The organism is Romboutsia lituseburensis DSM 797 (assembly GCF_900103615.1).
GTDB lineage: Bacteria > Bacillota > Clostridia > Peptostreptococcales > Peptostreptococcaceae > Romboutsia_F > Romboutsia_F lituseburensis.
Map to the genome: position 1 here is coordinate 1 of NZ_FNGW01000011.1, position 57,671 is coordinate 57,671.

The 57,671-nt window shown below is 28.8% G+C and carries 54 protein-coding genes; 6 read left to right on the forward strand and 48 right to left on the reverse strand.

From position 1 onward, the window contains the following. Positions 1-162: 162 nt before the first annotated feature. The 24 genes from BLP75_RS15315 to yabG form a co-directional block, all read right to left on the reverse strand. Positions 163-348 carry a hypothetical protein gene (locus BLP75_RS15315; RefSeq protein ID WP_092727413.1) on the reverse strand — a complete coding sequence of 62 codons (186 nt, stop codon included), beginning with the start codon at positions 346-348 and terminating at the stop codon, positions 163-165. Between the two features lie 303 nt (positions 349-651). Beyond that, positions 652-2,172, reverse strand: a complete 1,521-nt coding sequence (gene lysS / locus BLP75_RS15320) for a lysine--tRNA ligase (RefSeq protein WP_092727414.1) — start codon at positions 2,170-2,172, stop codon at positions 652-654. Positions 2,173-2,196: 24 nt separating this feature from the next. Continuing rightward, complete coding sequence (gene greA / locus BLP75_RS15325) at positions 2,197-2,676, reverse strand: transcription elongation factor GreA (RefSeq protein WP_092727415.1); 480 nt, start codon at positions 2,674-2,676, stop codon at positions 2,197-2,199. Between the two features lie 102 nt (positions 2,677-2,778). After that, positions 2,779-3,753, reverse strand: coding sequence for a tRNA dihydrouridine synthase DusB (gene dusB / locus BLP75_RS15330; RefSeq protein ID WP_092727490.1), 975 nt, complete (start codon positions 3,751-3,753; stop codon positions 2,779-2,781). A 102-nt stretch (positions 3,754-3,855) separates the two neighbouring features. After that, positions 3,856-4,626 (reverse strand): type III pantothenate kinase, encoded by a 771-nt coding sequence (locus BLP75_RS15335; protein WP_092727416.1) that lies wholly within the window; start codon positions 4,624-4,626, stop codon positions 3,856-3,858. A 17-nt stretch (positions 4,627-4,643) separates the two neighbouring features. Continuing rightward, positions 4,644-5,282 (reverse strand): ECF transporter S component, encoded by a 639-nt coding sequence (locus BLP75_RS15340; RefSeq protein ID WP_330385829.1) that lies wholly within the window; start codon positions 5,280-5,282, stop codon positions 4,644-4,646. A 163-nt stretch (positions 5,283-5,445) separates the two neighbouring features. Next, a complete protein-coding gene (locus tag BLP75_RS15345) occupies positions 5,446-6,405 on the reverse strand; it encodes a P1 family peptidase (RefSeq protein ID WP_092727417.1) in 960 nt (319 codons plus the stop codon). Continuing rightward, the gene (locus BLP75_RS15350) at positions 6,398-7,375 is read right to left on the reverse strand and encodes a biotin--[acetyl-CoA-carboxylase] ligase (protein ID WP_092727418.1); all 978 of its coding nucleotides are present in this window, start codon (positions 7,373-7,375) and stop codon (positions 6,398-6,400) included. Before BLP75_RS15350 ends, BLP75_RS15345 begins: the two co-directional genes overlap by 8 nt. A 154-nt stretch (positions 7,376-7,529) precedes the next feature. Continuing rightward, positions 7,530-7,937, reverse strand: a complete 408-nt coding sequence (gene mce, locus BLP75_RS15355) for a methylmalonyl-CoA epimerase (protein WP_092727419.1) — start codon at positions 7,935-7,937, stop codon at positions 7,530-7,532. 19 nt (positions 7,938-7,956) lie between these two features. Continuing rightward, a complete protein-coding gene (gene meaB / locus BLP75_RS15360) occupies positions 7,957-8,892 on the reverse strand; it encodes a methylmalonyl Co-A mutase-associated GTPase MeaB (protein ID WP_092727420.1) in 936 nt (311 codons plus the stop codon). Between the two features lie 9 nt (positions 8,893-8,901). After that, entirely contained in the window at positions 8,902-9,303 is a 402-nt protein-coding gene (locus tag BLP75_RS15365) for a cobalamin B12-binding domain-containing protein (protein ID WP_092727421.1), read from the reverse strand. 14 nt (positions 9,304-9,317) lie between these two features. Further along, positions 9,318-10,988 (reverse strand): acyl-CoA mutase large subunit family protein, encoded by a 1,671-nt coding sequence (locus tag BLP75_RS15370; RefSeq protein WP_092727422.1) that lies wholly within the window; start codon positions 10,986-10,988, stop codon positions 9,318-9,320. Between the two features lie 158 nt (positions 10,989-11,146). Then, positions 11,147-13,123: an ATP-dependent zinc metalloprotease FtsH gene (gene ftsH, locus BLP75_RS15375; protein WP_092727423.1), complete on the reverse strand. Its 1,977-nt coding sequence runs from the start codon at positions 13,121-13,123 to the stop codon at positions 11,147-11,149. Between the two features lie 31 nt (positions 13,124-13,154). Further along, the gene (tilS, locus tag BLP75_RS15380) at positions 13,155-14,540 is read right to left on the reverse strand and encodes a tRNA lysidine(34) synthetase TilS (protein WP_092727424.1); all 1,386 of its coding nucleotides are present in this window, start codon (positions 14,538-14,540) and stop codon (positions 13,155-13,157) included. Positions 14,541-14,746: 206 nt separating this feature from the next. Further along, positions 14,747-15,163, reverse strand: a complete 417-nt coding sequence (locus tag BLP75_RS15385) for a YwiB family protein (RefSeq protein WP_092727425.1) — start codon at positions 15,161-15,163, stop codon at positions 14,747-14,749. A gap of 129 nt (positions 15,164-15,292) precedes the next feature. Next, complete coding sequence (murI, locus tag BLP75_RS15390) at positions 15,293-16,102, reverse strand: glutamate racemase (protein ID WP_092727426.1); 810 nt, start codon at positions 16,100-16,102, stop codon at positions 15,293-15,295. Positions 16,103-16,116: 14 nt separating this feature from the next. Then, positions 16,117-17,184, reverse strand: coding sequence for a D-alanine--D-alanine ligase (locus BLP75_RS15395; protein WP_092727427.1), 1,068 nt, complete (start codon positions 17,182-17,184; stop codon positions 16,117-16,119). Positions 17,185-17,330: 146 nt separating this feature from the next. Beyond that, on the reverse strand, positions 17,331-17,852 hold the full coding sequence (locus tag BLP75_RS15400; RefSeq protein WP_092727428.1) for a cell wall hydrolase: 522 nt from the start codon (positions 17,850-17,852) through the stop codon (positions 17,331-17,333). Positions 17,853-17,874: 22 nt separating this feature from the next. Beyond that, positions 17,875-18,525 (reverse strand): stage II sporulation protein R, encoded by a 651-nt coding sequence (spoIIR, locus tag BLP75_RS15405; protein WP_092727429.1) that lies wholly within the window; start codon positions 18,523-18,525, stop codon positions 17,875-17,877. A gap of 204 nt (positions 18,526-18,729) precedes the next feature. Then, positions 18,730-19,410, reverse strand: coding sequence for a GntR family transcriptional regulator (locus tag BLP75_RS15410; RefSeq protein ID WP_092727430.1), 681 nt, complete (start codon positions 19,408-19,410; stop codon positions 18,730-18,732). Further along, a complete protein-coding gene (gene ispE, locus BLP75_RS15415) occupies positions 19,403-20,284 on the reverse strand; it encodes a 4-(cytidine 5'-diphospho)-2-C-methyl-D-erythritol kinase (RefSeq protein WP_092727431.1) in 882 nt (293 codons plus the stop codon). The genes BLP75_RS15410 and ispE overlap by 8 nt, the downstream gene beginning before the upstream one ends. Before the next feature lie 113 nt (positions 20,285-20,397). Then, positions 20,398-21,948 carry a DUF3794 and LysM peptidoglycan-binding domain-containing protein gene (locus tag BLP75_RS15420; RefSeq protein WP_092727432.1) on the reverse strand — a complete coding sequence of 517 codons (1,551 nt, stop codon included), beginning with the start codon at positions 21,946-21,948 and terminating at the stop codon, positions 20,398-20,400. 95 nt (positions 21,949-22,043) lie between these two features. Then, entirely contained in the window at positions 22,044-22,310 is a 267-nt protein-coding gene (locus tag BLP75_RS15425; protein ID WP_092727433.1) for a Veg family protein, read from the reverse strand. 148 nt (positions 22,311-22,458) lie between these two features. Further along, the gene (yabG, locus tag BLP75_RS15430; protein ID WP_092727434.1) at positions 22,459-23,319 is read right to left on the reverse strand and encodes a sporulation peptidase YabG; all 861 of its coding nucleotides are present in this window, start codon (positions 23,317-23,319) and stop codon (positions 22,459-22,461) included. 169 nt (positions 23,320-23,488) lie between these two features. Here yabG and BLP75_RS15435 point away from each other — a divergent pair, with 169 nt between their 5' ends. Both BLP75_RS15435 and BLP75_RS15440 read left to right on the forward strand, forming a co-directional pair. Then, positions 23,489-24,583 carry a PfkB family carbohydrate kinase gene (locus BLP75_RS15435; RefSeq protein ID WP_092727435.1) on the forward strand — a complete coding sequence of 365 codons (1,095 nt, stop codon included), beginning with the start codon at positions 23,489-23,491 and terminating at the stop codon, positions 24,581-24,583. Further along, positions 24,577-25,497, forward strand: coding sequence for a pseudouridine-5'-phosphate glycosidase (locus BLP75_RS15440; protein WP_092727436.1), 921 nt, complete (start codon positions 24,577-24,579; stop codon positions 25,495-25,497). The genes BLP75_RS15435 and BLP75_RS15440 overlap by 7 nt, the downstream gene beginning before the upstream one ends. A 668-nt stretch (positions 25,498-26,165) precedes the next feature. Here BLP75_RS15440 and BLP75_RS18205 read toward each other — a convergent pair. The 3 genes from BLP75_RS18205 to BLP75_RS15455 all read right to left on the reverse strand — a co-directional run bounded on the left by BLP75_RS18205 (position 26,166) and on the right by BLP75_RS15455 (position 27,653). Beyond that, positions 26,166-26,327, reverse strand: coding sequence for a hypothetical protein (locus BLP75_RS18205; RefSeq protein WP_092727437.1), 162 nt, complete (start codon positions 26,325-26,327; stop codon positions 26,166-26,168). Between the two features lie 9 nt (positions 26,328-26,336). Beyond that, positions 26,337-26,834 (reverse strand): SEC-C metal-binding domain-containing protein, encoded by a 498-nt coding sequence (locus BLP75_RS15450; RefSeq protein WP_092727438.1) that lies wholly within the window; start codon positions 26,832-26,834, stop codon positions 26,337-26,339. Positions 26,835-26,945: 111 nt separating this feature from the next. After that, positions 26,946-27,653 (reverse strand): peptide arginase family protein, encoded by a 708-nt coding sequence (locus BLP75_RS15455; protein WP_092727439.1) that lies wholly within the window; start codon positions 27,651-27,653, stop codon positions 26,946-26,948. Positions 27,654-27,928: 275 nt separating this feature from the next. Here BLP75_RS15455 and BLP75_RS18210 point away from each other — a divergent pair, with 275 nt between their 5' ends. After that, a complete protein-coding gene (locus tag BLP75_RS18210; protein ID WP_170139203.1) occupies positions 27,929-28,105 on the forward strand; it encodes a hypothetical protein in 177 nt (58 codons plus the stop codon). Positions 28,106-28,153: 48 nt separating this feature from the next. Here BLP75_RS18210 and BLP75_RS15460 read toward each other — a convergent pair whose 3' ends face one another. Both BLP75_RS15460 and BLP75_RS15465 read right to left on the reverse strand, forming a co-directional pair. Then, positions 28,154-28,819, reverse strand: coding sequence for an RluA family pseudouridine synthase (locus BLP75_RS15460; RefSeq protein WP_092727440.1), 666 nt, complete (start codon positions 28,817-28,819; stop codon positions 28,154-28,156). After that, positions 28,819-29,691 carry a class I SAM-dependent methyltransferase gene (locus BLP75_RS15465; RefSeq protein WP_092727441.1) on the reverse strand — a complete coding sequence of 291 codons (873 nt, stop codon included), beginning with the start codon at positions 29,689-29,691 and terminating at the stop codon, positions 28,819-28,821. The genes BLP75_RS15460 and BLP75_RS15465 overlap by 1 nt, the downstream gene beginning before the upstream one ends. Before the next feature lie 205 nt (positions 29,692-29,896). On the opposite strand from BLP75_RS15465, the gene BLP75_RS15470 reads away from it, so the two are divergent. Next, positions 29,897-30,637, forward strand: a complete 741-nt coding sequence (locus BLP75_RS15470; protein ID WP_092727442.1) for an RsiV family protein — start codon at positions 29,897-29,899, stop codon at positions 30,635-30,637. Positions 30,638-30,708: 71 nt separating this feature from the next. On the opposite strand, the gene carB is transcribed toward BLP75_RS15470, so the two are convergent. The 4 genes from carB to BLP75_RS15490 form a co-directional block, all read right to left on the reverse strand. Beyond that, a complete protein-coding gene (carB, locus tag BLP75_RS15475) occupies positions 30,709-33,915 on the reverse strand; it encodes a carbamoyl-phosphate synthase large subunit (protein ID WP_092727443.1) in 3,207 nt (1,068 codons plus the stop codon). A gap of 34 nt (positions 33,916-33,949) precedes the next feature. After that, complete coding sequence (gene carA, locus BLP75_RS15480) at positions 33,950-34,996, reverse strand: glutamine-hydrolyzing carbamoyl-phosphate synthase small subunit (protein WP_092727444.1); 1,047 nt, start codon at positions 34,994-34,996, stop codon at positions 33,950-33,952. A 12-nt stretch (positions 34,997-35,008) separates the two neighbouring features. Beyond that, positions 35,009-35,725, reverse strand: coding sequence for an orotidine-5'-phosphate decarboxylase (gene pyrF / locus BLP75_RS15485; RefSeq protein ID WP_092727445.1), 717 nt, complete (start codon positions 35,723-35,725; stop codon positions 35,009-35,011). Between the two features lie 461 nt (positions 35,726-36,186). Further along, complete coding sequence (locus BLP75_RS15490) at positions 36,187-37,035, reverse strand: nitroreductase family protein (protein ID WP_092727446.1); 849 nt, start codon at positions 37,033-37,035, stop codon at positions 36,187-36,189. Positions 37,036-37,456: 421 nt separating this feature from the next. On the opposite strand from BLP75_RS15490, the gene BLP75_RS15495 reads away from it, so the two are divergent. Then, the gene (locus BLP75_RS15495) at positions 37,457-38,686 is read left to right on the forward strand and encodes an aminopeptidase (RefSeq protein WP_092727447.1); all 1,230 of its coding nucleotides are present in this window, start codon (positions 37,457-37,459) and stop codon (positions 38,684-38,686) included. Positions 38,687-39,031: 345 nt separating this feature from the next. Here BLP75_RS15495 and BLP75_RS15500 read toward each other — a convergent pair whose 3' ends face one another. From BLP75_RS15500 to BLP75_RS15515, 4 genes are all read right to left on the reverse strand, one after another. After that, complete coding sequence (locus BLP75_RS15500) at positions 39,032-39,991, reverse strand: carbohydrate kinase family protein (protein WP_092727448.1); 960 nt, start codon at positions 39,989-39,991, stop codon at positions 39,032-39,034. A 202-nt stretch (positions 39,992-40,193) separates the two neighbouring features. Continuing rightward, the gene (locus BLP75_RS15505) at positions 40,194-42,584 is read right to left on the reverse strand and encodes a homocysteine S-methyltransferase family protein (RefSeq protein ID WP_092727449.1); all 2,391 of its coding nucleotides are present in this window, start codon (positions 42,582-42,584) and stop codon (positions 40,194-40,196) included. Next, a complete protein-coding gene (locus BLP75_RS15510) occupies positions 42,556-43,293 on the reverse strand; it encodes a vitamin B12 dependent-methionine synthase activation domain-containing protein (RefSeq protein ID WP_092727450.1) in 738 nt (245 codons plus the stop codon). Before BLP75_RS15510 ends, BLP75_RS15505 begins: the two co-directional genes overlap by 29 nt. Then, positions 43,283-43,738: an S-ribosylhomocysteine lyase gene (locus BLP75_RS15515; RefSeq protein ID WP_092727451.1), complete on the reverse strand. Its 456-nt coding sequence runs from the start codon at positions 43,736-43,738 to the stop codon at positions 43,283-43,285. The genes BLP75_RS15510 and BLP75_RS15515 overlap by 11 nt, the downstream gene beginning before the upstream one ends. A 280-nt stretch (positions 43,739-44,018) precedes the next feature. Between BLP75_RS15515 and BLP75_RS15520 the strand changes: the two genes are divergently transcribed. After that, complete coding sequence (locus BLP75_RS15520) at positions 44,019-44,744, forward strand: tRNA 2-thiocytidine biosynthesis TtcA family protein (RefSeq protein WP_092727452.1); 726 nt, start codon at positions 44,019-44,021, stop codon at positions 44,742-44,744. A gap of 80 nt (positions 44,745-44,824) precedes the next feature. Here BLP75_RS15520 and rsiV read toward each other — a convergent pair whose 3' ends face one another. The 11 genes from rsiV to BLP75_RS15575 all read right to left on the reverse strand — a co-directional run bounded on the left by rsiV (position 44,825) and on the right by BLP75_RS15575 (position 57,564). Further along, positions 44,825-45,673 (reverse strand): anti-sigma-V factor RsiV, encoded by an 849-nt coding sequence (gene rsiV, locus BLP75_RS15525; RefSeq protein ID WP_242872450.1) that lies wholly within the window; start codon positions 45,671-45,673, stop codon positions 44,825-44,827. Next, entirely contained in the window at positions 45,663-46,187 is a 525-nt protein-coding gene (locus tag BLP75_RS15530; protein WP_092727454.1) for a sigma-70 family RNA polymerase sigma factor, read from the reverse strand. The genes rsiV and BLP75_RS15530 overlap by 11 nt, the downstream gene beginning before the upstream one ends. Before the next feature lie 245 nt (positions 46,188-46,432). Next, positions 46,433-47,371, reverse strand: a complete 939-nt coding sequence (locus tag BLP75_RS15535; RefSeq protein ID WP_092727455.1) for an NAD-dependent epimerase/dehydratase family protein — start codon at positions 47,369-47,371, stop codon at positions 46,433-46,435. Positions 47,372-47,482: 111 nt separating this feature from the next. Continuing rightward, positions 47,483-48,967: a phytoene desaturase family protein gene (locus tag BLP75_RS15540; RefSeq protein ID WP_092727456.1), complete on the reverse strand. Its 1,485-nt coding sequence runs from the start codon at positions 48,965-48,967 to the stop codon at positions 47,483-47,485. A gap of 150 nt (positions 48,968-49,117) precedes the next feature. After that, positions 49,118-49,525 (reverse strand): hypothetical protein, encoded by a 408-nt coding sequence (locus BLP75_RS15545; RefSeq protein WP_092727457.1) that lies wholly within the window; start codon positions 49,523-49,525, stop codon positions 49,118-49,120. Between the two features lie 129 nt (positions 49,526-49,654). Continuing rightward, positions 49,655-51,190, reverse strand: coding sequence for a YfcC family protein (locus BLP75_RS15550; RefSeq protein WP_092727458.1), 1,536 nt, complete (start codon positions 51,188-51,190; stop codon positions 49,655-49,657). A gap of 190 nt (positions 51,191-51,380) precedes the next feature. After that, positions 51,381-52,337: a carbamate kinase gene (gene arcC, locus BLP75_RS15555; protein ID WP_330385830.1), complete on the reverse strand. Its 957-nt coding sequence runs from the start codon at positions 52,335-52,337 to the stop codon at positions 51,381-51,383. A gap of 201 nt (positions 52,338-52,538) precedes the next feature. Next, entirely contained in the window at positions 52,539-53,534 is a 996-nt protein-coding gene (gene argF / locus BLP75_RS15560; RefSeq protein WP_092727460.1) for an ornithine carbamoyltransferase, read from the reverse strand. 183 nt (positions 53,535-53,717) lie between these two features. Then, positions 53,718-54,977: an arginine deiminase gene (arcA, locus tag BLP75_RS15565; protein ID WP_330385831.1), complete on the reverse strand. Its 1,260-nt coding sequence runs from the start codon at positions 54,975-54,977 to the stop codon at positions 53,718-53,720. Positions 54,978-55,319: 342 nt separating this feature from the next. Then, a complete protein-coding gene (locus tag BLP75_RS15570) occupies positions 55,320-56,507 on the reverse strand; it encodes a MerR family transcriptional regulator (RefSeq protein ID WP_092727461.1) in 1,188 nt (395 codons plus the stop codon). A 406-nt stretch (positions 56,508-56,913) separates the two neighbouring features. Then, a complete protein-coding gene (locus tag BLP75_RS15575) occupies positions 56,914-57,564 on the reverse strand; it encodes a YitT family protein (RefSeq protein WP_092727462.1) in 651 nt (216 codons plus the stop codon). Positions 57,565-57,671 lie beyond the last annotated feature (107 nt).

A 57,671-nucleotide genomic window follows, 5' to 3' on the forward strand; every position in this document is an offset into this window, starting at 1 on the left:
TTTCTATAAATTAACCTACTGTTTAATTTTCAAAGTTCTTATCATTAACTCTTGCGAGTTTTTCTTTGTTTTTGCCCTTTTCTTAAGGACAAGTATAACTATACCATCTCATTTTTAAATCGTCAATAGTTTTTTTAAACTTTTTTTGTTTTTTTATAAATTTTATTTTGCTATTTTAGTTTCATAAACATACTCATTAACCTTAACATTAGTTTTAGCAATATTTGTACGTTTTTTCTTGGTAGAAGATTTCATTATACACATAACATCTTTACAAAAAAATACCATTATATCCATTATAAGAAAAGTAATACAAATCAAACAAATCCAATTAATAACTTGTGACATATTACATACCCCCAATTTATATTTTTATATACCTTTCTTTATTTTAATGATACTTTCCTTTATAAAAATTATTCTATATATCTGCAATTTACTTTTTTTTATTATGTTTTTTATCAGTAATCCTATTACACTTCTAGTTTTCTTTAGTAATTTTTAAAGTTTACTGTTAAAATCTTTGTTTTATTTGGTAACTGTTTTTATCGTATAATTACTATAATAAAATTTTCCCTACTTATTTTCTTCGTTTTTTATTATTTTATACATAAAAAAAGATATCTCTGTTCCAGAGATATCTTTTATCTATTATTCTTCGTCTGAATTTTTTCCTAATGGTTTCATTGTTGGGAATAATATAACGTCTCTTATAGATGGAGCATTAGTTAATAACATCATAACTCTATCTATACCTATTCCTAGACCACCTGTAGGAGGTAGACCTACTTCTAAAGCATTTATGAAGTCTTCATCCATGTCACAAGCTTCATCGTCTCCTAACTCTTTCTTTCTTAATTGATCCATAAATCTTCCTTTTTGATCTATTGGGTCATTAAGTTCAGAGAAAGCATTAGCTAACTCCCATTTATTTGCAAAAGCTTCGAATCTATCAGTTCTTCTTGGATCCTCTACATTTCTCTTAGCAAGTGGTGATACTTCAACTGGATGATGTGTTATGAAAGTAGGTTGAATTAATTTATCTTCTCCGAATTCTTCGAAGAATGCATTTATAACCTCTCCTCTTCTCATTCCAGGAGTTAACTCTATTCCTTTTTCCTTAGCAACAGCTAAAGCTTCTTCATCTGTATTTATAGTAGAGAAATCTACACCTGTATATTCTTTTACACAGTCTTCCATAGTCATTCTTCTCCATGGAGGAGTAAAGTCTATTTCAGTTCCTTGGTAGTTTATTTTCATGCTTCCTGTTGCAGCTTCAGCCATATGAGCAACAACATTTTCTGTTATTTCCATCATATCTGTATAATCTGCATAAGCTTGATATAATTCTATAGCAGTATATTCAGGATTATGCTTTATAGACATACCTTCATTTCTGAACATTCTTCCCATTTCATATACTTTATCAAATCCACCTACTATAAGTCTCTTTAAGTATAATTCATTAGCTATTCTCATATACATAGGTATATCTAATGTATTGTGGTGAGTCATGAATGGTCTAGCATTAGCTCCACCAGCTATAGTGTTTAATATTGGTGTTTCAACTTCTAAGAATCCTCTTTCATCTAAGTAAGATCTTAAAGCTTTTAATGCTTTTGTTCTAGTCATAAATGCATCTTTTACTTCTGGGTTAACTATTAAGTCAACATATCTTTGTCTATATCTTAAATCTTGATCTTTTAATCCATGATATTTTTCTGGTAATATTTGAAGAGATTTAGATAATAATACAACTTCATTAGCTTTTACAGATATCTCTTCTTTTTTAGTTTTGAATACTTCACCTTCAACACCTATTATATCCCCTATATCATATGTAGAGAATACAGCGTATTCTTCTTCACCTATTCTATCTAATCTAACGTAGCATTGTATTCTACCTTCTTGATCTTGTATATCGATGAATCCAGCTTTTCCTTGGATTCTCTTGCTCATTATACGTCCTGCTATTTTAACTATTTTTCCTTCGAAGTTTTCGAAATCATCTTTTATTTCCATAGAATTACTAGTTCTATCATATCTACTAACTTTAAAAGGATCTCTTCCCATTTCTTGTAATTTAGCTAATTTGTCTCTTCTTACTTGAAGAACTTCACTAAGGTCTTCTTGTAATTGATCATTGCTAACATTTTGTTGATCATTATTCATTTTCTTTCCTCCCAATTATAATAATTATCTTCTTATTTCTAATATCTTAAATTGTGCTACTCCATCTGGTACTTGTACTTCTACAACATCGCCTATAGTTCTTCCTAAAAGAGCTTTTCCTACTGGAGATTCATTTGATATTCTTCCTTCATATGGATCTGCTTCTGCTGAACCTACTATTGTGTATTCAACTTCTTCATCGAATTCGACATCATTTACTTTAACGATAGATCCTATTGTAACTACATTACTATCTATTTTGCTTTCATCTATGATAACAGCTTTTCTTATCATATTTTCTAGCTTCATTATTCTTTCTTCTACTTGAGCTTGCTCGTTCTTAGCTTCATCATACTCAGAGTTTTCAGATATATCTCCGAAAGATATAGCTACTTTTATTCTATCAGCTACTTCTCTTCTTCTTACAGTTTTTAGAAGTTCTACCTCTTCCTCTAACTTATCGTATCCTTCTTGAGTTAACAGTATTTCTTTCTTATCTTCCATAACCCCTACAACTCCTTCACTATGTATTTGGGATTTCTCCCAATTTTATTTTAAAATTTTATATACTTGGTTTTAATTTATGCGCTATATTATAAGTTACTATTATTCTAATGTCAAGCAGTCTTGCATGTACTCATTAAGCCTATTTACAACTTCTTGGTGACTTTCTATCTTATTAATTTCATCCCTTATTCTTGCTGAATTTCTAAGACCTTTTAAATACCAAGCTATATGTTTTCTCATTTCTCTTACCGCTATATATTCTCCATGTTCTTTAACTGCAAGATCTAAATGTTTTATAGCTGTATTTATTTTCTCCTCTAATGCAGGCTCCGGTAATATTTCTCCTGTTTGCATATAATGATTAATTCTCTTAAATATCCAAGGATTTCCTTGCGCACCTCTACCTATCATTATAGCATCACAATTGGTTTTGTCTAACATATTTCTAGCATCCTCTACACTAAAAACATCTCCATTTCCTATAACTGGTATACCTATATTATTCTTTATTTCTGCAATTATATTCCAATCTGCTTTTCCTGAGTAGTATTGTTCCCTAGTTCTACCGTGTATAGCTAGCGCACTTATACCGCTCGCCTCTGCTATTTTCGCAATTTCAACAGCATTTATACTATTATCATCCCATCCTTTTCTTATTTTTAAAGTTACAGGTTTTTTAGAATTTTTAACAACTGCTTTTAAAACTTCTTCTGCTAATTTAGGATTTTTCATTAAAGCTGAGCCATCTCCATTTTTTATAACCTTAGGCGCTGGACATCCCATATTTATATCTAATATTTCATTTGGATATTCATTCATTATCTCAGCAGCTCTTCCCATAAAGTCTGGATCAGAACCAAATATTTGAACTGCAACTGGATGTTCTGCTTCTTCTATTTTTAACATTTTTTTAGTATTTTCATCATCATAACATAATGCTTTAGCATTTATCATTTCAGTGTAAAGCATACCGCAATTTTGTTCTTTACATATCAGCCTAAAAGGAAGGTCTGTAACTCCTGCCATAGGAGATAAAAAAACTTTATTGTCTAATTCAAGATTACCTATTTTTATCATTTGTGTCCTCCTAATAATGTTAATTTTTATTATATATATCCATAAGTTTACCTATTATCACAAAAAAGGAACTGGGTATATAACCCAATTCCCTTACTGCTATTCTCTATTTTTATCGTGTATTAACTTTAATCCTTCTAATGTTAAGAATCTATCTACACTATCTATGCTATCTGTTTCTGATGCTATTAACGTAGATAACCCACCAGTAGCAATTACTTTTATATCATCATAGTTTAGTTCTTTTTTCATCATATCTATTATTTTGTCAACTAAACCAACATATCCATATATTATTCCAGCCTGCATAGCTGACACTGTACTTTTACATACTGTTGAACCTGGCTTTGCTAGTTCAACTCTAGGAAGTTTAGATGCTCTTTGGAATAAAGCTTCACTAGATATTTTTATACCTGGAGCTATTGTTCCTCCTAAGTATTCTCCTTTATCTGATATTGCACAGAATGTAGTAGCTGTTCCAAAATCAACTATAATTAGTGGATAACCATACTTTTCTATCCCTGCAACAGCATTTACTATTCTATCTGCTCCAACTTGCTTTGGATTATCATATTTTATGTTAAGTCCTGTTTTAATACCAGGTCCAACAACCTTAGGTTGTTTATTACAATATTTTATACAGAAGTTTTCTAGTGAATGCATTACATTCGGAACTACAGAAGATATTATAACATCATCTATAGCCTTCATATCTATATTCTCGTATTGGAATAAATTATTTATAAGTATACCATACTCGTCTGATGTCTTATCCTTATCAGTGTTTATTCTCCAATATTTTATTAACTCATTATTTTTATATATACCTAACACCATATTGGTATTTCCAACGTCAAATACTAAAAGCATATATTTTAACCTTCCTTCTATTTTTTCCTTTTCTTGAGTACAACTGCAACAGCAGATACAAGAAATCCTCCAACAACCGCTTCTGGAATTCCATTTGTAGTTGCTATTGTTAATATAAGGGTCTTAGCTGCAGAAGCACTCTCTCCTAGAGCTTTTGCATATCTTTCTCCATACAATATGTATATCATTCCTAAGACACCTATTGTATTAACTAAGGAACCTATTAACCCAGATAACCATCCAGATAAACATACACTCTTAGTTAATTTTACAACTAATTGATAAACATAATAGGCCACAATACCTATTAATACTCTCGGAATTATAGACACTAATGGATTTATAAATGCAAACGAAGTTATAGTAGGCATTGTTAATGCTCTAAGCATACTCGTTAACCCAAATATAAAACCAACTGCCATTCCAACTACAGGCCCCTCAACTATAGCTCCTATTATTACAGGAATATGCATTATAGTTGCATTAGTAGGTCCTATAGGAATATACCCTATCCCAGGTACCATAGATAACATAATAGAAATAGAAGATAATACTGCTATTACTGTCATCCTTCTTACATTTAGTTTCTTTCTAGCTTGTGGTTGGACCATCGTCATATCTGACGCCTCAACTTTTGATGATTTTGAATTCATCATAAAAAGATACACCTCCGTTCCAGCTCATAAAAGATGCCGGACTTTTAATTTAGAATTTGAATTGCTTTGATTTTTCTTGTTAAAGTCAGCCACTAAATTTACAGTAGTTGCCTGCTATAACAAAAACAATTTTATCAATAGCAAATGACATTGTCAACAATTCTTATTCACAGATTATATCTTTGTATGCAGGTATATTTTTTACAGAATTAGCATTTTTTATAGCATTTATTACACTCTTCTCTACAACTTCTGTAGCTATCGAGCTTAATAAAGTCATATCTGTCTCTATTTCACCTGTTGCCATAGTAAATATAGTGTCACCATCGTGCGGTGTATGTATAGGAAATATAGTTTTTGCATATCCATTATGAGCCACTTGAGAAACTTTTTTACACTCAGCTTTAGTAAGTTTAGCATTAGTAGCTACTATCCCTATAGTAGTATTATCTATATTAAAGCCACCTTTAGTAACACCATTTTTCATAATTTCATATGTATTTAATACTTTAGTTTTAGAATCATCTAATACACCAGCTATTATTTTTCCATTTTCATATACATCTCCTAGAGCATTAACTGCTATAAGGGCAGAAACCACGAGTCCATTAGGTAATTTTACTGAGTAACTCCCTATACCACCCTTCATAGCATATTGAGGCCCTCTTATTTTACCTACCGTAGCACCACAACCTGCTCCATAATTACCTTGTTTTAGTTCTGTATTATTGGCTAATTCACATGCTTTATAACCCATCTCTATATTAGGTCTACATTTTGGATCTCCAACTACTAAATCAAATAAAACTGCTCCTACTACTATGGGAACTTTTGTTACTCCTACATCAAATCCTATGTTTTTTTCCTCTAAGTACTTGCTTACACCACAAGTAGATTCTAATCCAAATGCAGATCCACCAGATAACACAACTGCATGCACTTTTTGAATCATATTTATAGGATCTAACAAATCAGTTTCCCTAGTACCTGGTGCTGCACCTCTTACATCTACTCCACATACAGCACCTTCTTCACAAATTACAACTGTACAACCTGTAAGACCTTCTAAATCTTCTACTTGACCTACTTTTAGACCTTTTACGTCTAATATGTTATTATACATAACCTTTAACTCCCCTTATAGAAACTTCTCCTGACATTATTTCTCTTGTTTTATCCGAGTTGTCTTTTATAACTAAATTACCTTGATCATTTATATCAATACATTTAACTAATTCTTTTGAATCACCTTGGAGTATATATATTTCCTTACCTATTATAGCTGAATATTCTCTACAAATTTTTAAAGTACTTTCTTTCAAACCTTTATTTATATAATCTAAGTATAGTCTTTCAAATTCCACTATTATACTTCTAACTATATCAACTCTAGATATTCGATAATTTTCTTTATATAAAGATGTGGCAATTTCCGATATTTCCTGGGAAAACTCCATAGTTTTTACATTTATACCAATCCCCAACACAATATAATTTATTCTTTCAATTTCAGCTGATAATTCAGTTAATATTCCTGCTACTTTTTTATTGTTTATAATTATATCATTAGGCCATTTTATCTGACTATTTACACCTAACTTGTTTAATGCACTAACTATACTTGCACCAGCTATTAATGTTATAAATGGTGCTTTATACGGTGATATGTTAGGTTTTAATATAGCACTCATCCATATACCTTCTGATATTTTTGAATGCCACTGTCTACCTAATCTTCCTTTTCCTTTAGTTTGCTCTTCACTTATTATAATAGTTCCATCCAAAGATTCACTAGCTATACTTTTAGCATAATCATTTGTAGAACAGATAGTATCAAAATGTTCTATTTTTCTTCCCATAAAATTAGTATCTAGCTCATGGCAAATATTATTATATGTTAATAGGTCATCAGGTTTTTTTACTAGTTTATATCCTTTTTTATTAACAGATTCAATATTATAACCTTGTTCTTTTAAAACTTTTATATGTTTCCATACTGCAGCTCTAGATATACCTAATTGCTTGGATAATTCCTCGCCTGAAATAAATTCATCTTGATTATTTAATATAGTTTCAATTATTTTTTCTCTCATATTACACCTCTATCTAATGTAATTTGTACATCTAATAAGTAATTATACCTTAAGAATAATTATTTTATAGCTAAATTTCAAAATATTTCCTTACGTTTACTAAATAAAAAACCTCACTATATTTAATCCATTTAAAATATAGTGAGGTTTAATTTTATCTCTCAGTTAATTCAATTAACGTTCCATATGTTCCCTTAGGGTGACAGAATGCTATTTTAGCTCCTCCTGCTCCGTATCTAAATGTGTTATCTAGCATTATATAACCTTTATCTTTAAATTCTTGGATAGCACTTTCTATACTGTCCACATTTAATGCTATATGTTGTATGCCTCCTCTTCCAGAATTTTTTTGAATATATTTATAAATTGCACTATTTTCATCTGTTCCCTCTAGCAATTCTATTTCTGTATCTCCTACCGGTAAAAATGCTACATTAACTTTTTGTTCAACTACAGTTTCTTTTCCTTCACATTTAATTCCTAATATATCTTCATAAAATTTTATAGCATCATCTAAATTAGGTACAGCTATACCTATATGATCAACTCTTTTTATATTCATAATAATTCTCCCATTATTTTCACTTTTTTAATGACTGTATAACATCTTCAGCCATAGTATATATATCTAACGTTGAGCCTTCTGTTTGTTGTATTTTTTCTTGTATGTTAATTTGTTTATATACTTTATTTAACATTTCTTCTAATTTTATATGAACAAAATCATCCATTTCTTTATAATCTCTCATAGCTTTTTTATTCATAAGCTTATTTGTATTTTCTAAAAATAATTTATGAGATTTTATATTATCTATAGCTTCATTTATTCCTTCACCCTTATTTGATATAGCTAAACTAACTTTAGGTCTAAATTCCCAATCATTTTTAAAACTTAACATATTTTCTATTTCTGTTTTAGTTTTAGATACACCATCTTTGTCTGCTTTATTTATTACAAATATGTCTGCAATTTCCATTATTCCTGCTTTAATAGCCTGTATATCATCTCCCATACCTGGCATTAAAACAATAGCAACAGTGTCAGATATATTAACTATATCTACTTCTGATTGACCCACACCTACTGTTTCTATAAATATATAATCACATCCATAAGCTTCTAGTACTTTTATTACAGATAATATAGAGTTTGTAGTTCCACCTAAGCTACCTCTAGACCCCATAGATCTAATAAACACTTTATTGTTAGAAGTTAATTCAGTCATTCTTATTCGATCTCCTAATATAGCTCCCTTTGTAAAATGACTTGTTGGATCAATAGCTATGATACCTATGCTATATCCATCTTTAATCATTTCTTTAACAACTTCTTTTGTAAATGTAGATTTTCCTACACCAGGAGGTCCTGTTATACCAACTATATATGAATTACCTGTATACGGTAATATTTCTTTTAACAATCTTTCATACCCTTTACTTCTATTTTCTACTATACTTATTGCCCTGGCACAATCTTTCTTACTCCCCTGAAGTAAATTTTTTATTAATTTATCCATAAATTAAAATTACAGGCTTCTTTTCAAATTATTTTTTATGAATTTTATTGTTTCTTCTGTTGTTGTACCAGGAGTAAATACTACTGATATACCCTTTTCTATTAAGTTCGGTATATCTTCTTCAGGTATTATTCCACCTGCTAATACTAATATATCATCATATATTTCTTCTTTTTTCATTAAATCTACTACAGCAGGTAGTAAGTGATTGTGCGCTCCAGATAATATACTCATAGCGACTACATCCACATCTTCTTGTATAGCAATTTGAACTATATTTTCAGGTGTCTGTCTTAATCCTGAATATATCACTTCCATTCCAGCATCCCTTAATGCCCTTGCAATTACTTTAGCCCCTCTGTCATGTCCATCTAAACCTGGTTTTGCTACTAATACTCTTATAGGTCTCATTATTCTATTCCCCCCTAAAATACATCACCTTGAACATATTCTCCAAACTCTTCTCTCATAACTTTACATATTTCCCCTAATGTAGCATATGACTCTACTGCCTCAATTATATATGGCATCATGTTATCATTTGTATTACATGCATTTCTTAATTTTTCTAAGGCAGCAGTTGTTTTTTCGTTGTCTCTAGATTGTTTAAATTTACTTAATTTTGATATTTGTGTTTTTTCAGCTACTTCATCTACTTTAAGAAGTCCTTTTATTTCTTGTTCTTGTGATGTATATTTGTTAACACCTACAATTATTTTTTCTTTATTTTCTATTTTTTGTTGGTATTTATAAGCACTCTTCATAATTACTTCTTGTATATATCCATTTTCTATAGCTTTTGGTGACCCACCCATAGAATCTATATTTTCTATAATCTTCATAGCTTCTTTTTCTATTTGATCAGTTAGACTTTCAACATAATAAGAGCCTGCTAGAGGATCTATTGTTTCACATATACCACTTTCTTCACCTATTATTTGTTGAGTTCTTAGAGCTATCGTTACAGAGTCTTCTGTAGGTAATGATAGAGCTTCATCTCTAGAATTAGTATGTAATGATTGTGTCCCACCTAAAACAGCCGCTAAAGCCTGCATAGTAACTCTCATGATATTATTATCTGGCTGCTGAGCAGTTAATGTTGAACCTGCTGTTTGAGTATGGAATTTCAGCATACATGATTTAGGATTAGTAGCATTAAATCTTTCTTTCATTATCTTTGCCCATAATCTTCTTGCAGCTCTAAATTTACTTACTTCCTCTAACAAATTATTGTGTGAAGCAAAGAAGAACGACAACCTAGGTGCAAAATCATCTACATCTAGCCCTGCATTAATTGCAGCATTTACGTATGCAATACCATTTGCTAATGTAAATGCAACTTCTTGGATTGCATTAGCCCCTGCTTCTCTTATATGATATCCAGATATACTTATAGTGTTCCAGTTAGGTAATTCTTTTGAGCAATACTCAAATATATCTGTAGTTAATCTCATTGATGGTTGCACTGGGAATATATAAGTTCCTCTAGCAACATATTCTTTTAATATATCATTTTGAATTGTACCTCTTAACTTGTCTACTGAAACTCCCTGCTTTTTAGCTACAGCTATATACATTGCTAAAAGCACAGAAGAAGGAGCATTTATAGTCATTGATGTAGATACTTTATCTAAAGGTATATCCTTAAATAACACTTCCATATCCCCTAAAGAATCTATAGCAACTCCTACTTTACCTACTTCTCCTTTACATATATTTTCATCAGAGTCATATCCTAACTGTGTAGGTAAATCAAATGCAACAGATAAACCTTTAGATCCTTGTTCTATTAAATATTTATATCTTTCATTAGACTCTTCTGCTGTTGCAAATCCTGCATACATTCTCATTGTCCACAATTTACCCCTATACATAGTAGGTTGTACACCTCTAGTAAAAGGGTATTGACCTGGGTATCCAAGTTCTTGTTCATAATCTACATTTACATCTAACGGCGTGTACAATCTTTTAACTTCTTCATCTGTGTCTAATGTAAATTGTTCCTTTCTTTCTGGAAATCTGTTTAGTGTTTTTTTAACTTTTGTTTCTTCCCACTTCCCTAAAGAATTTTTAATAGTTTCTTGTTGTGTATTCATTTTTTCTCCTCTCCATTTACCTAATAATAAATTTAGAGCTAATATAAATTTAATTACTCGTTATATTTAATACATAGCGATTTTTTTTATAAATATTACTATTTTTTTGTATTTAGCATAAAAAAAATAGAACCTAATTTTAGGTTCTACTTTTTTATCTATTTATTTTCATCATTATCTTGTTTAGTTTCATCTACTTGATTTACTATAACTTCTTTTTTAGCTAAATCTAAATCAACTTTAACTTCTTCAGAAGAATTTTCTTCTGCTGTTAATGCAGATGTTTCTTTATTATCTTCTTCTACTTTTAAAGATAACTCTTTATTAAATGCTTGTAGGAATTGACTAGCGTCTAAAGTTTCGTGAACTAGTAACGCTTGAGCTACATACTCTAATCTATCCATATTATCTTGTAATAATTTTTTAGTCTTCTTATACGAAGCATCTACAAGTGCACTTATTTCCCTATCTATTTCAGAAGCAACTTCTTCAGAATAGTTTTGTTTACTTCCAAAGCTATTTCCTAAGAATACTTCATCATTGCTATCTCCAAATGTCATTGGACCAAGCTTAGAACTCATACCATACTTAGTAACCATAGCTCTAGCAGTAGCAGATACTCTCTCTAAGTCATTAGATGCTCCTGTAGATATGTCATCTAAAACTAATTCCTCAGCAACTCTACCACCAAGTAATACTATTATATTTTCTTTCATTTCATTTTTAGTAGCATAGAATTTATCTTCTACAGGTAATTGCATAGTGAATCCACCAGCTCTACCTCTTGGTACTATAGTAACCTGATGAACAGGACTAACATGTTCAAGTACATGAGCACAAACCGCATGACCTGCTTCATGATAAGCAGTAAGTCTTCTTTCTGGTTCACTTATAACTCTAGACTTCTTAGCAACACCAGCTATAACCTTTGTAATAGCTTCTTCTATAGTTTCCATTTGTATTTTCTTTTCTCTTTTTCTTGCTGTTAATATAGCAGCTTCATTCATTAAGTTTTCTATATCAGCAGGAGTAAATCCAGGAGTTCTTCTTGCTAAGACTTCAACATTAACATCATCAGCTAATGGTTTGTTCTTAGAGTGAACTTTGAATATAGCTTCTCTACCTTTAACATCTGGTGCTCCAACAACAACCTGTCTGTCAAATCTACCTGGTCTAAGTAACGCTGGGTCAAGTATATCAGGTCTATTTGTAGCAGCCATTATTATTATTCCTTGGTTAACACCAAATCCATCCATTTCAACTAGTAATTGATTAAGAGTTTGCTCTCTTTCATCGTGTCCTCCACCAAGACCAGCTCCTCTTTTTCTACCAACTGCATCAATTTCGTCTATGAATATTATAGCAGGTGCATTCTTTTTAGCTTGTTCGAATAAGTCTCTAACTCTAGATGCTCCTACCCCAACAAACATTTCAACGAAATCAGAACCACTTATACTGAAAAATGGTACTCCGGCTTCACCTGCAACAGCTCTTGATAAATATGTTTTACCTGTACCTGGAGGACCTACCATAAGTATACCTTTAGGTATTCTTGCACCTAAATCAATATATTTTTTAGGATTTTTTAAGAAGTCGACGACTTCCTGTAAATCTTCTTTTTCTTCATTTAATCCAGCTACATCTTTAAACGTAACTCTAGTTTTTTCATCATCTTTATGTACTTTAGCTTTTGATTTACCAAAGTTCATTACTTTTCCGCCTCCACCTTGAGACTGATTCATAAATACGAACCAAAGAATTACCATAAAGAATATTAATAGTAATGTAGGTAGCATTTCTACAAACCACGGTGCAGAAGGTTTAGGCTCTCCACCTAATGATGTTACTTTCCCTTCCTTTACTTGTTGTAATACCTCATTAGCAAATTTATCTCCCATTACTTCTTTTGGTACATATGATCTAAATTTAGTATTTGTGTCTTTTATAGTTCCCTCTACTGCAGTATCATTTATGAAATATAGCTTAGATATATTTCCTTCTGATAACTCTCTATACATTTTTGAAAACTCAAATTGTTGTATTTTCTCTGTTGGCTTACCTGAGAACTGCACTATTCCTACTATGATTATAAAAATTAGTAGGTAGAAACCGATTCCCTTGAAAAATTTATTCAAAAGAAGCCCTCCTTTCATACATTGTTTTATTCTAAAGTTTCTTAAAGCTAATCTTTAAGACTTCTTTTGTTTCTGAATCAATTTTATAATTTTCACTAGTTTTATAATCACCTACACACAGGATGCCTTCATCATCTGTTATTACAGGAACTTTGCATCTGTCTTCTCTTGGGATTTTTAAATCTATAAATAAGTCTTTAACTTTTTTACTTCCTCCAGCAAGTTTTATCTTATCACCTTGCTTTCTGCTTCTTACAACGATACCCCCTTTTATTTTATCAAAATCAAACCCTTTAGATGTTTTATCTAGTTTTATACTTTTATATCTATCTATACTCATTTTTTGGGTTTCTAAAACTAAGTTTAACTCTTTTATTTTGATAAATCCATTGCTAGGTATATTATAGCAAAAATCTATCTCTTCACTAACTATTTCTTTTGTAGTTAATATTATGATATTTTTTCTTCTGTATGCAAAAATTCCTCTTGGAAGATTTAACATCTTGTTTAGTTTGCTTTCACACTCTAATTCAATAATATCCTCTATATGTTTTTGATCTACGAAATTAGTATCCCCAATTATATGCTTTATTGCACTTCTTAATATTCTAACCTTTATAGCATTATGTAAGTTAGAATATTTAGGTAAACTGATTTCTACTGAATCTTCTTTAAGAGTAGATACTTCTTTAAAACTTCTTTCTGCTTCTAAATCTATATAGTCACTATCACTTTTTAAACTGTTAGTCATTCTTACTATAGATTCTATTACATTTGGATTAAAATTATCCTTCATATAAGGTATTAATTCTAACCTTATTTTATTTCTAGTGTATATACTCTCTAAATTAGTCTTATCTATTCTCGGATTTAGTTCATACTTTTCACAATATGCTTCTATCTCACTTCTCTCTATATCCAAAATAGGTCTTATTATTTTATTGTCTCTTATATACTCTATTCCTCTTAATCCTTGAAGTCCTGTTCCTCTCATAATCCTCATCAAAACAGTTTCCGCTTGATCATTACGGTTGTGACCAATGGCAATCTTATTTGATTTAGTTTTTTGTTTTATTTCCTCAAACATTTCATATCTAAGAGTTCTTGCACCTTCCTCTAAAGATACTCCTTGTTCTTTACAATACTCAGGAACATTTATAGCTTTAACAAAAGATGTAATTCCTAAATCTTCACAAATTTGTGATATGTACAATGCATCTTTTTGTGCTTCTAATCCTCGTATTTGATGATTTAGATGTGCTGCATATACCTCTATGTTCATTTTTTCTTTAAGTCTATACAGTATATGTAATAAACAAACTGAATCTGGCCCTCCAGAAAGTCCTAATACTATTTTGTCTCCATCTTCTATCAAATTATATTTATTTATAGTACCTAGTACTTTTTCAAAAATCATATATATACCTCTTACATCTAGTTTTTATTAACTTTTATGTATAGTTTCTATAAAAAAACCATAAACCCTTGTAACTTTTTTTAAAAGATACAAAGTTTAGTATAATTATTATAATACCAAATAAATTAAATAAAAGGTAGTACTTTAACTACCTTTATAAAATTTATATAATTAGCTATTTCTACATTGTTTTTTGTATTACAACATTATTCTTTTATTTCCACTAAAACTTCTATTTTATTTCTACCTTTAAATAAATCCATAATTTTAATATCGTAATCTATATTTAATTTTATGCAATTTTCTTCATTTTTATCTATTTTTAATTCTTTTGTATCTATTTCTATTATAAATAATCCCTGTGGAGTTCTATATCTAGTTTCTGTTTTTTCATTTTTTTGAAATACCATATTAGAATTGGTTGTACCAAATTTCTTTATACTAACTTCATTATCACAAATTTTTATTGTTGTTGTTACTTTATTTCCATCTTCCTCTTCTTTATAAACCACATATATATCATTATTTTTATTATATGCCTCTGCTTTTGTATTTAACCTTATAGTATCAACTCTTCCATTTTCATCATACTGTCTAGTAGTTATCGCTAAATTAGCATTCATATCATCTACCTCCTAATAAGTATACTCTATTTTACAATATTTTTAAAACATCTTATAGTTTTAAAAAAAGGAGTATCTCCCTAATGATTAAAAATCACATTGAGATACTCCTCTATATTTATTTTAATCTTAATATTTTTGTATCTCTACATTCTTAACGCCTTGAATTTCTCTTTTTAAGAATTCTGCTGCTATATTTGCAAATCTTTCAGGTATATCTGATACATAATACTCATAATATGGCTTATTATTTTCTGCCAGACGTACTAAATTTTCATCTTCTAATATCTTTTTTAAATCCTTTGCTGTTTCTTTTGCTGGATTTACTAATTTTATTTCTTCACCGACAACTTCACCGATAGTTCTCTTTAATAAAGGATAGTGAGTACAACCTAATACTAAAGAATCAATTCCTTGATCTATTAAATCTTGTAAATATTTTTTAGCTGTTAAAGTCGCTATCTCACTATTTGACCAACCTTCTTCTACTATTGGTACAAATAAATTACATGCTCTATCAATTATTTTGATATCTTTATCTAATTTTCCTATTTCTGTGTTGTATGCCTTTGAACGAACTGTACCTTCTGTTCCAATAACACCTACTATTTTATTTTTAGTCGAATAAGCAGCTGTTCTAGCCCCTGCTTCTATAACACCTATTATAGGTATATTATATTTTTCATTAGCTTCTTTTAAACATCTAGCTGTCGCAGTGTTACAAGCTATTACTATAGCTTTTACATTCTTAGACATTAAGAAATTTATAGCTTGAAAAGTATATTTCATTACAGTTTCTTTTGATCTTGGTCCATAAGGCACCCTAGCAGTATCTCCAAAATAAACTACATTTTCATTAGGTAATATTTTTGTTATTTCTTTTAGTACTGTTAATCCACCTAAACCAGAGTCAAAAACACCAATTGGTCTATCACTCATTTTAAACACCTTCTTTACTTCTTAGCGTCTATCGCTAAATCTATAAGTCTGTCTATAAGATTAGAGTATTCTAATCCTGTAGCTTCCCACATCTTAGGATACATACTTATATTAGTGAATCCTGGTAAAGTATTTATCTCATTTATAAATATTTCTCCAGTCTCTTTATCTTTAAAGAAATCTACTCTTGAAAGTCCTTTTCCATCAATTCCCTTAAATGCTTCTATCGCCATTTGTCTTATATTTTCCATGTCCTCATCACTTATGTTCGCAGGTATGTCATAAGTAGAAGCTCCATTTATATATTTATCTTCATAATCATAAAAATCTTTAGCTGGCTTTATTTCACCTGCTATAGATGCTTTAACCTCATCATTACCAAGTACTGCAACTTCTATTTCCCTTGCATTTACACCTTGCTCTAATACTACTCTCGAATCAAATTGTAATGCTTCATTTATACCTTTTAATAATTCTTCTCTATTACAAGCTTTCGATATACCTACACTCGAACCTAAGTTAGCTGGTTTTACAAATATAGGATATTTTAATTTTGATTCTATACTATTTAGTTCTTGATCTTCATTTTTATTAAATGACCACTTTGTTGTGTAAGTATAATCAACTTGTGGTAGTCCGATTTGAGAAAATACTTTTTTACAAACAAGCTTATCCATACCTACGCTTGAAGCTAATACTCCACAACCTACATATGGTATTTGACTTATTTCAAATAAACCTTGTATTGTTCCATCTTCACCGTATGGACCATGTAAAACAGGGAATAAAACATCCATCTTTTCTACTCTTCCATCTTCAAATACAAGACCGACTTCTCTATTTCCTACAGGAACTAAGTTAATTTCAACATTTTTATTAGCTAAATTTACCCATTCTCCATTTTTTATATTTTCTTCATTACCTTCATAGTACATCCATCTTCCATCTTTTGTTATGCCTATTGTAAATACATTATATTTATCTTTATCTATATGTTTATATATCGAAGCTGTTGATGATAACGAAACTTCGTGCTCTCCTGATTTCCCACCAAATATTAAGGCTACATTAAGTTTTTTCATAATTTTGATCACCTTTCTGAATTTTGTATTTATTAAGTATCCACTATTATATGCATTTTGTTATCTAAGTGATTATTATAGTTTATTTTCAAAAAAAAATAAAGGAGCAAAAAGCTCCTTTATCAAATTTACAGCATTCTATTTTTCTATTTTGCAAATACATGATTCCCTATTCTCATGTATGGGTCTAAAGTTCTTATCCATTGACATGTAGCTATATCTGGATTCCAAAAATAAATTGCATTGTTCGTTGGATCATTTCCATATAAAGCTTCTTGAGCTGCTTTATATGCACTATCCGTAGGTTGCATATTTATTGACCCATCATTCACCACTGAAAATGCATTTTCCTGATATATTACATCTCTTATACTATTTGGAAATCTTGAATCCCTTACTCTATTTATTACAACCGCAGCTACAGCTACCTGTCCTTCATAGCTTTCTCCTCTCGCTTCGCCAGCTACAAGCTTGGATAGTAGCAATAGTTCATCACTAGTTATACTTATAACTTCTCTCTTTTGTTGCGTTGTTGACTTAGCTTGAACTGCTGGTACACCTTGATCTTGTCCATCTTGTGGTACATCCATAGCTAAGACTTGATTAATTGGTACTAATAGATAAGTTAAAACTAATAGTGATACTATAATTTTATAGCACCTCTCCATAGTTAAATTCACTCCTTTTGATTTATAATATTGACTGTAGAATTTCTACTACTTTAAATTTAACTTTTACTTTATTCATTTCCTTATCAGTTTTCTTTGTGATTAATTCATATTCTTCTTTTGTTAAAACTGATTTTAACTTTGCATCTGTTTCCTTATCAATCACACCATTTTGTTTATCTACAAAACATAAAGGAGGAAACATAACACACCACCAATTTTTACCTTGTCCTTTACCTATAACTATTTTTAGTGCTTTATATTCACCTGCTGGAAGTATTACACTAGAGTATTGCTTTGTTGGAAATTTACTATATTTAATGCCAACCTTTACTTCATAAGTATATCCATTTTCTTCAATAATATTTTTACTTATTTTTTCTAATTCTTTATATTCATTTTTTATTATTTTTTCGCTTTGTTGTATGCTTTTTGATTTAGCTAATTTAGGTTCTAAATATGCTATAACTGCATCTCTAACTTTAAGTTTTAATTCTTGATCCTCATCTGAATCACTATTAGCTATCACATGAAATCTAATTAATTTATCTCTATAATCTTCTACTGCTATATCTATTTTTTTAGCTTCCCCACTTATTGTTACTGTCATTAATGATATTATTCCTATTAAAGTTGATATTAATATAATCAATCTTATTTTTATCTTATTCATAAATTTTCCCCCTCAAACTATTTCTATTTTGAGTATGTCCACTTTTAAAATATTTATACAAATTTAAAAGATATATTTAACAATTTATTTTTAAAAATTTCAATAAATTTCTAAATGAACTTAACTATATTTGATGGGTTATCCACATGTTTTGAGGGAATATAATTTCCTTAAACGTAAAAAAAAGAAGGTATCCCTTCTTTCTTAGATATTTTTATTATTCATAGCTTTTTCTATCATAAACTGTTCAGCTTTTTCTATATGCTCTGTTGCATACTTTTTAGCCATCTCAGTATCACCTTTTTTAATAGCATCTAATATAGATTTATGCTCACAAATTATACTCACTGATGAATCATAATCTGATATATAAGTTACTCTAAATCTATATACCTGTTCCCATAATGAGTTTATTAATTGATGTAATTTTTTATTGTTAGTCGCTTTGAATATACATTCATGGAATTCAACGTCTTTTCTTAATAGTTCTTCTACATCCGCAGAGTCTGCGCTTTTTTCAAAGTCTTTAGCTATAAGTTCTAATCTTTTAAGATCGTCTTCACTTATTCTTTCTGCTGCTAAAGACGCTGCTAGACCTTCTAAACTAGCTCTTATCTCTAATACATCTAATATATCTTTTAGTGACATATTAGCCACATATGCACCTTTTCTTGGAAGCATTATAACTAATCCTTCAAGCTCTAATTTTCTTATAGCTTCTCTAACTGGAGTTCTACTAACACCTAATTGCTCTGCTAATTGAACTTCCATTAGTCTTTGACCTGGTTTTAATTTTCCTTCTAAAATTGCTTCTCTTAAGTTTTCAAATACTACATCTCTTAATGGCTTATAATCATCTAAATTTAATTTAGTTAAATTATCCACTAATCTCAACTCCTTTTTCACTGCTATTTACTACATATACTTGAGTGTACTTTTGTAATAGCTTTTCTTTTCCATTTAAGGCATCATTTTTATTTTCAAATAATCCAAATACAGTAGGTCCACTTCCACTCATCATAGATCCTAAAGCATTACACTCTAACATTACTGCCTCAATTTCTTTTATTTCTTCATGATATTTGCTTGTTACAGTTTCAAGAACATTAACCATATTTTCTGCTACAGATTTTATATCTCCATCTTCTAGAGATTTTATTAGAAATTTATTATCCGGTCTTTCTTGAATATTTTTTAAATCTAACCCCTCATAGACTTTTTTAGTAGATACAAATAAATTAGGTTTACATATTAATATATTAGCATCTTCAGAAAGTCCTTTTATATATGTTAATTGTTCTCCTATACCTTCTGCTAATGCTGTTTTCCCAGCTATGCAGTACGGAACATCTGCCCCTAAATTTAATCCTATCTCTTGTAATTCTATTTCTGATAAATTTAATCCCCATATCTTATTAAGACCAACCAAAACAGCTGCTGCATTAGAACTTCCACCAGCCATTCCTGCTGCCACAGGTATATTTTTTTCTATAAATATTTCAACACCCTTTTTTATATTAAATTTATTTTTTAATAAATTAACAGCCTTATAAACTATATTATTATCATCTAAAGGTATATCTGAGCTATTACTTTTTATAACTATATCTTCAGTTTCTAGTTCAATCATTCTTATGATGTCATACAAATCTATTGTCTGCATTATCATTTCGACTAAATGATATCCATCTTCTCTTTTTCCTAGCACATCTATTGATAAATTTATTTTCGCTCTACTTTTTAACTCTATAGAATTCATTGTAGCCTCCTTGTATATAGTATAATGCATTTCTAACTAATTAACATTATACTACAAAAAATAAAATAATAGGGGATTATAATCCCCTATTATTTTATTTTATTTTTAAATTATTAATCTACTAAAACAACTTTCTTTTCCAATATTAAACATTTTCCTGGTTTTAATGGTTCATCTACTCTTAGCTCATTTATTTCTGCTATCTCATTTTCTGTTGTATTGTATTTCTTAGCTATATTCCAAAGATTATCTCCCTCTTTGCATATATAAACTATTATACTTGGAGCTTTAGATAAATCATAAACACCTAAATCATCACCTTTTATTATAAAGCTCTCTGGTTTTTTATCTACAGCTTCTGTATATCTCTTAACTTTTACACTTAAATCTATCTCATCTCTATTTAAATCTACATCTACCTTTTCTATCGCAGCTGTACTAAATACTTTGCAAGTGTCTGTTAGATTATCTATTGTCGTTTCATGTTCAAATGGTATTTCTTCACTTAATTTATAAACTATTCTTAAGCCTTCCACTGGAACATATAATATGTCTACCTTTATTATCCCTTGTATAACACTCTTATCATCTTCTACATAAGAATTTTCTATAGATATAGTTGGGCAAACACTTACTACATCTTTTATTTGTATATCATCATTAGCATTTTTTATGCTGTCTCTTACCACAAATGTTTCTGATCCATTACTTAATGTTTTATTAACTTCTATTGCTCTATGATCAAATTTTATTATTTTTTGTGGAGAATATGCATCTTGAAGTACTTCTCTTGTTACCTCATCACTAACTTTAACCTTGCATGCTACTGTACAATCAATTTCTAATAAACCAGTATTACTTTCTCCATTTTGTTTAAATATATAATTGAAATCACCCATAGATAGTAATGATTCTTCAGACATTCCATCACAAGCCCCTGGAACTTCTATAAATTGAGTGAAATCTATACCTATTCTGTCTAGTTCAACTAATTCTCCATCATATGTGCAAGCTAAAGGATTAACCTCTAATACTCCACCTATTATAACTTTGTTATCAGCTACTCTACTTTCTTTTATTTTTGCATATGGATTTAAGCTTATTATTGATTGGATTTCTTCAGTATTTATAGTTATTGTGTCCCTTATAACACTTTCAGATTTCTCTATTCCTATTATGTCTTGATAACTAATTTCTTTTCTATGTTTTTGTATTCCTTCAACTTGAGAAACATCTTTAACTATATCTAGTTTTTGTTTATCAAACAAACTACCTCTTATATTCATAAGAGCTCCTACTCTTATTTTTCTTTCATTCATTATAGTACAATCAACATGTTCAACTTCTGGGTATAACATATATTCCATATCTTGAACTATATTATCTTTTTCTATAACTTCATTTATGTCTATTTTTCCATCTACGCTTGAAACAGTATTCTTATCATCAGTTATGTATATAACATTGTAGTTGAAACTTCCTCTACACACTAATTTTCCATCTGCAACTTCTATTTTCTTAATAGATATGTACCCTTCAGTTTTAACTATATCATATACATCTGATTTTTTGTCTGGCACAACAGCCTCAGTCTCTATAAATGTTTGAAACTTTCCAAAGTCTATTCTATTATCGACCTTAATTACATCTTTAATTAATTCCATATTATTTGTCCCCCCTGTATTAAATAAAACTATCACACTATATTTATATTTAGGAAACAAAAAAAAAATTACACCTATTTTTAATAGGCATAATTTTAACTGACGTGTAATTTATTTTGATCTTTAAATACTTGCAACTTTACATTAGATGTTAGCAAGTCAGAATAACTATAAGATACTCTTGTGTATCCATTACCTTCATCATCTAACTTTACAACAAACACGCTTGGATAAACTTTCTCTAGAATTCCTTTTTTGGTAACTATCTGCTTTCTTCCCTTGTTAGCCTTAAGTAATATCTTCTTACCTAAGTACCTTTCCAAACTTACCCTTATATTATCTAAAGTTTGAACAGTGGCCATAATATCACCTTCTTTAAACGTTTGTATGTTTACATAATATCATATTTTAACACTTTTGTCAAACGTTTAAACTAATTATTTTATATATTTTTTATCCAAAAGTCAATAGTATTTTTTAAGATATACTGTATAATATAGCCAACCTTAATTAATATAACATTGATTTAGGCATTGCCCATCTAAATTTCCCTCTAGTCTCAGATCCTCCAACCCCTTTAATTCCAGTAACTGTCTGCTCTATAACTTCCTCTATAGGAACTATAGTATCTATTCTTGAGCAAGCAATTTTTTCAACTACAAAAACAGGATCTAAAGCATGAATCATTATCCTACCTGGTGAACTCGCATAATTTGCTCCTGCTTTTATTATTTGCTCATAATTGGATTGGCATGCACCTGCAAATATAACTAAATTATCCAAATTTGGTTGCCATTTGCGTGCTTGCTTTACAGTTTTTATAAAATTCATTGAATTTTTATAATTATTTAGATCTGTTATACTTCCTTTTCTTGAAGTCATTGCATCATGACCTGTTATAACAAGTATATCTGGATTGTGTTTTTCTAATAATGCTCGTACTTCTTTATATTGATTTGCCTCTGGAATAGCTACTCCTACCGCTGGAATACCTAGCTCTGTATATACATCCAAACATATTTTTAAATATTCTTTATCCCCATCTATTTGTAATACTTTTCCTGGCATTCCGTAAATATTAGTATTGGCTTGCAATTTAGGAACTGCTCTATTCATCTTTTTTTGTCTCTCTTTTGCTTTTCTCATAGATTGACTTAACAAACTCTCTACATCTTTATCTAATAATACTTCTCTAATATCTGGAAGTTTTACTACTTCTAAATCGTCTAAGTATGCGTCTGCAATTATTCTAAATGCGATCCCTTTTAGTATTGCTATTTTTTCATTATTTTCATCTATGCTAAATCCAACTATTCTAAAAACAATGTCCTTATTATACGATTTTCTTGCTACTACGTCTCCTATCTTCATGGCTGTCCTCCCTAATAAGTTTTATCTTAATTTATAGTATGTTTTATAGTTTTTTTTGTTCCTTAAGAATATAAAACATTTTTTTGTTGAAAAATTAATAAGTTAATGTTAATATATCTATAAACAAATGTTTATTTATATAAACAAATATTTATTTCAGGTGGTAAATATGACTGAGAGAGAAAAAGAAATTTTAGATATTTTAAAAGAAAATCCTATGATTTCTCAACAAGAATTAGCCGATAGGTTATGTATAGCTCGTTCTTCTATTGCAGTACATATAACTAATCTTATGAAAAAAGGATATATAAAGGGCAAAGGATACATTTTAAACAAGAGTAATTATGTAACAGTTATAGGTGGATCTAATATAGATATACAAGGTATGCCTAATAACACTCTTGTAATGTTTGACTCTAATCCTGGTAAGGTTGATATATCTTTAGGTGGTGTTGGGAGAAACATAGCTGATAATATGTGCCGATTAGGAATAGGTACAAAGCTTATCTCTGCTGTTGGAAATGATTTATATGGAAATCAATTATTATCAGAATGTAAAAGCTATGGAATGGATACTGATGATTGTTATGTATCTAATGAAATACCTACATCAATATATGTTTCTATACTTAATAATTCTAATGATATGCAGTTAGCAATATCTCATATGGATTTATTAGAAAAGATAGATGTTGAATATATTAGTTCTAAGCATCAATTTATAAATGATTCTTTAGCTATTGTTCTAGATACTAACTTATCTAAAGAGGTTATAGAATATATAACTTCTACATATTCACACATACCAATATTTGTTGATGCAGTATCAACAGCTAAATGTATGAAATTAAAAGACATCATTGGTAAATTTAATACTATAAAATTAAACAAGTATGAAGCTGAATCACTATCTGGAATAAAAATTGATAGTATTGATGACTTAAATTTATGCGCTGAAAAATTACTAAGCCAGGGTGTTGAAAAATTATTTATTACGCTTGGAAAAGATGGAGTATTCTGCGCTACGCAAGAAACTAGTTTTAAAATTGATGGAGTAAAAATTGATATTATTAATGCTACAGGTGCAGGAGATGCATTTACAGCAGCTCTTGTTTATGGTCATTTAAATAATTTTGATATTGAATATGCAACTAATTTTGCTGTTGCAGCCTCACTTATAGCATTGTCTCATGAAAATACAATTAATCCTAATATGTCAGTTGAAAATATTGAAAAAATTCTTAAGGAGATGATTTTATGTTAGAAAAATATTTACAAGTACATCCAGAAGTTAAAAAAGCTATAGAAGCAGGTGAACCTGTAGTTGCATTAGAGTCAACTATAATATCTCATGGAATGCCATATCCAAAAAATGTAGAGATGGCTAAAAATGTTAGTAAAATAATAAGAGAAAATGGTGCTATTCCAGCTACCATTGCTATAATAGATGGAGTTTTAAAAGTTGGTCTTACTGAAGAAGAAATAGAGTTCTTAGGAACGAGTAAAGATGTTGTTAAGGCTAGTAGAAGAGATTTACCTTTCATAATATCTAAGAAATTAAATGGAGCTACTACTGTTGCTACTACGATGATATTAGCTGACTTAGCTGGTGTTAAAGTATTTGCTACAGGTGGTATAGGTGGTGTTCATAGAGGTGCTCAAGAAACATTTGATATATCTGCTGATTTACAAGAATTAGCTAATACAGATGTTGCTGTTATATGTGCTGGTGCTAAATCTATATTAGATATAGGTTTAACATTAGAATACTTAGAGACTAATGGAGTGCCAGTAATAGGATTTGGTACAGATGAATTCCCTGCATTCTACACTAGAAAAAGTGGATTCGGTGTTGACTACAGAGTTGACTCTCCTATGGAAGTTGCTACTGCTTTAAAAGCTAAATGGGACTTAAATTTAAAAGGTGGTATGGTTATAGGTAATCCAATTCCAAATGAGTTTGAAATGGACTACGATACTATAACTAACGCTATAGAAACTGCTTTAAAAGAAGCTGAAGAAAATAATATAGCAGGTAAAAAGGTTACACCTTTCTTATTAGACAAAGTTAAGACTATAACTGCTGGTAAAAGCTTAGAGTCTAACATAGAATTAGTATATAACAATGCTAAGATAGCTGCTCAAATAGCTAAAGACTTAGCTGATATAAATAAATAATATTAATTATATTAAGTTTATTCTTAATTTAAAATTCAGCAAAATAGCTATTATCTTTAATTAAATTTTAGATAATAGCTATTTTTTAATTAACGAAAAAAGTCATTGATTACGTTAAATTTATCGATAACACTGTATATTAACCAAATAATTATTTTATTTATATAAATTATTTATAATAATAAAAAAAGACTGCTTCCGATACAGTCTTTAAAGGGGTTTGGATTTTCTAAATACTAATTCAGGGGGGTTAGTATTTTTATATTAAGGTTATTCTTTGGAGGAGTATTAAATAAACTCCTCCTTTTATGTCTATCTCTTTTAATTGCTTTGTTATTATGTCTGATCCTAGTGTTTTTATCACTTTGTGTCATTTCTTGTTGTCTATGTATACAATATACTATGATTTTACATAGATGTCTATATTATAAAATAAACTTTATATAAAAAAACTTTTTTACAACAAAATTATTTTTACTTGTAATATTTTAAAATAATTATATTATTTTAATTTTATTTTTTAATTAATTATACATTTTGAATGTTAATTTGTTGATTAAATCAATATCACTTAAGTTAATAATTTATATAGTAAAAATGTATTAAAATTTTTTAATATATAAAAAAAGATATTATGATAAATAGTCTTTATCATAATATCCTTCATATTAGTCTTCTTTTAAGTTCGGTATAACTTTTTTAACTTCTTCTATTTGATGCCATGTTCTCTCTAGATTGTTTTCAGCTATATAGCTTTTTACCTCACTTAAGTTAGTAAATTCCTTAACTGATAAATCATCTTCTTCGTTCATGAATCTTAGAATAAACATAAATTTACCTTACTTTCCACAACACTTCTTATATTTTTTTCCACTTCCACATGGGCAAGCATCGTTTCTTCCAACTCTGTCTTCTTTAACTACTGTTTTAGAAGTTTTATAAGATTTTTGTAATTCTTTTCTCTTAGCTTCTGGTAATATTTCAGCCCATCCTTGTAAGTTATATAACCAATGAGCTTCTACAGCTACCATGTTGTAGTATAATTTTTCCCAATCTATGTCTAACTTTATAGTACTATCAGCTTCTATAGTTTCTAAAGTTATCTCTTCTTTTAAACTTTCACTTATTCCATCTATGAATCCCATGAAGTATTCAACAGATGTGTTGTGGCTAGCTGCTAAATCGCTAACTTTTCCTTCTATAACTTCTTGCTTCTTGTTTAAAATTTCGTTGTATATTCCAGCTTCAACTTTTAAATAATCTTCCCAGAACTTTATTTCTGATTCTTGGCTTTCGTGGTTATCACTTAAGTTTCTCCATTCAGTGTATAAACTCATACCTTTGTCCTCCTAAAATTTTGTTTTTTATAATTTTTATAATCTTTATAGTATAAATTCTTTTAGTTTTATAGTTTTCAACTTTATATTATACCATAATTTCTAATATAACTACTCTATTATATCATAATTAAATAATTCTTTTAACACTTTTATAGCATACTCTTGCTCTATAAAAAATGGGCTACTTGCTATAGTTATTACCTTAGTATTTTTTATAAGATCTTTTATTTTTGAAACTTTAGTTTCATATGGTATATAATCCATATCTTTTGAAAAAATGTCTAAATCTATATCTAGTACATATTCCCCATCTATATCCAAATCAAATCCATAAGAGCTATCAATTATAATAGCTTCAGAAAAAATATTATGTTTAAGAGCAGGTTTTATAAAGTTACCTACATTTAAAACTTCATTAGTATATCTAAACACATCATCCATATCTAAAATGTCTACATCATAATCTTCAGGTTCTCTCATATCCTTATGTTGATCTACGTGTACTAACTTACATCCTTTATTAAAACTCTTTTTACTTAAGCTTTTAAGCCAAAAATAAAATGCGTGATTGTGATTATCAAATATGTAAACATCTTTATTATTAATATTATATTTAACTATATTTTTAAGCCCTTTAGCCTTTATCTCAACATCTTCATCGATTTCATTGAATACTATTTCATCTCCTACCACAACAGCATTCAAATCGGCTTCTATTAGCTCAGGAACATAAATCTTTTTGTTTGCTCTTTCTTCATAAGAAAAAATATTATTTCCAGTAGGTTTTTCAATGTAAAATCCTTTATATCTTTCCATACTGTCTCCTCTTTAAATAAAATTAGATTTTTTTATCTAGGTTATTATACTATATAGTTTAGTCATTTTTTTATTTTTAATTAGTTTTTTATTTTTAATCCACCTTACAAAAACGTAATGAAAGATATGTATAGATGTAAGGCTTTTTTTTAAATTTAATATTATAATAAATTCATACTAAATAAGTTTTAAGGTTTTTTTAAGTTTAAAATAATAATAGATTAAGCTTAAATATTTATAATAAATTTATAACTTACTTAATGGAGGTTTTAATTATGACAATGTTTATATTAATAATGGTAATGTTAGTACCTTTTACTTTAGCTCTTACAGCTTATGGTTTAACTAATGGATTTGTATTCAATGAAAATTATGAAATAGATGAAAATAATGCTCAAGATATAGTAACTTTAAATAATTCAGTTCAATTATGTTTTGAAAATATAGCGTAGTAAAAAAGAGATAAAGATTAGTTAATCTTTATCTCTTTTTATTTTTATTTAAAATAAATTCCACGGATATTCTTGTGGTGGTTCACATATAAATTCCATTTTTTCTTTAGTCGTAGGGTGTTCTATTTCTATCTTATGAGACCATAATGATATTTGTTGACCTACTTTATTTACATGCTGACCATATCTTTGATCTCCAAATAAAGGATGCTTCCTACTTGCAAACTGTACTCTAATTTGATGTGATCTACCAGTTTTTAAATCAATTTCCACTAAACTAAAACCTTCTTTTTTTCCTAAAGTTTCATAACTTAACTCAGCATTTTTAGCTTCTTTATGATCTTTTCTAACTACACTAACCATATTAGTTTTCTTATTTTTATAAAGATAGTCTTTTAAAGTATCTTTTTCTTTAGGCATTGTTCCATGTATAACCGCTCTATATGTTTTTTTGAAAGTTTTATTTCTTACTTGCTCAGATAGTCTAGAGGCTGCTTTTGATGTTTTTGCAAATACCATAGCTCCACCTACCGGTCTGTCTAATCTATGAACTAATCCTATATATACATTTCCTGGTTTATTGTATTTTTCTTTTACATATTGTTTTAGAAGATTAACCATATCCTTATCATTAGTGTCATCACCTTGTGATAATATATTTACTGGTTTTTCTACTACTAACAAATGATTATCTTCATACATAACCTTAATCATTACTTAGACTCCCATCTACCAAATATACCACAAGGAAGAACTTTCCCATCTCTAGATGTAGGTATTCCTATTTCTCCTGCATATATATTTCCACCTTTAGCCTTTTTAGCCACTGTAGCATCTAATATATGTTCAAGTATTATTGGAGATAATCCAGTTGTATATGAGTTTATTAAGAAGAATAATGGATCATCTGATAATACTTTTGTACATAATTCAACTAATCCATATAATTTTTCTTCTATTTGCCATACTTCACCTTTTGGACCTCTTCCGTAAGAAGGTGGATCCATTATTATAGCATCATATTTATTTCCTCTTCTTATTTCTCTTTCAACAAACTTAACAACATCATCTACTATAAATCTTACTTTTCTATCTCCAAGACCTGATGTATTTAAGTTTTCTTTAGCCCAAGTAACCATACCTTTAGATGCGTCTACATGACATACTTCTGCACCTGCTGCTGCACATGCTACTGTAGCTCCACCAGTATATGCAAATAGGTTAAGTACTTTTATAGGTCTACCTGCTTTTCTTATCATATCCATTGACCAATCCCAGTTAGCAGCTTGCTCTGGGAATAATCCTGTATGTTTAAATCCTGTAGGACTTATATTAAACTTTAATTCCTTGTAACTTATAGTCCATTTTTCTGGATATTTCTTTTTTTGCTCCCATTGTCCTCCACCTCTATTACTTCTGTGGTAGTGTCCATGAGGATTTTTCCATAATCCACTTTCATTTGGTATCGGCCACATAACTTGAGGATCTGGTCTTCTTAAAACTATATCTCCCCAACGTTCTAATTTTTCTCCGTTACCCATATCTATAAGTTCATAGTCTTTCCATTTATCTGCTAATATTAACATTCATGTCCTCCTAAATTATTAATCTCAATTTATGTATTATACCATAATATTACTTTATATTTTCGGTATTTTATTCACTTTATATTCTTATTATCAATTATTTTAACTAGTATTTAGCTTATTATTTCTAAAACGTATTTTCATTAACAATCCTCATCTGCTTAGCATATTATATTGTAATTGATTTTTTTAGGGGGTATATTTAATGAGAAATTCTGAAAAAAATAATAGTTGTCTATATAACTTATTGCATGTAAGGTTTAATGAAGACATAGGAAGAGATGAATATTTCTCTTACAATTTACAATATCCTACTTTATATAGTTTTAAAAATACTTACTTTAATGTAGATCCTAATATTCTTAATAACCTGAATTCTACTATAAAAGAAGATGTATATACGTTTAAAAATGGATTAGCTGAAGAGGAGAAAGAAGCTAATAGCTCAGCAGCCCAAAATGCACTACCAAAGAAACATTATAGGGTTATCACTAACTACGCAATTACATTTAATAAAAATCATATCTTAAGTACTATATTAAATTTAATGGGATTCCCTGGAGAATTTGGACCTAGATATAATCAAATAAATAATTACAACTTTGATTTACTAACAGGAAATAGAATTTACTTAGAAGATATATTTAAACCTGGGGTTGACTATATCAAACTTGTAAGCGACTATATAAATTATAAAATCAATCAAAATAAGTCTCTATATTATGAAGATGAGCCTGTTGAAATACCTAGCGATCAAGCATTTTATTTAACAGATGATGGCATAGTTATATACTTTGAGTTAGATGAAATTGCACCTGAGGAATTTGGAATTCCTAAGTTTAAAATATCTTTTGAAAAATTTTCACAGTATATAAATCCACGATATTATTGTTCTCCTGATAATGTAGTTTCTTCAAGAAGAAAACATAGATATACAAGAAGATAGTTTTTTCTAAATAAATTATATATATTTAATGAAAAGTGGATGAAGTATGTAAGCTTCATCCACTTTTTTTATTATTCTGCTATGTTATATACTTCTAAACCAGCATCTACTATTTTCTTTTTCTTTACTTCTACTAAAGCTTTTAATGTGTCTAGAGATGTCATTACTTCTGTTGAGAACTCTGTAGCGGTTCTTCTTATTTTAAATCCATCTCTGGTAGAATCATTTCCTTTTGTAGGTGTATTTATTACTATATCAACTTGTTTATTCCTTATAGCATCCAATATATTAGGTCTAGCTTCTTCTACTCTATTAACTACATCTGCCTCTATTCCATTATCTCTTAATGATTTAGCAGTTCCTTCAGTTGCTACGAAAGTATATCCTATTTCATTCATATCTTTAGCTATTTCTATAAATTCTTCTTTGTCATAATTATTTACAGTTGCAAGTACTACACCTTTTTTATCTGACATAGTCTTCCCTGCTGCTAAAAATCCTTTGTATAATGCTTCTTCTAATGTTTCTCCAACTCCTAAAACCTCTCCTGTTGATTTCATTTCAGGTCCTAAGCTTACATCAACTTTAGCAAGCTTTGACATAGAGAAAACTGGCACTTTTACTGATATTAGTTTAGGCTCTTTATATACACCTATTCCATACCCTAAGTCTGCTAACTTATTACCTAGCATACATTTAGTAGCTAAATCTATTATAGGTACATTACTTACCTTACTTATATATGGTACTGTTCTACTTGCTCTTGGATTAACTTCTATTACATATAGTTCATTTTTAAATTCTATAAACTGTATGTTTACCATTCCAAGTACATTTAACTCTAGTGCTATTTTCTTAGTATAATCTAATATCTTAGCTTTTATTTCATCAGATATATTTTGACTTGGATACATTGTTATACTATCTCCAGAATGAACTCCTGCTCTTTCTAAGTGTTCCATTATTCCTGGTATTAATATATCTTTACCATCACATATTGCATCTACTTCTATTTCTCTACCTGTTAAGTACTTATCTATAAGTACAGGATTTTTCTTATCTCTTTGGAATGCACTTTCTAAATATCTAGCTAGCTTATTTTGGTCATAAGTTATTTCCATACCTTGACCTCCAAGTACATAAGAAGGTCTTACAAGTACTGGATATCCTAGCTTATTAGCTTCTTCAGTACCTTCTTCAATTGACCAGATAGCTTTTCCTTTTGGCCTATTTATATCTAATTTTTCTAATAACTCTTCAAATTTTTCTCTGTCTTCTGCAGCATCTATATCTGCAAAGTTAGTTCCTAATATTTTTATTTTCTTTTCATCTAAGAACTTAGCTAACTTTATAGCTGTTTGACCTCCAAACTGTAATATCACTCCGTCTGGATTTTCTTTTTCTATTATATTTAATACCTCTTCTTCTGTTAGTGGCTCAAAATATAATTTATCTGATGTATCAAAGTCTGTACTTACTGTTTCTGGATTATTATTAACTATTATAGTCTCGATTCCCATGTTTCTTAACGATTTTACACAGTGTACTGAACAATAATCAAATTCAATCCCTTGACCTATTCTTATTGGACCTGAACCTAAAACTATTACTTTTTTTCTATCACTTACTTCAACTTCGTCATACTGTTCATATGTTGAATAGTAGTATGGAGATAATGCATCAAATTCTCCCCCACAAGTATCAACCATTTTATATGCTGGTTGTATGTTGTATAACTTTCTTAATTCACATAATCTTTCAGGACTTATTTTCATTAAATCTGCTATACCTTTATCAGAGAATCCTTTTTTCTTTAATTCTAGAAGATAATCTTTATTTAAATCTTCTATTTTCATTCCTCTTAATTTCTCTTCTTGCTCTACTATCCACTTAAATTTATTTATAAACCACTTATCTACTCCAGTGATTTGTTCTATCATTCCTACTTTATAACCTCTTCTTATCATTTCAGCTAGATCGAATAATCGTTCATCATCTGGTACAACTACACTTGCCTTTAATTCTTCTAAGCTTTTTTCTTCAGATTGAGCATGAACTAATGAATATTTACCTATTTCCAGAGATCTAATCCCTTTTAACATCGCTGATTCAAAGTTGCTTCCTATACTCATTATTTCACCAGTTGCCATCATCTTAGTACCTAACTTTCTGTTAGCTTGCTTAAATTTATCAAATGGCCACTTTGGTATTTTTACTACCACATAATCTAGTGTAGGTTCAAAACATGCATAAGTTTTCTTTGTTACTGCATTTTCAATTTCATCTAATGTATATCCTAGCGCTATTTTAGCTGCAACTTTAGCTATTGGATAACCAGTGGCTTTTGATGCTAGAGCTGATGATCTAGAAACTCTTGGGTTTATTTCTATTATTGCATATTCTAAACTATGAGGATTTAATGCTATTTGTACATTACATCCACCTTCAACTTCTATTGCATTTATTATATCTATTGATGCTTTTCTAAGCATTTGATATTCTTTATCACTTAAAGTTTGGCTAGGTGCTACAACTATACTGTCTCCTGTATGCACTCCAACAGGGTCTATATTTTCCATATTACATACAGTTATGCAGTTTCCATTACCATCTCTTATTACTTCGTATTCGATTTCTTTCCAACCTTTTATACTTTTTTCAAGTAGTACTTGATTTACTGGACTTAACTGTAATCCTTGTGTAAGTATTTCTGTAAGTTCTTCAACTGTTTCAGCTATACCACCACCAGTTCCACCTAGTGTATAAGCAGGTCTAACTACAACTGGGTATCCAATTTTTTCTGCAAATTCAAGGCCACTTTCTAAGTCATTTACTATATCACTTACTACTACTGGTTGATTTATTTGCTTCATAACTTCTCTGAATGTATCCCTATCTTCACCTTTTTTTATGGATTCAACAGAAGTACCTATTATCTTTACACCATGCTTTTCTAATATTTTAGCATCATGTAGCTCAACGGCTAAGTTAAGAGCTGTCTGCCCACCCATTCCTGCTAATAAACTATCTGGCTTTTCTTTTTCTATGATTTTTTCTATAAATTCAATTGTTAATGGTTCTATATATATTTTATCCGCTACTTCTTTATCAGTCATTATAGTAGCTGGGTTACTATTTATTAATACAACTTCTATTCCTTCTTCTTTTAAAGCTTGGCAAGCCTGCGTTCCTGAATAATCAAACTCTGCTGCTTGCCCTATGATTATAGGTCCTGATCCTAATACTAATGTCTTTTTTATACTATCTATTTTAGGCATACTTTTATCTCCTTATCTAATCAAAATTCACAATCTATACTAATTCTAAGAATCTATCAAATATATAATCGTTGTCTTTTGGCCCTGGACAAGCCTCTGGATGATATTGCACACTGTATATTGGCAACTCTGTATGTTTCATACCTTCCACAGTGTTATCATTTAAATTTACATGCGTTACTACCATATTTTCTGGCATTTCAGAAACATAGTATCCATGATTTTGAGATGTTATAAAAACTTTGTTTTTTTCTAAATCTTTTACTGGGTGATTCCCACCTCTATGACCGAACTTTAGTTTAGCTGTTTTCCCACCTAGTGTTAATGCTAAAAGTTGGTGTCCTAAGCATATTCCAGCTATTGGTTTTTTTCCAACTAATTTTTTTATGTTTTCTATAACATCTTCTAAATCCTCTGGATCTCCAGGTCCGTTAGATAAGAATATTAAATCTGGGTTTATTGATAATATTTCTTCTGACTTACTTGTTGCAGGGAATATCGTTATATCACATCCACGATCCATAAATGATCTTAGTATGTTTTGCTTAACTCCAAAGTCCATAACCGCTACTTTAGTTCCTTGACCTGCTATATGTTCAACTTCTTTTCTAGTTACTGTTTTTACTGCTGTAGTATTCGAGAATGCATCTAACTTAGCTTGAACCTCTTCTACTGAAGCACCTTCTAAAGTTATTATCCCTTTCATAGTTCCATTGTTTCTTAATATCTTAGTTAATGCTCTTGTATCTATGTCTTCTAATCCTATAATCTTATTTTGATTTAAGTATGTGTCTAAATCCATTTCACATCTAAAGTTATTTGGATTATCACTTTTTTCTCTAACTATAAATCCTTTTACATGAACACCTTTTGACTCTACATCTTCTAGGTTTATTCCATAGTTTCCTATAAGTGGGTAAGTCATTGTAACTATTTGACCATAGTATGAAGGATCCGTTAATACTTCCCCATACCCCGTCATAGAGGTATTGAATACTACCTCCCCTACGCTGTCTTTTAAATATCCAAAGGCCTTTCCTTCAAATATAGTTCCGTCTTGTAATATTAATTTCCCTCTCATTAACCTTACCTCCTAAGCATTTTCTATTTCTTCTGTTATGCTCTTTGCTGATTTACTTGGATTTTCAGCTTTAGTTATAGGTCTTCCAACTACTAAGTAGTGCGCTCCTCTATTTATTGCATCCTTTGGCGTTACTACTCTTTTTTGGTCTCCTGCTTCAGATGAGGCTGGTCTTATTCCTGGGCATACTGTTACAAAGTCTGTTCCACATGCTTCAACTATTTTATGAACTTCTTGTGCTGAGCAAACTATTCCATCTATTCCTGCTTCTTTAGCTAATTTTGCTCTCTTTATAGCTAATTCTTCAGTATTCATGTTACACCCTATATCCTGTAAATCTTTATCACTTAATGAAGTTAAAACTGTTACTCCTACTATTATTGGTTTTTCTATGTTTAATTTTTCTGCTTCTTCCTTTGCAGCTATTGCACATCTTCTCATACCTTCCATATCAGATACATGTATAGTCATTAACCATACATTATCTCTTACAGCTGCTCTTACAGCACTTTCCATAGTATTTGGTATATCATGGAATTTAAGATCTAAGAATATTTTTTTCCCTTTTTCTTTTAAATAATCTACTGTTTTTCCTCTAGTAGCTACATATTGCTCTAGCCCAACTTTAAATATATCTACACTATCTTCTAATGTGTCTATTAATTCTTTTGCTTTATCAAATTCAGCAGTATCAATTGCAACTATTAATTTTTCTTTACCATTTATCATATTGAACTCTCCTTTTTAATAAAGCCTATAAAAAAATCCTTATACCCAAAAAGAGTATAAGGATTTTATCTATACATAACTATATTAGTTTAATTAGCTACGAGATATCTTTCCCAGCCTCTCTGGACTAGTTTAAAAGACTTTATTATTTTATTTTTATTTATATTTTAAAAGTTTACTTACTTTTTTAATTTTTACTTAACAATTAAAAAACCTCTAACTTTGCCAGCTAGAGGTTATGAATTCAAGTCTAAATAATCATATTAATACTTAACCTTTTTAGCCTCTCTGGACTAGTTTGAAGGAATTCTATTTTTAATTAAAATCCACTTTATATCCTCTCTGGGATAATTTAAAGCTTCATCTTGTTTACAATTATTACACTTATTCTTTTATGTGTCAACTATTCTTTTGATTATTGTTTATATATTTTTATTTATTTCTAGTTTTTATATATTTTTTTATTTTTCTATTATACTTATATAATACTCTTTTCCAAGTTTTTTCTTTGCATTTGATTTTATATATTCCACTGGTATATTATATTTTTCACATGCCATATCAAAATGCCTTAGTGCAATCCCCATACTTACTTTATTCATATCTTCTAAGTTTTTTTTAGGCTTTTCTTCGTATAAATTTATAGCTGTCTTGCTACTATAAAACATCCATGGTTGCATGTTTTTAACGGATGGAGATACCCTAACTGCATTTAACACTTTAATCCATTTTCTATCCATCTTTTTAGATATCTTCTTTAAAGGCTTACGATCTTTTCTTCCATCTATAGATTTAAATAAAACTTCTTGTTTTTCAGGATATCCAAACGCTATTAATATACATGGTTGTTCATCATCATTATGATTTGTATTTTCTTCCTGTTCTTCTTCTGGTTCTTCATTTTTTTTATCAATAGAACTCCCGTAATCCAGCTCATACTTTTCAACACGTTCAATGTCTATTATATCTTCCTTCTTTATATCACATTCTAACCAACTAGTTCCCAAACCTAAAGTAGTTAAATGTAGTACTACCTTTTCCATTGCAAAACCTATATTTTGCAAGTAATCTTCACCTTTATTAGATGTTACTACTATATAATGTGGTGCTTTTATATTACACTTTTTTCCCATCAAGAAATGAATTAAATGACCTCTTTCTATTACATTAGCCTTTATTTTTAACTCTTTGTTTAGATAAGTTATATCATTACATATATTTTTAACTTCTTCCATCAAAGGTGCACTTATATTTTTATTTGAATAATTTTTTATAGTTCTTCTATAAAAAATAGCATCATATAACTCCATCTACTTCCTCCTAAATTTTTATATCTATCTATATAAAAACTATAATATATTTTATTGTCACTAAAGAAACTGTCTATTATATTATAAGTTTTTTTGAGTTTTTTTGTACTATTTTAATGTAAAAAAACTATATATTTTTTTAGATATCTAATCAACCTAATATTAAAATGACATAATCTTGAATTTAATCATTTTTAGTATTTGCAATATGAGTTTAGTTTTTTGCAGTTTATAAAATTAAATTTTTAAGTTTTTGTTAAATTTCTATTTTTTAATTGCTATTTTATTGTATTTACTAATAAAATAAGATTATGATTTATGGAAAATTTATCTATATTTTTATTTTTATTAGTATGTTTAATGTCATTATGTACTAAAATATAATTAGAATAAATATCCTTAAAATTTTGGAGGTAACCTTATGGATTTTGAAAGAAACTTAGATAAATATGCTGAACTTGCAGTAAAAGTAGGTGTAAACATACAACCAGGACAAACTTTACTTGTAAGATCACCTATAGAGTGTGCTCCTTTCGTAAGAAAGGTTTTAGTTCATGCTTATAATGTTGGTGCAAAACACGTACATATAGAATGGTCTGATGAACAATGTACTTTATTAAAGTATTTAAATGCTCCAGAGGAGTCATTTAATGAATTCCCTAAATGGACATCTGAGCAATATGTTGATATAGCTAAAGAAGGTGGAGCATTCTTAACTATATACGCTCAGGATCCAGACTTATTGAAAGATGTTGATCCTCAAAGAGTTGCTAATTTCCAAAAAGCTTCAGCTATGGCTTTAAAAGAATGGAGATCTTATACTCTATCAGATAAGTGTAAATGGAGTATAGTATCTATACCAACTGAGGCATGGGCTAAAAAAATCTTCCCTAATGTATCTACTTCAGAAGCTATTGATAAATTATGGGAAGCTATATTTAAATGTTCAAGAGTTGAAGGTCAAGACCCTATTGAAGCTTGGAAAAAACACAATGAGGATTTAAAATTAAGAATGAACTTCTTAAATGAAAAGAATTTTAAAACATTAAAGTTTAAGTCTGCTAAAACAGATATAACTATGGGATTACCAGAAGGTCATGTTTGGTTAAGTGGTGCATCTGAAGATCCTAATGGTATAAACTTTAATCCTAATATACCAACAGAGGAAGTTTTCACTATGCCTCATAAATATGATGTTAATGGTGTTGTTTATAGTACAAAACCACTTGTATATGGAGGAAATGTTATAGATAACTTCTCTTTAACATTCAAAGATGGTAAAATAGTTGATTTTACTGCTGAGAAAGGTGCTGAGACATTAGGTAAACTTATAGATACAGATGAAGGTTCTCACTATTTAGGAGAAGTTGCATTAGTTCCATTTAAGTCACCTATATCTGATACTAATATAGTATTCTTCAATACTTTATATGATGAAAATGCATCTTGCCATTTTGCTTTAGGTTCTGCTTATAAAACTTGTATTAAAAATGGAGACCAAATCAAAGAAGGAGAATCAGATAAACATGGTGTGAATGAAAGTTTAACTCATGTTGACTTTATGATTGGTTCTAATGATATGAATATAGTTGGAGAAACTTACGATGGAGAAGAAATCCAAATATTCAAAGATGGAAACTGGGCATTTTAATTAAATATAACAAAAAAGAAATATATAAGAATAGATCTTATATATTTCTTTTTTTATTGAACATAAAAAAAGAAGCATCTATTTCCGTTATAGATGCTCATTGGGGGAGATTGTGAGATATTTATTTTAGGGGGAGTAAATATCTCCTATATTTTAATTATGTACATACTTAAAGTATTATATACATTTAAACTCAATATTTTTTACTTAAGATAAAAAAGACTAATAGAATAAGATTCTATTAGTCTTTTTAGTGTTGACGATAAATTTTATATCAATTAATCTCAAAATTTGTAGATTAACCTATAACTTAATTATATATAATTTTTTAAATATAGTAAATTTTTATTTGCTATATTTTTCTTCTGTCCAATCTATTTCATTAACATATTTTTGAACTAGATCTTGTGACATATCTGGATGTATAGTTTCCTCTGTCGATATAGTTATTGTTGACATTGCTATCGCATATTTTACAGTATCTACTATATTAGTAGATTTCATATATCCATTTGCTATTCCTGCAACAAATGAATCTCCAGCTCCAGTAACATTAACAACTTTAACATCATTAGCTTTTATCTTACCTTCATCTGATCCATTGTTATAGTATATACCATCTTCATCTAATGTTATAAACACATTTTCTATACCTAAGTCTATGAAATATTTTCCAGCTTTTCTTAAATCTTCATCATTGTGTATTTTGAATCCACACATTATTTCAGCTTCATATCTATTTGGCTTTATAGTATGGAAATATTTTATTAAGTGTTTTACTGTTTTTGCTTTAGCCGCTGATACAGGGTCTAATATAAATTTAGTATCTCCACTAAATGTTTTTATTATATATTCTACAATATCAGGTCTATCTGAATCTAGTATCATATATTCTGAGTTTTTAATTATATCTGCTTTTGAGTCTATAAACTCTGTTGTGAACATGTCTATTATTTTCATGTCAACTACAGCAGATACCATCTCTCCCTGCTCATCTAAGATAGCCATATATGTAGGTGTGTGACCACCTCTTATGATTAAAGATTCACTCATATCATAATTCATTACTTTAGAATGTTCAACCATTCTGTTTCCTGCTTCATCATCTCCTAAAATAGATATAAATTTAGTATTTACACCTACTCTAGCCATGCACTCTGCTATATTTCTACAAACGCCTCCAAAAGAAGTTTTTACTTTACCTGGATTTGAGTCATTACATCTGTAATTTCTATCTGTAAATCCACATATATCAAAAACTGATACTCCGAAAACTAATGAATAAGGCTCTCTTTTTTCAATCATCGTCGTTTACCCTCCCTAAGAATCACCTTCCTATTTTATCACATTCTTATGAGTTTTTTCTATATATTTTGTATTTTAATGTTTTTTATACATATTTTTACAGATATTTTGTTTAAATTTGTAAAATATTTCATTACTTTTAGCATTATTTTTATTATAACTGTTATTAGTTTTAGCATATTACAAAAAATTAATATCATTTTTAAAGTAAATTTATTTTAGCTATTTCTACTGCAGATTTTGCATCTTTTGAATAGTAATCTGCTCCTATATTTTTAGCATATTCTTCTGTTAAAACAGCGCCTCCTACAAATACTTTTACATCTATATTTTCTTTTCTAAGAGCTTCTATAGTATCTTTCATACTTGCAACTGTAGTCGTCATTAATGCACTTAAGCCAATTAATTTTATATTTCTTTTAATCGCTTCTTGTACTACATTCTCAATAGGAACATCTTTGCCTAAATCTACAACTTCATATCCATAATTTTCAAGCATTATTTTAACTATATTTTTTCCTATGTCATGGATATCTCCTTTGACTGTAGCTACTATTATTTTACCTTTTGATGTAACATCATTATTTTGTTTAGATAAAACTTCTTTTATTGTGTTTAAGGACATTTTTACTGTTTCAGCTGACTGTATTAATTGAGGTAGAAATAAAACTCCCTCTTCATATTTTTTACCTACTTTATCTAACGCAGGAATTAAAACTTCATTTAATATATAGTCTTGATCATGTGTTTGTAATAATTTTAAAGTTACATCTTGAGCTTCATCTTTTAATCCTCTTTCAACTATTTCATCTAAATTTAATTGTTTTTTATCATTATTGTTTTTAATTTTATTTTCTATATTTTTTATATCATTATATTTCTCTATATAATTTTGGCAATGTTTATCTATATTTTTTAATACTTTAAATGAGTTTATAGCTTCCATAATACCCTCTTCATTTGGATTTATTATGGGTAAATCAAGACCATATTCTAGTGCAAGTGTCAAATATGCGCTATTTATAGCTTTTCTATTTGGAACTCCAAATGATATATTAGATACTCCCAATATAGTTTTTACACCTAATTCTTCTTTCACCATCTTTATACACTTTAGTGTTTCCATAGCTTCTGATTGTTGTGCTGAAACTGTTAATGATAAGCAATCTATAAAAATATCTTCCTTTTTTATACCTTGATTCTCTGCTCTATCTACTATTTTTTTAGCTATTTCAAATCTTTCTTGTGCAGTATTAGGTATTCCATTTTCATCTAAAGTTAAGCCTACTATACAAGCACCATACTTATTAACTATAGGAAGTATTTTTTGTAAAGATTCTTCTTTTCCATTTACTGAATTTACTATAGTTTTTCCATTATAGTATCTAAGTCCTTTTTCTAATGCTTCTATGTTTGATGAATCTATTTGTAAAGGTATATCTATTACAGATTGAATTTCTTTTAAAGTCTTAGGCATTATAGTAGCTTCATCTATATCTGGTAAACCTACATTAACATTTAATATTTCTGCTCCTGCATTTATTTGTTCCATAGCTAAATTTATTATGTAGTCATATGTACCATTTTTAAGTGCATTTTTTAAAAGTTCTCTACCTGTTGGGTTTAATCGCTCTCCTATTATAGTAGGTGCTTTAATTTCTATACATTTAGATGGAGAACACACTACACTTTTAATTTTATTATTTTGTTTATTTATTTTTAATTGGCTTAAATTTTGAGCTATTTTATTTATAAATTTAGGATTGGTACCGCAACAACCCCCTATTATAGAAGCACCATATTCAATAAACTTTTGTACTCCTTCAAAGAATTCTGATTCATCTATATCATATATAGCTTGTCCATCTATTATATTTGGAAGTCCTGCATTAGCTTGAACTATTACAGGTACAGTAGCTAAACTTCCTATTTTTTTTACTATTGGTAAAAGTTGTTTAGGACCTAGAGAACAATTAACACCAATTGCATCTATACCCAATCCTTCTATTGTAGCTATCATACTTTCTGGCAAGCATCCTGTAAAGCTTCTTCCATTTTCATCAAATGTTATCGTACAAAATATAGGAAGGCTTGTATTTTCTTTTGCTGCTAATACGGCTGCTTTTGCCTCATATAAATCCATCATTGTCTCTATTATTATAAGGTCAGCTCCAGATTTTTCTCCCTGTATAGCTTGCCTTTTAAATATTTCATATGCGTCATCAAAGCTTAATGTACCCATAGGTTCTAACATTTCTCCAATAGGCCCTATATCTAGTGCTACATATCTAGGATTTGATTTATCAACTTTTTCTATCGCTAGCTTTGCTACGTTTACAGCATTATTTACTACTTCTTCTACAGTGTATCCAAGTTTTTCTAACTTTAACTCATTGGCACCAAAAGTATTTGTTGTAACTACATTAGAGCCAGCCTCTAAGTAAGATTTATGTATGTCTATTAATTTTTCAGGATTTTTCAAACCAAATATTTCAGGATTTTCTCCTATTTGCAGACCCTTTTGTTGTAACATAGTTCCCATGGCACCATCAAATATTAGTATATTATTCTTTATATATTCCCTTACATCCATTATCTTCATCCCCTTTTCTGTATCTACAATTTGTATAATTTGAGCACATTGTGCATTTTTTATTTTCATTTTTTATCTTTTCTGACGTTATTCCGATTATTGCAATTACTGATTTTCTAGGTATCATGATACTATTTGATGTTATTGTTAATCCTAAATTTTTATTAAGATTTAAGGTATCTATTATATCCCTATTACTTTCTATAGATAAATCTCCATACCCAGGACTGTATCTCATCGTTAAATATTTTCCTTCTTTGTTAAGCTCTTTAGATAATGTTCTTCCTATACTATCACACAGTTCTTCTATTGATGTAGTTGCACATGCATCTAATACTATACTTTTTGTTAGATCTGTATATGAATATTTTCTTATTTCTTTCTCTATATTTATTCCTAAAGTTGTTGCTAAAATAATGCACTCATCACATTTATACAATAATTTATATAAATCATTACTTTCAAACTTTAAGCTAGAATCTTTTAAAAATATCGATTTACTACTATTATCCTTATCTCTTAATATAGGATAAACCCTCAAATAATATCGAGGGTTTATTTTTTCTTTGGTCATTTTAATACAATCATCTATTAAATCATTTAGATTGTTATCTATATGTTGACCTTTATATTCTAAATATCTTAAAACTTCTTCCTTGCTTATATCAATTGAGCTATCTATGCAGCTATTTATACTTTTATTCACCATATATATTAAGAGCAAATCCTTTTTCTAAAGCTTCTCTTGCGTATTCTTTTGCTCCAAATAATGACAAGTCTTTATAATTACCACATTCTATAGCTGTTGCAGCTGGCATTTCTGTAGCTTCTAATACCATTTTTAGTGCTTTTTCTAATCCTTCTTTTACTTCTAGAGGCTCTACTTCACCCCATAATATTAAATAAAATCCTGTTCTACATCCCATTGGAGATAAATCTATTATATTATCTAAAGTTTCTCTTAAATAAGTTGCTAATAAATGCTCTAAACCATGCATAGCTGCTGTTCCAAAAGTTTCTGCATTTGGTTGTAAAAATCTTAAATCAAATTTGCTTACCTTGTCCCCTTTTAATCCATCTAACACACAACATTTTCTAACATATGGTGCTTTAACCTTAGTATGATCTAATTTAAAACTCTCTACTTTTTGCATTCTATTCCCTCCATGATAATTATTTTTTCATATGATATAATTATACTTCAAAATTAATTCATAAGCATTCGTTAATATTAATTTATCTGATTATATTTTGAGTAGTAAAATTTTTAAAATTTAGTTACATTATATATTTTATGAAACAATTTATGTTTCACGAAAAACTGTATAAATTTTATTTGTTATAATATTTTAATTCTTTTATAATTTATATATTGAAAATTAGGATATAAATAATATAACAAGCTTTTAATTAAACATTCTGGAGGAAAAAATTATGCCTATGCAAAAACTTCTTAGTAAAGCTCGTCAAGCCATACAGGATTTTGATATGATACAAGAAAACGATAAAATAGCTATAGGGCTTTCTGGTGGTAAAGATAGTTTAACTTTACTTCATATACTTAGTAATTATAGAAAGTTCTCTCCTCAAAAATTTGAGCTAATAGCTATAACTTTAAATCCTGGTGGTGTTGATAATGCTCCACTTTATAAGTTATGTGAAGATTTAGATGTTCCATTTTATGAAATTCAAACTAATATAAAAGAGATTGTTTTTGATATTAGAAAAGAAAAAAATCCATGTTCTTTATGCGCTAATTTAAGACGTGGTGCATTAAATGATAATGCTAAAAAATTAGGATGTAACAAAGTAGCATTAGGTCACCATAAAGATGATGCTATAGAAACCTTTTTAATGTCTATGTTTTACGAAGGAAGAGTTAACTGCTTCTCACCTAAAACACATATGGATAAGCAGGATTTAACTATAATCAGACCTATGGTCTATATTGAAGAATATATGACTAAAAAAGCTACAAAAGAATATAACTATCCTGTAATAGAAAATCCTTGTCCAGCTAATGGTCATACAAAAAGACAAGATGTTAAAGAACTTCTATCTAAACTAAATAAAGACATGCCTGGAGTTAAGAAGAATCTTTTCGGAGCTTTAAATAACTCTGAAAAATTATTTATTTGGGATAAAGATAAAATTAAATAAGTGTCTAAATTTAGACACTTATTTTTATAATTGTAAGGATTTATAAAGTTTTATTATTATGATAGATTTATATTTTTACTTTATCCTAAGTTAGGAGCTAAAACATTATTTGGTATAGTAAATTCTACTAATCCCATATATCCTGGAGCTACTTCATATTTATCAAAACATATAACTAACTCATTTTTATCGTTTATATAGAATCCTTGATCTTTTCTTATTTTATCAAAGTTTCCATCTCCCATTTCTTTATCATCTAACCAGTAAGCTTTATCAGGATTCTCTTTCATTTGTTGTTTCATTTGATCTTTTATATTTTTACTTATTATATTTACATAATCTTTGTCAGCAAACATATTCTCAAGAGTAAGAGCAGTTTCATTTTGCTTATTGATATTGTAGAATTTCCTTGTTGTATTAGATGAACCTTGTGCATGAAACTCATACACTACTAAAGATAATATTTTATCATTGTTTGTCATAGTTTCAGACCATGATTTAACCATTTCTCTACCTGGTATATTATCCTTCTTTAATTCTTTTATCTCTTTTACATATTCTTGATATAATTGTTTCGCATTATTTTCCATTTCTTTATTTATATTTTCTTGTAATTCTTTGTTTTTTAATCCCTCTACCTTATCCACATCTATTGATACATCAAATCCATTTTCATTTAAGTTATAATTTGATAATCTTACAACTTTAACTATATTTCCTACTACAGGTATTTGTTCTAATGTATTTGCAAATGCTGGGCTTAGATTAATTCCTCCAACAAGTACAGCTATAGATGCCGCACTTGTTAACCATTTTCTATTCATCGGCTTTTTCTTATTTAATGATTGATTAACTAAGTGATTTAAATTTTCAGGAATTTCTATATTATTATAGTTATCTTTTAATTGATCCAATTTTTTATTTTTCATAATTATCTCCTTCTAATCCATTATTTATCTGAATTTTTAATAGCTTCAAAGCCCTATAAAGTCTCGTCTTTATAGTATTTTCATTTTTGTCTAGTATTGTTGCTATATCTGATATTTTCATATCTTCAAAATACCTAAGAATTACTAAGGTTTTGTCTTCCTCGCACAAACTGTCTAAGGCCTTCTGAATATCTATTTCTATATCTATATTGTGCTCAACAAAATTATCAGAAACTACTTCTCTTTTTTCTTGAATGTATTTTTTATTTTTTCTTATATAGTCTATAGCTGTATTTATTAAAATTTTATAAAACCATGGTTTTATTAGCTCTACATCTTTAAGAGTCTTTATTTTTGATAATCCTTTACATATAGATTCTTGTACTATATCTAAAGCATCTTCATTATTTTTTACATACGTGTATGCTATTTTATAAAATATATTTTGATTTTCTATGATGTAATTTTTAAAAGTTTTTTCTTTCTTTTTCTTGTCTAAGCTTAGTAAGTTCATCTTTCTCGAAGGCCTCCTTTTCATCACATATATATAGACGGGCTATCTTACTTTAAAAGTTTCAAAACTTTTTTATTTTTTATTTATAAGTTTATTGATATAAATAATATTAGCAAACTTACTTAAGTTATAAAGTAATCATTTTTTTTACACATAAAAAAAGTATGGATTATTTTCCATACTTTTATTCATAACTATTGTACCCATATCAACATATATGAGCATTTTTATTTACACTATTTATTTTAACTAATTTTTATAATATCATCTACCTTACTCATTTTTTTATCTTGTAATTTTGGTTTCGTTGATAAATACCATTTATAAGTTTTTTTAAGTCCTTCTTTTAACAATACATTTGGTATATATAATCCATGCTCTATTAATTTATCTATATCTAAATTATAATCTATATTCCTAAATGGGAAATATTGTCTTTCCTCGAAATTAACATTGTTTATATCTACTAACTTTACTATTGGAGATTTTTTTACTACTTCTCCACATGTCTGTATCAGATCATTCCATGATATAAGTTGGGGGTTTGTTACATTGTAGGCTTCTCTTACTCTATCATTATGAGTTAAACTTTCTAAAACTTTTACTAAATCATCAATATATATAAATTGAGTACTGACATTCTTTCCATGTGGAACTGGTATCTTCTTTTCTTGTAAGATTCTTTCGAAAAAATAAATTTCTCTGTAAAGATTATTATTGGGTCCGTAAATATATGTAGGTCTAATAATTATATATGGTATATCACTGTTAATTATATAATCTTCTGCTTCTTTTTTATCAAGACCATATTTTCCCCAATTTTTATTTTCTCCCTTTTCATTGTCTTCTCTAGCTTGTTTACTACTATCTTTATATACAGCACCAGATGATAAAACTACATATTTTTTAAGATTTTTTAAATTTATACATCGTATCAAATTTTTTATATCATCCTTTGAATATGCAGTCATATCATATATATATTCATAAGATTTTTTGCTTAATATTTTCTTTAGATGAGATATATCATCTCTATCGCAAAGAAAATGTTTTCCTAAGCCTTTTAATTTTACTTCCTTTTTTCCTTTTGTAAGTATATCTACTTTATATCCACATTTTATTAAATATTCGGCTAACGCAGAACCTATGAAGTCATTTCCACCCATAACTAAAATTGATTTCATATATAAATTTCCCCTTTCTAAAATAGCCTCCGATACAATATTAGCACATTTTCAAACTATATACATTACTTATTTCAGCATAAAAAATTATCATAAATTAATATAATTTTTTTATATTTTACATTTATATATATCATCTTGTATAAGTTTTGTTAAAATCTTAGTTCCCTCTATTATTACTGATACACCATTGCCAGGATGCGTAGATGAACCTATAAAATACAATCCTTTAGTATCTTCATCTTTTAAATGAGGTCTAAAATAAGTTGTCTGATTTAATTTATGACTAATCCCAAATGCAGTCCCATTATAAGAGTTAAACTTATGCTTTAATTGTATTGGTGTTAAGTATGATTCATATAATATATTTTCTTTTAAATCTTCTAAGCCATTTATTTTTTCTATTTCTTTTAGTATCATATTTCTAAATTTATTTATGTTCTTCTTGTCCCATTTTACTTTTTTATATTGTAAATTTGGAACTCTAACCATAATATTTAATATACTTTCAAATTTCCCTGATATAGAGTCATCTATTTTACTCGGATAATATAAATATAATGATGGATGTTCTGGCATTTCTCCTTTAAAAGGCATTTGTATATTTTCTTTAAATTCTTCACCTATATATATATTGTGTACTTGTAGATTATTATACTTTTTGTTTAATCCTAAATACATTATAAATACAGAGCATGAATAATCTTCTTTATTTACTTTAAGACACTTTTTCTTATTATTTAAAAGATGATTAATAGCATAAGGATAATCTGCATTGCAAACAACTATATCGGATTTAAAATCACCTTTTTCACTTATTACTCCTTTAACTTTATTGTTGATTATCATTATTTTCTCAACAGTAGTATTAGTTTGTATATTACCACCTAAATCATAAATTAATTTTTCAAGAGCTTCTATATATTTATAAAATCCTCCTTTTATATACCACAAACCATAAACATGAGATATTGCAGGTATTAATGAATATATATTTGAATTTTTATAAGGATTTACTCCTATATACATAGATTGAAATATCATGTAATTTATTATTTGCTCATTTCTAATTACACTATTTAAATATTTACTATTGCTTTTAAATGGAGATATACTCATAAATTCTTTAATAAGTTTTTTATTAGATACTTCTGTTGCATCAATCATAGGTTCGTTTAGAAAATATTTTTTACTAACTAAATATTTTTCTAAAGATTTAGTTAAAAAGTTTAAATATCGTATAGGTAGTTTATATTCTATACCCTCTAAAGTTTTTACCATTTTACCTAAATCACTATAAAAGTTATATTTTTCTCCACTAGCATAATTAACACCATATATAGGATCTATTTTTAGTAATTCAAAATAATCTCTATAATCTTTACCAGCATATTCAAAAATTTCTGTATAAATTTGAGGTGTCATCAATATAGATGCAGTTAAATCAAATCTTGCTCCATTTTTAAATTTAGCATTTACTTTTCCACCTATTCTAGGCTCTTTTTCCAGCACTGTAACTTCATATCCTTGTTTTAACAATCTAACAGCAGTACAAAGACCTCCAATTCCGCCACCTACTACAATTACTTTTCTCATAGTATAACACTCCCTTAAAACTAACGTTATTAATGTTAGTATTCCTAGTAACTCTATTATTATTTGAACTATTTTTTCAAAATAATAGACCTACAAATGTCACTTAATGAGATTCTTTGAGGCCTTTATAAATACATATATATTTTTTTATTATATAGACACTATCTTGTCTATATTTATATTTATTTTCTTTTGTAACATATATAAAAGTACTGGTATATACATATAAGTTAAACATCCTTTTACATTAAATAATATTAATATTAATATACTCGATGAAACAATCGATGCTATAACAGATGTTTTATTACTTCTATTAAATACTTTCATCATAATTCCAAACATTAAACCAAATATACATACCATTAGAGAAAATACTACAAAAATACTAAGTCCTTGTATTTGCTGCGGTATTTTTGGTATTGATGAATATCCAACAACAAAAACATATGTTAATACTCCAAATATAATATAGGTTTTGCCCATAGATTTCTTTTTAAATAAAAGTAATACTGTAAACGCAAAATAAAAACAACTTAAGAAACTGACTAATCCCATATGACTCACCTATCCTTACTATAAATCTTTATCATTGAATTTATTTTTATAAAAACAAAACCACAAAGCTATTTTTAAGCCTTATGGTTTTGTTTTATAAATATTTTACAAGGTATATTTATTTTAAAATTATAACACCATAGACCCAGCAGCTAATATAATTATAGTTGCTACGAATATTAAAGCTAATAATTTAGTTACAAACTTAACCCATGTAGCATAGTCTATTTTTGCAATTGCAAGACCTCCCATAACAACTCCTGACGTTGGAGTTACTAAGTTTACTATACCACTACCTGCACAGAATGCAGAAACTATTATTTCTGGTGCAATATTTAACTTTTGAGCTAGTGGTGCAAATATTGGCATAGAAACTGATGCTAATCCTGAAGTAGATGGTATTAAGAATGATAATGCTATGTATATAAGATAAGCCATATTAGCAAATAACATACCAGATACTCCACTTAATACTCCAGATGCTTTGTCTAGTATGTATAAGTCAAGACCAGAGTTTGCCATCATGAAAGATACCCCTCTTGATATACCAACAACTAAAGCAACACCAACCATATCAGCACATCCATTTATAAATGAACCAACTATATCTTCTTCAGACATTCTGTAAACTATACCTATTAAAACAGACATTAAGAAGAACCATATTGTTAATTCAGGGAACCACCATCCTCCTAATGGAGAACCATTGAACCATGCTGTAGTATTTTCAAATATAGTTACTCCGAAATTACTCCATGGTATAACACTCATTATCATAACTGCAAAAGATAATGCAAATAATACTAAAACAAATTTTCTTTTTCCATCTAGCTCTAATATTTCTTCTGAATCATTACTAAATGCATCATGAGCTGCATCTAATTCACCCTTAGATAATATTGTAGCATTTTTATCTGCATAAACTTTTTTAGCATACTTCATAACATATATTATTGAAATTATTAAAGGTATTAACCATAATGCAGCTCCTATTGCTATAGTAGTACCTTGATTTATTGTTACCCCAGCAGCTCCAGCAGCTGATACTGCAGCTCCTATTGCAAATGGGTTTACTGTTGATCCTAAACATCCTATACCACAACCAAGTAATAATGTAGCAGCCCCTACTAATGGGTCAAATCCTGCTGCCATCATAGTTGCAGTTATTAATGCGTAAAACGCTAAAGACTCTTCAGCCATACCATAAGATGTTCCACCTAAAGAGAATAAAAACATTAATACTGGTATAAGCATTAATTCTTTTCCTTTTAGTTTCTTAACAAGTGCTCCAACTCCTGCATCTAAAGCTCCTGTTTTTGTTACAACTCCTAGGAATCCACCTATTATAAGTACGAATAAAGCAACGTCTATTGCACCTTTAACTTGCCCTTCGTTCCATACACTCATGTATGAACCGTCTGCATCATTAATTGTTTTAAGAGCACCTTCTACTCCATTTTCATCCATAGACTTTTGAATTTCGGCATCTAAGGCTACATCTTTTACCCCAACCATACCTGTTACTGGCGCCATAACTAGATCTGAAAGTTGAGCTTTCTTAACACCAGGTACAACTTGAGTTATTAGTGCGATAGCTATCATTATTGCTAATAATACTGTATACGCAGATGGGAATTTAAACTTTTTCTTTTTGTCGTTTGACATTACATGTCTCCCCCTTTGGTTATAATTTGTCTATTATTTTTAAAGAGCCTCACTCTATTAAAAATCCCCGTTACTATGCAAAACATATTAAATTTTATATAATTCTTACTTTAATTTATAATACCATCTTATCTAAATAAAGGAAATATTATCCTGTCAGATAACATTTCCTTTATTATTTATTATTTTATTATGCGTTGCATATTTCATCTTCTTTGCATATTATAGTTCCTGTAGTTCCGTGTAAAGCTTCTTTAGCTTTTTCTAATGAAGTTATTAAAGCTTTTCCGTTAGATGAAGATTCTACGAAATCTACACAAGCTTCTACTTTAGGTAACATAGAACCTGGTGCAAAATGTCCTTCTTCTATATATTTAGCAGCTTGTTCTAAGTTTATAGATGCTAAAGCTTCTTGGTTTGGTTTGTTGAAGTTTATACAAACTCTATCTACTGCAGTTAATATTACTAACATTTCAGCATCAAGGTCTTTAGCTAATTTAGCACTTGATTTATCTTTGTCTATAACAGCAGCTACACCGTGTAATGATCCATCTTCTTTTTCTATTACTGGTATACCACCACCACCAACAGTGATTACTATACTTCCGTTGTCAACTAATTGCTTAACTGTTTCTAATTCAACTATTTTTTGTGGTTGTGGAGAAGCAACAACTCTTCTGTATCCTCTTCCAGCATCTTCTACAAATGTAAATCCTTTTTCAGCAGCTATTTTATCAGCTTCTTCTTTAGTGTAGAACATACCTACTGGCTTAGTTAAGTTTTTGAAAGCATCATCATTTTCATCAACTACAACTTGAGTTACTATAGATGCAACATTTTTATTTAATTTTCTAGCATTTAATTCATTTTTTATAGATTGTTGTAAGTGGTATCCTATATATCCTTGACTCATTGATCCACATTCAGCAAATGGCATACTTGGAGTATTTGCTCCATTATTAGCTGCAAAGTCCATTGCTAAGTTTATCATACCAACTTGAGGTCCATTTCCATGTCCAACTATTACGTTGTAACCTTCTTCTGATAAATCCACTATTGTTTTTGCTGTTTGCTTAACTAATTCTAATTGTTCTTCCGGATTGTTTCCTAGTGCATTTCCCCCTAAGGCGATAACTAATCTCTTCATAATATGTCTCCCTTACTATTAATTATATTTTAGATAAATATAACCCCCATCTATATTTTCCGATAACAAAATGGGGGTTACTTAATTTCTTATACAACTTTTACTATACTAAACCACCATCTCAATGTTTAACTAATCAATTTAATGAGCGTCTACACACCTGACAGTGGTAGTTTCCTTAACTTAATTTCCTACTAAAGATTATTGTCCTATAGTAGAAGCCATTATAGCTTTTATAGTATGCATTCTGTTTTCTGCTTCATCAAATACAACAGATTGTTTAGATTCAAATACTTCATCAGTAACTTCCATTTCAGTTATACCGAATTTTTCACCCATTTCTGCTCCTACCTTAGTTTTTAGGTCGTGGAATGCAGGTAAACAGTGCATGAATATAGCTTCTGGATTAGCATTATCCATAACAGCTTTGTTAACTTGGAATGGCATTAATTGCTTGATTCTAGCTTCCCAAACTTCAGCTGGTTCTCCCATAGATACCCAAACGTCAGTGTATATAACGTCAGCATTCTTAGTTCCTGCCATAACATCTTCAGTTAATGTTATAGTACATCCGTTTTCAGCAGCTATTTCTTTACAAGTAGCAACTAATTCATCAGCTGGGAATAATTCTTTTGGAGCACAAGCTGTGAAGTTTAATCCCATCTTAGCACAAGCAACCATTAAAGAGTTACCCATGTTATTTCTAGCATCTCCCATGTAAACAAAGTTTACACCTTTTAATCTTCCTAATTTTTCTTCTATAGTTAATAAGTCAGCTATCATTTGAGTTGGATGGAATTCATCTGTTAATCCGTTCCATACTGGTACTCCAGCATGTGCAGCTAATTCTTCAACTATTTCTTGAGAGAATCCTCTGTATTCTATACCATCATACATTCTTCCTAAAACTCTAGCAGTATCTGCTATAGATTCTTTTTTACCCATTTGAGAACCAGTTGGTCCTAGGTAAGTAACACCCATTCCTAAGTCCATAGCTCCAACTTCGAATGAACATCTAGTTCTAGTTGAATCTTTTTCGAATAATATAACAACGTTTTTACCTTCTAAAGTTCTGTTTACTACACCAGCTCTTTTTAGGTCTTTTAAGTTTTTAGATAAATCTAATAAGTATCTTATCTCTGCACTTGAAAAGTCTAATAATTTTAAAAATGAACGTCCTCTTAAATTAACTGCCATTGTAAAAACCCTCCTAATAAGTTATAATGAAAATATATTTTAAAATTTTAAAAGTTTACTATTTTTGGCTTCTTTAAAGGCTCTAGTTTCGAACCTTTAAAGAAGTTTTTTTTATCTATATATATATGTTTTATAAGGCGTTATTAAATATTAACTATTTATTAATTAAATTTAATCTGTTTCTTATACTTCTCTAACTAGAGGCATTGACATACATCTTGGGCCCCCACGTCCTCTTGATAATTCACTTGATGGTATTACATGTATTTTTATACCATTTTCTTCTAATAATCTGTTAGTGATGTAGTTTCTAGAGTAAACAACAACTTCACCTGGTTTTATACATAATGTATTTGAACCATCATTCCATTGCTCTCTATCTGCTATAACTTTATCTCCTCCACCACATTGGATTAATGTAACTTTTTCAACTCCAAGGTGTTTAGCTAATACAGTTTCTAATTCAGCATTAACTTCTACTATGTTTAATTCTCCTTCTACATCACCTTTAGTTATTTCGAATACTTGTAAAGGACCTTGTATTCCTGGATGTATAGTGAATTTATCAACATCTATTTGAGTGAACACTGTATCTAAGTGCATCATTGCTCTATTGTTTGGTATGTTGAATGCTAATATAGTTTCTATTTCTTTGTTGTTGCTCTTATAGAATATTTGCTTAGCTATATGTTCTATAGCAGGAGCTTCTGTTCTTTGAGATATACCTATAGCTAAAGCTTTTTCAGTAAGGTTTAATATATCTCCACCTTCTATATGATATTCAAAGTTTCTATCGTAGAATCTTTCAACTTCACCTTTGAAATCTTTGTGATACTTGAATATATAGTCAGCATATATAGTTTCTCTGTTTCTTGTTACAGAGTACATTTTATTTAAACTTACACCTTCTCCTATACTTGCAAATGGATCTCTTGTGAAGTATAAGTTTGGCATTGGATCAGCAACGAATGGATAATCATCTTGTGCTAAGTCAGATAAACTTTTCTTACCTAAAGCAGGTAATTCGTTTTTGTTTATACCAGCCATAGTTTTTCTTATTAATTCATCGTTGTTATCTATTCTTTTTAAGAATTCATAAACATTTTTATGAAGTTCTGGGCTTGTTATTCCAGCTTCTTCTATAAATTGGTTTAAGAATTGTTCCTTTATTTCTTCATCAGCTATAACTTCAGCTGCTAATTCATGTAAGTAAACAACTTCAACCCCATTTTCTCTTAGAACCTCAGCAAATGCATCATGCTCTTGTTGAGCTACTTCTAAAAATGGAATATCATCAAATAATAATCTTTCAAGATACTCAGGTGTTAAGTTTTCTATTTCAGCACCTGGTCTATGAAGTAGAACTTTTTTAAGTGGCTTTATTTCACTTGTAACTTTTATTCCCATAGTTATTCCCTCTCCATCTGTTGAATTTTTTGTCATTTTAACTCGTTAACTGTCTTTTGCTGTGTTAACTTGTTGACAATTTAATCTTATACCATTTTTTTCTAAAAATCAATATATTTTTTTAAAAATTTATTTTTTATTATTTGAAAAAAACGTTTTTCTAAAAATTAAATAAAAAAGACTATATTTTTAAAAAAGTATATAACTATACCTTTTTATGGTTTTTTTCATAAAAAACCACGCTTTATTGTTTATTATTTAACATTGTAAACGTTATCATAAGACTTTTCTAGCTTATGATTTTTAATTTTCAAACATAAATTATAAATTTATTAAAAGCTTCATTAAATATTTCTTATAACATGACTTAAGTTTAAGTTACCTTTTTATACTTTCAAATAAACCTTGGCTATTTGTTATATGAAATTCACCATTTTGTTGTATATTTTTATCAATATACACTTCAAACTCTTTTTTCTTATTTTCAATTACTTCTAAAATATTACCTGGTATTGAATAAATATATTCTAGGATACCTTTAGTATCATTAACTATTAACTTATCTTCATATAGATACTGTTGTACATCACTAAAATATTTATTTAGAATACTTTCTCCATTGCTTAAACCAAATTTTGTAGAAAGTCTTTCTTCTGAAATTTTTATATTATTATTAAATCCTAGCATTAATTCTTCAAGTTCTTTCATATGATTACCATCTATTGTAGAACAGTAAAAACGTCCTCCTGGTTTAAGTACCCTATGAATTTCTTTAAGAACTACATCTAAGTCTTTCATATAAAACAATATATGATTCGCTATGACTATATCAAAGCTCTCATCTTTAAATGGAATGTCGTTTGGGTCTGCTATTTGAAAATTGAACCTATCGTGATATCCTTTTAGACTAGTCTTTGCATCACTAATCATATCTTCACAAACATCAGTTAAGGTTACATTTGTTTTTTCATTTAAATTCTCTATATTTTTGGCCCATAAAGCGCCATTCCCACACCCTATCTCTAAAACTTTACTTCTCTTTTTAAGATTTATATTCTTGAAAACCCAGTTATACCAACCATGTTTATTAGAACTAAATCTATCTTGTAATTTAACACTGGCATTTAAGTTGGAAGAATCTATATATTGTTGTAATAGTTCTTTCTCACTTTCTAGTATCTCTATTATATCTACTGTTTTATCCCAGTTTAAATCATTCTCATTTTGCATACTTATTTCTGCTGTTTCTATGGCACTTAGCACTATTTTCATATGGTTAATTTTGTTTTTAATGATATTTTTCTGTAATCTAAGTGAATTCATCATATCATCTTTTTCAAAATTTAACTCTGTGCTCATAACTTCGTCTAATGATAGCCCCAGATATTTTAAAGCTAATATTTTTTTTAACTTTACAAAATCCTTATCTGAGTATAGCCTATGTCCTGAATCATTATGATGAGATGGCTTTAAGATTCCTTTAGTGTCATAGTATCTAATAGTTCTTATTGTCACCCCTGCCATTTTGGCAAACTCACCTGTTGTATATAAGCGTTTTTCTTTCATTTTATCTCCCCCAAGTTATTGCCTAATTTAATTCTATAAGGTTACGTTACGTAATAGGCAATATATAAATTCTTTAATTTTTAAATTTTTTAAAAATTTATGTTTCGTTCAAATACGTCATATTTTTACCTTTATTTTTTAAGAATTTTTTATTATTAAATTATTTTTTTATGTATTTTTAACAATGCAAAATTTCCAATAATTCTCAACTATTCTCTTTTTTTCATCTTTTTGTGCAAATTTTGTACTTTTTCTCCCCTTTTTCTATATACAAAATTTGATTTTTCTATACAAACTAAAGAAATTTTACATATTTCACTTTATATATTCTAATTATACCATTAAAAATAGTTACAAAAAAAGATACTACTAATTAAAAATTAGTAATATCTTTTTATAACCAAATTTATTGAGCATTTTGAAGTTTTAATTCTTCTTGTTTACTATCTCTTCTTTTTTCTATTTTAGCTATTATTGAATCTATTAATAATCCATTAATTACAACTGCCATTAATGAATAAAGTCCTTTATCTAATCCAAAAGTTAATCCTCCACATACAACAACAAACAGATCAACTAATAATAAGCATTTACCTATGTTAACTGTAGAATATTTATTTATTATCTTAGCTAATATATCCGTTCCACCTGTTGAAGCATTTATAGCAAATGTAATTGCTAAACCTGTTCCACATATAAGAGTTCCAAGTACTACTGCTAATATCATATTCTCTGTTATAGCATAAGTATGTAATACTTTTTCCATAAAATCCATAACTGCAGACATCATAAAACTTGCATATATAGTCTTAAATCCAAAATCCCCACCTACTAATATAAATGATATAGTAAATAAAATTATATTTCCTATAAGTATTATAGTTCCTACCGATAAACTAGGTATATAGTGACTTATTACTAATGCCATTCCACTTAATCCTCCACCAGCAATTTGGTTTGGAGCATAAAAATACTGCACACCAAAAGAAACTATGATAACACCTATAGTTATTATAAGATACTCTTTTATCAACTTTATTAAATTGTTTTCTGTCATTTTTTCATTCCTCTTCTTGTTTTTTATTTATTAATTTTAGAATTATTTATTAGCCTAAAACATACATATATATCATAATAATACTATTTTAAATATATTTAATCAAT

Coding starts and splice junctions, on each gene's coding strand:
- BLP75_RS15520 (WP_092727452.1), top strand. CDS start 44,019: ATGCCTATGCAAAAACTTCTTAGTAAAGCTCGTCAAGCCATACAGGAT.
- BLP75_RS15535 (WP_092727455.1), bottom strand. CDS start 47,371: ATGAAATCAATTTTAGTTATGGGTGGAAATGACTTCATAGGTTCTGCG.
- yabG (WP_092727434.1), bottom strand. CDS start 23,319: ATGAAGATAGGAGACGTAGTAGCAAGAAAATCGTATAATAAGGACATT.
- spoIIR (WP_092727429.1), bottom strand. CDS start 18,525: ATGAATAAGATAAAAATAAGATTGATTATATTAATATCAACTTTAATA.
- mce (WP_092727419.1), bottom strand. CDS start 7,937: ATGAATATAAAAAGAGTTGATCATATAGGTATAGCTGTACCTAATTTA.
- BLP75_RS15420 (WP_092727432.1), bottom strand. CDS start 21,948: ATGGAATTAATTAAAGATGTAATTAAGGTCGATAATAGAATAGACTTT.
- BLP75_RS15340 (WP_330385829.1), bottom strand. CDS start 5,282: ATGATGAATTCAAAATCATCAAAAGTTGAGGCGTCAGATATGACGATG.
- BLP75_RS15440 (WP_092727436.1), top strand. CDS start 24,577: ATGTTAGAAAAATATTTACAAGTACATCCAGAAGTTAAAAAAGCTATA.
- BLP75_RS15495 (WP_092727447.1), top strand. CDS start 37,457: ATGGATTTTGAAAGAAACTTAGATAAATATGCTGAACTTGCAGTAAAA.
- BLP75_RS15470 (WP_092727442.1), top strand. CDS start 29,897: ATGAGAAATTCTGAAAAAAATAATAGTTGTCTATATAACTTATTGCAT.
- arcA (WP_330385831.1), bottom strand. CDS start 54,977: ATGACAAAAAATTCAACAGATGGAGAGGGAATAACTATGGGAATAAAA.
- rsiV (WP_242872450.1), bottom strand. CDS start 45,673: ATGAAAAATAAAAAATTGGATCAATTAAAAGATAACTATAATAATATA.
- BLP75_RS15545 (WP_092727457.1), bottom strand. CDS start 49,525: ATGGGATTAGTCAGTTTCTTAAGTTGTTTTTATTTTGCGTTTACAGTA.
- BLP75_RS15370 (WP_092727422.1), bottom strand. CDS start 10,988: ATGAATACACAACAAGAAACTATTAAAAATTCTTTAGGGAAGTGGGAA.
- argF (WP_092727460.1), bottom strand. CDS start 53,534: ATGGCAGTTAATTTAAGAGGACGTTCATTTTTAAAATTATTAGACTTT.
- BLP75_RS15540 (WP_092727456.1), bottom strand. CDS start 48,967: ATGAGAAAAGTAATTGTAGTAGGTGGCGGAATTGGAGGTCTTTGTACT.
- BLP75_RS15505 (WP_092727449.1), bottom strand. CDS start 42,584: ATGGATGTAAGGGAATATATAAAGAATAATATACTAATATTTGATGGT.
- BLP75_RS15575 (WP_092727462.1), bottom strand. CDS start 57,564: ATGACAGAAAACAATTTAATAAAGTTGATAAAAGAGTATCTTATAATA.
- BLP75_RS15510 (WP_092727450.1), bottom strand. CDS start 43,293: ATGGTGAATAAAAGTATAAATAGCTGCATAGATAGCTCAATTGATATA.
- BLP75_RS15350 (WP_092727418.1), bottom strand. CDS start 7,375: ATGAGAGAAAAAATAATTGAAACTATATTAAATAATCAAGATGAATTT.
- BLP75_RS15465 (WP_092727441.1), bottom strand. CDS start 29,691: ATGTTAATATTAGCAGATAAATGGAAAGACTATGAACTTATAGATATG.
- meaB (WP_092727420.1), bottom strand. CDS start 8,892: ATGGATAAATTAATAAAAAATTTACTTCAGGGGAGTAAGAAAGATTGT.
- BLP75_RS15460 (WP_092727440.1), bottom strand. CDS start 28,819: ATGATTAAGGTTATGTATGAAGATAATCATTTGTTAGTAGTAGAAAAA.
- BLP75_RS15365 (WP_092727421.1), bottom strand. CDS start 9,303: ATGAGACCTATAAGAGTATTAGTAGCAAAACCAGGTTTAGATGGACAT.
- BLP75_RS15315 (WP_092727413.1), bottom strand. CDS start 348: ATGTCACAAGTTATTAATTGGATTTGTTTGATTTGTATTACTTTTCTT.
- BLP75_RS15345 (WP_092727417.1), bottom strand. CDS start 6,405: ATGTATAATAACATATTAGACGTAAAAGGTCTAAAAGTAGGTCAAGTA.
- BLP75_RS15530 (WP_092727454.1), bottom strand. CDS start 46,187: ATGAACTTACTAAGCTTAGACAAGAAAAAGAAAGAAAAAACTTTTAAA.
- BLP75_RS15455 (WP_092727439.1), bottom strand. CDS start 27,653: ATGGAAAGATATAAAGGATTTTACATTGAAAAACCTACTGGAAATAAT.
- BLP75_RS15400 (WP_092727428.1), bottom strand. CDS start 17,852: ATGGAGAGGTGCTATAAAATTATAGTATCACTATTAGTTTTAACTTAT.
- BLP75_RS15570 (WP_092727461.1), bottom strand. CDS start 56,507: ATGAAAGAAAAACGCTTATATACAACAGGTGAGTTTGCCAAAATGGCA.
- BLP75_RS15550 (WP_092727458.1), bottom strand. CDS start 51,190: ATGTCAAACGACAAAAAGAAAAAGTTTAAATTCCCATCTGCGTATACA.
- tilS (WP_092727424.1), bottom strand. CDS start 14,540: ATGATTTTTGAAAAAGTACTAGGTACTATAAATAAATATAATTTGATA.
- BLP75_RS15490 (WP_092727446.1), bottom strand. CDS start 37,035: ATGGAGTTATATGATGCTATTTTTTATAGAAGAACTATAAAAAATTAT.
- BLP75_RS15515 (WP_092727451.1), bottom strand. CDS start 43,738: ATGCAAAAAGTAGAGAGTTTTAAATTAGATCATACTAAGGTTAAAGCA.
- carB (WP_092727443.1), bottom strand. CDS start 33,915: ATGCCTAAAATAGATAGTATAAAAAAGACATTAGTATTAGGATCAGGA.
- BLP75_RS18205 (WP_092727437.1), bottom strand. CDS start 26,327: ATGTTTATTCTAAGATTCATGAACGAAGAAGATGATTTATCAGTTAAG.
- murI (WP_092727426.1), bottom strand. CDS start 16,102: ATGAGTGATAGACCAATTGGTGTTTTTGACTCTGGTTTAGGTGGATTA.
- BLP75_RS18210 (WP_170139203.1), top strand. CDS start 27,929: ATGACAATGTTTATATTAATAATGGTAATGTTAGTACCTTTTACTTTA.
- BLP75_RS15450 (WP_092727438.1), bottom strand. CDS start 26,834: ATGAGTTTATACACTGAATGGAGAAACTTAAGTGATAACCACGAAAGC.
- BLP75_RS15335 (WP_092727416.1), bottom strand. CDS start 4,626: ATGCTTTTAGTATTTGACGTTGGAAATACCAATATGGTGTTAGGTATA.
- BLP75_RS15435 (WP_092727435.1), top strand. CDS start 23,489: ATGACTGAGAGAGAAAAAGAAATTTTAGATATTTTAAAAGAAAATCCT.
- carA (WP_092727444.1), bottom strand. CDS start 34,996: ATGAGAGGGAAATTAATATTACAAGACGGAACTATATTTGAAGGAAAG.
- BLP75_RS15425 (WP_092727433.1), bottom strand. CDS start 22,310: ATGGCCACTGTTCAAACTTTAGATAATATAAGGGTAAGTTTGGAAAGG.
- lysS (WP_092727414.1), bottom strand. CDS start 2,172: ATGAATAATGATCAACAAAATGTTAGCAATGATCAATTACAAGAAGAC.
- pyrF (WP_092727445.1), bottom strand. CDS start 35,725: ATGATAAATGGTAAAGAAAAATTAATAGTTGCAATTGATACTGCTGAA.
- BLP75_RS15500 (WP_092727448.1), bottom strand. CDS start 39,991: ATGATTGAAAAAAGAGAGCCTTATTCATTAGTTTTCGGAGTATCAGTT.
- ispE (WP_092727431.1), bottom strand. CDS start 20,284: ATGAATTCTATAGAGTTAAAAAGTAGAGCGAAAATAAATTTATCAATA.
- BLP75_RS15395 (WP_092727427.1), bottom strand. CDS start 17,184: ATGAAAAAACTTAATGTAGCCTTAATATTTGGTGGGAAATCAGGAGAG.
- greA (WP_092727415.1), bottom strand. CDS start 2,676: ATGGAAGATAAGAAAGAAATACTGTTAACTCAAGAAGGATACGATAAG.
- BLP75_RS15385 (WP_092727425.1), bottom strand. CDS start 15,163: ATGAATGCTAATTTAGCGATAACTACTAGACAGTATGATGAAAATGGA.
- arcC (WP_330385830.1), bottom strand. CDS start 52,337: ATGAAGAGATTAGTTATCGCCTTAGGGGGAAATGCACTAGGAAACAAT.